This is a genomic window from Ligilactobacillus sp. JN-6 (Y).1, assembly GCF_058111525.1.
Genome location: NZ_CM176599.1, coordinates 2,306,858 through 2,364,260 on the forward strand (window position 1 = coordinate 2,306,858; position 57,403 = coordinate 2,364,260).

Consider the following 57,403-nt stretch of genomic DNA (forward strand, 5'->3'; position numbering starts at 1 on the left):
GTTCAACTACAGAGGTGATTAACGGTGCCGACGGAATACGCAAAGTTTTTCTTTGCAACGGTCTAGATATTCTGGGCCGTTTTTTTTAGTTAAATTTCCATATATTTGTACCGGCACTCTTTTTTTTCATACAGTCGCATAGTTTTTAGAAAAAATTCCAATTCTACTAAAAACTTTTTTGATTTAAAATATGCTGGAATAAACTAAAAGACTTAAACTAATTTTCAAGGAGATTTTTATGGACTTTGCAATTACTATTTTACTTTCTATACTAGCATTGAGCATGTTGGTTATCGGAGCCTACTTATTTCTTAACCGTGCCCGCCCTTTCCTTGTTTTTGACCCTCAAAAAGAACGTGGCTTAAAATTATTTTGCACTTATTTTGGGGTGTTTATGTTGTTCTGTAGTCTCTTAACGATCTTAGTCATTTTCTACACTCCGACCTGGTTATTAATAACAGCAGTTTTTCTTGATGTTCTTTGCACGTTCGTCGTACCCTTTGTATTATGGGGTTACACTCTGTAATTTTGATTACTTAATCGGTTTCACTTTCTTTTTTCTTATAAAATAGTTAGAATATAGTTGAAGGTAAAGAAAGGGTGAGCATGATGTTGCAAACATATCAAAATATCTTAGTACCGGTTGACGGTTCCTATGAAGCTGAACTTGCGTTTGAAAAAGCTGTTAGCGTTGCTAAAAGAAACGGTGAAAATAGTTCGATCCACTTAGTCCACGTTGTCGATACTAGAGCCTTTCAAAATATTTCCAGTTTCGATACAGCGATGGTAGAAGAAGTTACTGATACTGCCAAAAAAACAATTCACGGCTACATTGAGGATGCTAAAAAACAAGGCATTAAAAACATTGATTATTCGATCGAGTATGGTGCACCAAAAGTTATTATCGCTAAAGACTTGCCGCAAGAAAAAAATATTGATCTGATAATGATCGGTGCGACTGGTTTAAATGCAGTTGAGCGGATACTCGTTGGATCTGTGACCGAATATGTGACAAGAAATTCGAAGTCTGATGTTTTAGTTGTTCGTACCGATTTAGACAACAAACTCGCCTTAAGCAAAGAGCAACGTTCAAAACAAGAAGATTAACATAAGAATAAATAAGGCCGTTTGGTCCAAGTTCGTTGAAAAGAGCTTGAACCAAGCGGCTTTTTTGATCATTCAAGTTATTATTGCTGTTCTTAAAGATACTTATATTTACAAGATTCCAAATGATCATTAATTATTCCAATTGCTTGCAGATATGAATAAACGATAGTGGGGCCCACGAACTTAAAGCCCATCTTTTTAAGATCTTTCGATATCTGCTCTGATAACGAAGATTTAGCGGGTACGTCTTGTGCATGACGCCAGTGTCCTATGAGCGGTCGATAGTCAACGTAGCCCCAAAATATTTCATCTAGGCTTTTTCCGTGCCGATGCATACTGTCAACCACATTTGCATTATTAACTATTGCATTGATTTTCCGTCGGTTGCGAATGATCTGCGGGTCTTGGCTGATCGCATTTAACTCATCCTCAGTTAAGTGCACGATCTTTTCCGATTCGAAATCACAAAAGTCATGCTTAAAAGTCTGTCTTTTATCTAAAACTGTCTGCCAACTTAGACCAGCCTGCATCAATTCCAAACTCAACATTTCAAATAACAAACGTTCATCGTGAGTTTCTTTCCCCCACTCTTTAGCATGGTAAACCTGCATGTTTTCTTTTGCCTCGAAAGCCCAACCACAAACTGTCATAAATAACCCCCCAATTATCTAACCTTGATCAATATAAATACGAAATAATTTACGCTTTTGATCAAAGATTTTCAAAATATTAAAAGTTATGCAAAGATCACACTAAATTTCAAGCACAGGTACCCCATCAGTGACTGTCCTCAGCATTTGATCAGCCATATCACCAAATTTTTCTTGTCCATGTGACTCGTGAAAATTATAGATCTCTAAAGCTGTCAAAAAAGCAATGTTTGCTGGCAAGCTTTTTGCGGAATCTCAAATTCGAGCAATGACTGATAACCCGCAATAAAGCTCTGCCTCATTTTTTTATCTTTAACTTCATAAAAGAAAAACTTGATAAAATCCTCATATTGGCAACCGATGTGTGCTCTTTCAAAATCGAGCAAAATGTATTTTCCTTGGTAATTCGTTATATTACGAATACTAAAATCTCCGTGTAAAACGACTTTCTTAAGCTTTGCAAATTCTTGATCGGCGGCCGACAGATCACCTTCAATCGCCTTGAGCGCTTGTTTTGCTTTTTGTTGATGATTTTTATCATTCAATGAATCCATTTTAAACTTCAATTGCGTTGACAAGGGTTCATTTGACTGTGGGACGCTAACTTTACCAGTCAAATTATTGTGGAATTCGGCTAAAAGCCTCCCATAGATATATGCAGTTTCAGCATCCAAATTTTCTTGTTTAGCTTCTTTTAGTTCTCTATCTCTCAAAACAACTACATAATTATCTCCAAAAATCACCGTACCAATAAAAATATCTGGACAGTAGACTTGATCCACATGTTGTTCTGCATAAAACATTTCTTGATCCTTAAAAATCTTGATAAACAAATCTGTCTTGTAATAATGGCTATACCCAGTTAAATGTTGATTTCCTGCAACGTCATGGATCTTTTTAAATTGTGCATTATAATAATCATTTAGAAAATCGATCAAAACATTATCCATTTACTAGCCTCCCCCGACAATTATTACTTTAATCTTACTTGAAAAAATAATCAGCTGCAAGAATTACTCCCTCCCTTAACTGCTTTAGCTCAGTAATAATACCACTTATGAAGCATTTTTCTGTCTTTGTAGAAATACTTTATGGGGGATAATTCTAGTAAATTTTCATTGCACAAAGCTCTAGTTAAGAGTAGCTTATTAAGATTATTAAGAGTGCACAACAGCTTGCAGAAAACTTTTGGGCTACTATCACTACATAGTTGCATTATCTAAATGGAAATATTGTCGACGATCGGTGGTTCCGCCATGTTTGGTATTACTGTGTGTTGTTCGTATTCATGTCTATCGTCGGTTTGGTAAGATCTGGGGGATACATGGTAACCCGACTTATGAATATTGATACACTTTTGCCAAAATTTGACCTTAAATATTTAACAACTATCGGTTTATTGATATACGCCGTCAATGGTGCTGTGTTAGTCGCTCCTTTTGTAACTCAGATGCGAAAGACTAAGACCGAATTTCCAAAAGCAATGATCACCTGAGCCTTGATGACAACCTTTTTAATGATCCTTGGTCCTTTTTTGTTAGGTATCTTCTTTGGCGCAAACCGCTTGCCAAATGATTTGAAAATGAATGGTGATTATTATAGATGTCAAGCGTTAGGTCAGCAATACGGAGTTGGCAAACTATTTATGTACTTAGATGCTTGGACTTCAGTCTTCTTCATGTGTGCTCTACTTGCAGTTTTATTAGATGCAATGACAAGACTGTTGATTTCAGACACTGGCGAAAAATATCTGTCCGAATACGTTTTTATCAAGAATGATAAGCTTGGATACCTCGCTGGATCATTATTACTAGTTGTTACTGCTGTTGCCACCCTCTTTGGTATAGCACCGCAAGATGTCGCAACTTATTCCGGTACGTGGGGGTATGAACTTAGCATAAACTTCATTGCTCTGGTGACCTTAATTGGATCAGGCGCCGTCTTGGTTTTGATCAGGAAACGTGAAGTAGAATATGGCTTGGCCTTCGACCAAAGACAGTGGTCCACTCATGATAGGCACGACCTTCATCACAATTGTTGCCATGGATTGGTTTGGAGGTACGCATCTTGGTGGAAAAATAGCCATGATCATAACGATCGCTGTTTTAGCTGTTTTGCTAATATGGGTCATTGGACGCAGAAAACCCACTGCTACGACACAAGACAGTTAAATAAACATTTAAAAAAACTCTGGTCCGAAAAAATCGGTTCAGAGCTTTTAAGTTATGATATCTTTTAAAGGATTATCACACAGGTTTTGTTGGCAATAACTTGATAATGCCTTTAACAAAAGTTGCTGTTTTTGAGCAAAGTGACCGTTAAAACAAGCGTACCATACAATTACTGTGCAAATTTTATTCACTCGAGAATTCAACTTCACCTGAAATATCATTTAAACTGCCTTTTACAAGCTGACAAACATAGAGTTTTTCATCTCCACCTTGTTCACCTGATAAATATAAGTGATAGTCTGCAGCAGGTTTAAACCCAAATTTTTCCGGGTCATTCTTATCAAATTGCTGCCAAACGATAAAGCGATACCCAGACTGAAATGCAAGCTGTTTTAAAGCGCTGATCAATTCCGCCGTTTTCCCATTGACCTCTAAAACAGACCCCATCATCAGACAAACAACGTCATTTACCGTGATTTCGTGCAAACTAGCGGTACCAGTGATCTTGCCGTCTTCTTCGCTGACGACCTCTAATATGGGTCGATAATTTTTAACTTGCCGCAATTTAGCTGCTTGTTGCCCTAAATGCTTTTTTGAGTCGCCCAGTGATTCCAGCAAATCATCAACAAGTGCATAGTCTGCTGGCTGGATCCCTCTGATCTCCATCTTTTGCTTTCCCTACTTTCCTTGTAACACAGTTATTCTACCATTTTTATTGTCCCTTGGCTAAAGGTTCTTTTGTAGTCAAATATAAGAAAAAAGAAACTACGATGAAATTCGACACATTCATGGATAACTTTTAATAATAAATGGCGTTCAAACTGAGGTTCATTGTTTTTTTAAGAGAAGTAAAAAAGCTCCAAGCGTAGTCACACCAAAGCTTAGAGCTTATATATAAATAATTACCCTACAGACCCTTCCATTTTATTCAATAAATATTGTAACAGCTCGTTGTTTATTGTTGGTCTTATTAATAGGAATAAGAGCAAAAGATTGTACACGTTAGCCATTGTTATAGTTTATAAGAACGGGGTCAATTTCAAGGTCAAAAATAGAATAATAAAATAAGGACGATCCGACATGGACCGCCCTTTTAATTTGTGCTAATTAAAAAAACAAGCGTCGGAGCGATCCGGGGCTTTTAAATTAGTTCAATTTATTTAAACGGTTAAAAATGCTATAATAAAAAGAACCTAAAAGATGTTGGGCCGCTTGCTTCCACATCTCTATAGGTTCTTGGTCGCTATTTCGAACGTTTATCAAATAATTTATCCAGAACACGCTGGATTAAGTATGCAATTACGCTCGAAAACACGCCAATTAAAAATTGGCCAATCGTATTGAACAGAGTTGTCACCCCCTGTGGCTTATAGAATGCGCTGGTCAACGCTAAGCCATTAATAATTTTACTATTAATCTGTAAATAAAAAAAGCAAATTCGATAATATGTTCTCGTTGACAGATATGCCTATGCTGGTATAGTATTAGTTTGTATTGAACGGGGTTATTATCCCTATATTAAGAAGCTTGGTCACTTCTTAAACACCGTTATGTCAATCTTTGGTGTCGTTTATCTAGCTCGTTATCGCTAGTGTCTTGCTCTGTGTGTTGCTCATACAGAGCTTTTTTGTATAAAAAATAAGCCCACCCCAAACGGAGTGAGCTTTATTTTAGTAGTAAATATGCTGACCTGGATAAATATAGTTTGCATTGCGTATACCGTTTTTTGACTGCAAATAACTAATTGAGTACCCAGTCAATGTTGAAATGCGACTAAGGCTATCGCCACGTTGCACGATTCTATAACGCCCAGCAGTTTGCTTTGCCTTTGCAGATCCATTAACGGTCAATCGTTGTCCTGGATAAATTGCATTAGTATTAACGATGCCATTTAACTGTGCTAAACGATTTACAGAAGTTCCGTAACGTGATGCGATTCCACTTAAAGTGTCCCCTGGCTTAACGGTGTAAGCCTTGGTACTTGAGCTAGTCTTAACCTTTTTGGCAACAGGTTTAGCATTATTTTTAATAGTCCCTTTAATCTTTAACACTTGTCCAGGGTGGATAACACTGTTGATCGTCTTACCATTGAGTTTTGCTAACTGGTACATATCTAACCCAACTCTATTAGCAATGCCCCACCAACTATCGCCAGAAACCACTTTGTAAGTGGTATTTTTAGCATTAGTTTGGTTGGATTTATTAGGCGTTACAGGTTTAACAGGAGTGTTGTTTTTAACGTCTCCGCTAGTTTTTCCCATAAAGCCTACTAAATCAACACTACCATCAATACCATACCAATTTGATCCGAACTGCCACATCGCAATATACGGAAAACTTGGGAACCAATTAAAGTCTGGACCAGTCTGTAATGACATAGTCTTATAATTGGCGATCCAAATTGATGTGCCATAACGCTTACCATATGCATTGATGTCAATATAATTTTTCAGATAACTTGAACCAGTATACAATGCAAATTTATATCCCTGTGACTTGACATAATCGCCAAAAGCAAAAATAGCTTGTGTATTAGCTGATTTTGATGAACTAGCACCAGCCTCATAATCTAAAGCAATCAGGCTACCTTTTTTTAGTCCTACACGCTGGGCGTCGCTAACTGCCATTTGAGCAGACAACTTAGCGTCTGATTGACTACCACCAAATTGTCCCCAAAAATACGTGCCAACGTTTAATCCAATACGTGAAGCACTGGCTAATTGAGCTGATGCTTTCGGGTTTTGATAATGGTAACCTTCACCGCCGCCATGTCCACCAGTCTTAACAATTGCGCCTTTCATGCCCCGATTCTTAAATTGTTGCATGTATGAAGTAGTCGATCCTTGATAACTTGAAAAGTCACCGATTAAGTTACGAGTAGTATTAGCACTGGCATTTGTGCCAAACAAAAAGAGCAATCCCAAAACGGTAATCACTCCTAACAAGCATCTATTTAGTTTTCTCTTCACTTTTATCCCCCTCTCCAGGGATGATAACCTTACTATCCCCAGTAACCACACCTAGTAAACCAAGAATAACCAGCAGCGTGTTCAGGATATTAACAATTCCTTGCCAATCAATTGGAAAGTTGATGCCAAACAGTGTCATACTTTGCTGGATCAAAACAACCAATAGGGACAACAAACCAGCAATTTGTTTTCCGTTCCACGAACCATCCTTGTCTTTCAGAATGCTAAACAGCTTTTTAATTTCAAACTTCTTCATTCTGTTGTACTCCTTTCACTAAACTTGTTAGTCGCTTAACCTCTTTGGTCATGTCGTCAATAGTTTCTTGCATGTCGTCTAATTTGGCATGTAGTTGTAAATTTTCTTTGCGAACTTCCATCAACTCTTTGTTAGTGGCTTTAAGGTCGTTATTAGCCTGTCTAAGTTCTTTCATGATGTCTACATCACTGTTACGCCAATTCCCCCTAAGCGTGATCAATGCACCGCCAATCCCACCGATGAGTGTGATCAATGCGACCCAGATTCCTGTCTGCATTAGAAATCACCTGCCAATATATCGATCCAGAAACTCACTGCGTTTGAAAAGACCAATGCTGTTTGCATAGTGAACATTTGTGATAGCAAATAATCACGATAGATGAATAACGCCAAATAACCCGTCCAAATGCCCATGCCGATTACAAGAAAGATAACTTTGCCTTTAACATAGTGATGCTTGCTAAAAGCTACATATAGGCCAAATAAGGTGAGTATCACGATCAGTTCCAGTAACCCACTGTCAAAAGCATGACGTACGACATAATAATTGTTCTGTGCCGGCGCACCTTTCAATTCTTGAAACTTCCCGTGCCACATAAATAAAGCGAACACAAATGTCGTGAACGCCTTACTAATAATATTTCGATTGCGAACGAATCTCTGTTTTATCGTTAGCACTTTTTTATCTTTCACATTCTCTTCGCTCCTTCCCTTTTTCTGCACAAAAATAGCCGTCCTCAATTTCAGAGACGACCATGATTAATTTAAATGCTCTTTGATTTTACCCGCAATAAACTGTGCGATCTTATCATACGCACCGCTCTTGTAGTGCATTTTATCACCCATCCAGTAATTTGCTTGTGCTGCATTAAAAGGTGAGATCCCTAACTGCCACATATCTACCACGGGTAAGCTGTAACGCTGTCCTAATTCTACAATTTTGTCATTGTAATCTTTCTGGTATATGCCAAGCTTGTTGGCCACAAAGCTGTGCTTCTCATCCTTTTTTTGTAAAGGGATCGTTACAAGAAAAATCTGTGATTGTGGATATTTGTTTAGCCAATAATTAATGCAGTATTCCATTGCACCTGTAAAACTATGAGTATCTAGATCGGCTAGTTCAGTGTCAACTTCTGCTACATCACCTAAAGGATAGCTCCCCCGATAGTCATTCATTCCACCGAAAATAATCAGAATATCCGACTGTGCGACACTTGGAATCCGCTCAACAAAACTATCTGTTCGTGTATCATCAATTTGAACGCGTGTTCCTGCAACCCCGTAGTTAGTGACTGTAGAGCCTGTATACTTAGGCAAGAAATCAGTATAAGGAGTAGTTCTGTTATTTCCTCTTTTAATTCCATAAGTGAGACTATCCCCAAGCGCCGCAATTGTTTTAGGTCCTTTGAGCCTGGTATGATAATCAGCGCCGTTGATCTTAAACTCGAAGTTTAGGTCAAATTTAAGTTTGTCCCACCAGATAGCGCCTAGCAAATAACAATTTTCATCGAGCTCATCTTTATCAGTTTTGATTATTTTTTGAAACGGATCAGCATATAACCAACCGGCACTCGACCCATTAAAACTAGCATCGAACTCTTTGCCTTTATACGTACTAGCTAGATTTACCTTGGTCAGTCCATACGTTAAAGCAATTGTATTTGCATTCGGAAAAATAATTTTTCGATTGACTGTATCGATCACAATTTCACCATAAGTGGTAATTATGCACGGCTTATTAATGTTGGTCACTTGGTTATTTACTATACTTCGTTTAGGAAGGTTAGAAGTACCGTCCACTGTAAATAAAGTATTGATATAAAAGTTCCCTTTATCGAAGTATAGATAGCCAAGCAACAGGTCTGTTTCTAACGCTTCGGATTGACTAGCTATCATTTTTAAAGCATTTTTATTGGTGTCAAAAACCAAAAAACCATCTAAAGCGACCGAGAAATTCGAGTTGGCATAGCCATCCATCTGATACTGTTGATATCCATCTGTGATCGCTAAGTAATGGCCATCGAACTCCAACCTCTTTTTCGAAGTGTTGACGTTGACAATGCCTTTTGTGACAAGCATGGCACTTCTTGCTTTGTGTGGAATATAATCAGACTGATAGGCACCTAGATCACTCCAGGCGCTCTTGTTTGGATCCCAAACATAGCTGTGTGCACCGTCTTTAAACGAACTGTCAAAGACTAGATAAACTCCAGTTGTCCCGTTAGGATATTGGGCATTTAATGCACTTAACGAATAAAACAGGCCTTTAGGTTTTCCGTTAGTGATACTGCTGATCAGAGAATCGACATAAGTAATGTTAGCTTTAGTTGCTACTTCTGTCTCATCTGCTTTCTTTTCAATTTGTTTGTCTTGGGCTTCTTCACGCAGACTCAAATTATCGAATTTGCCACGTGCGCCCTGTACTTCGAGCTCATTATCATCGAGTCGGCCATTCAAGGTGTCATGCTTAGTGCCATCAACTCCGATACGTGCTTGAGTAACCTCATTTGCCCCATAATATCTTATATTGCCTAACCCATTGATTCGTTTATCTTGGGCTTCTATTTTTTTATTTCCGTTACTCCAATTGCGGTCTAAATGGGCGCGATAACTTTCATCCTGAAAAGATTGACTTTCTTCTTCAAAAATTGCCACTATCTATCAACCTCCGTTAATTCGATTTGACCATCAGCTACTGTCAGCTGGTAGGTCATTTTTGTTTTAGAATCTATAATCTTTATGCTTTTGACCGGCTCAGCGTTCAGACTATCCAGCTTAGCTTTATCGTCCTTTGACATCAGACCTGATGTTTTAGACGTAGCAGGCTTATATTCTTTGAGTTTGTCCAACTTGGACTTATCGCCAGCGGACATCAACCCATTGCTGTCAGGTGTTGCTATGCCATATATGGACTGTCCTTTCTGGATAGCTCTCTCTAACCCCTTAACCGCCTTAGCATCTGTTTCAACCAGTATCTGTGTGCCTTCAGGCAATTCAAGCGGGTTATCTGCTGGCAGGGTCAAAGTATACACTGGTTCATCATCTTCATCATTAGCTTGTACCATCGCAGACCGAGAGGCAACTGACGCAGACCGAGAGACAACTGGTTGAGCAACCAGGCGAGAGTTCCATGCACGTATAGCCTTATCAGAAGCATCATTCACGCTTCTTTTTAACGTCTGCCCCAGTTTGACATTATCCTGCCAGCCCTTACGCAACTGATTTTGTAGAACGATCGGGTCAAATGTTGTGTTTCCAAAAGTGATTGATCCGCTATTTTTTGAATCTTGTGGGTAGATCGTGCGAGATTGTACTCGGACTTGAACATCTATGCCATAGCGATCACGCAAGTAGCCGTAGTTGCCCACGCTTGAATCATTCTTGAAACCTTGCAGATTTTTGCTAAAGTTCACATACTCCAAGCTATATTGCACGTCAGGATAATCATGGACTTTTTCCTTGAGGGCTTTTTCTAGTCCCCGCTTAGTCATGTTCTCATTGGTGTAAATGTCGCCCCATATTGTGCCCCAATGGTTCTGTGACGCCAGTGGGCTGGTATACGAAGCGCTAATAGGGTAGACGCCTGTTTTCTCGTCAGACTTACCAGCATAGCCTTTCATGTAAGTTTTGAGTGTTGAATAATCTTCATTGAACGAGATTTTTTCCACGTTGTTTCCGTCCACAAACAAAAAAGCACCGGTTTTTCCGATGCTCTTAGCAATATGGATCGTGTAATTATCAAAATAATATTCGAACTTGAAATCGTTCGCTAACTGCTGCAATAGTTCATCGGCATAGCCAGTCCCAAACGATTCGCTGAAAGAATAATTCGAAAAATCATCTTCAATTTTATATTTGAAGTCTGTGCCTTTGACTACCAGATCCATACACTTTTTCAGTGTCTGAGTTTTAGTGTATCTCTCTTCATGTTGAATATCGTGCAAGTCACCGCCGACATGATTAGCCGTAACGGTGTAGACTCGATATTTGTTACTCGGCACTGGATTACTTATTACTATCCGAAACATTTGTCCAGTTTCTGGTTCAGTAATTATTGTCCGTGGCACCATCATATCAGCACCGACTGCATTCATCTCGTCTGCGACGAAGCTAAACTGCAAGGTCGATAAACTGCCCAGTGTTTGCGTTATAGCGACGTTATCAGCTCGAATAGCTGTTTCATCACCATAACCGCCATTGGTGTTCTTTAATTGAAGCAATCTATCACCCCCCCTAATAATAAAAACGTGTATCGAACGATATTTCAAACTCACTAGCACCAGTCAATTCAAGCTTGTTCCATCCGACTGCAAAGTCAAGGTAACCATGGTTGGACCATGTATTGCCATAACGCTGCTTACCATCAATAACCGGGACTAGGCCGTACCAAACAACTTCGTTAGACTTTTTCAACGCATGCTTGATTTCAATCGCTTGCCCCGTTGTTTTGTTTCGCAGTCTAATACCATTTGATGCGTTACCTTTGAAAGTTATCTTAACTGGATGTTCCTCCGCTAATAATGGGATAGTCGAAGCATTGTAGATCTTGATTGGTGAGGTATTCCATTTGTATTTGAGATCCTTGCCATAAGGTAGAAAATTTCCCATGCCCCAGACACCGGCCTTATACGTGAAGGGGTCCATAGTAGTCCCTACCGATTCAGCATAGCCTTCTGCACAAACCAAGTTGATCGTGACTCCGCTGGCTTTCCAGTAACTGTTTAATTGAGGCATGGTAAACGCCTCAGCAATGACCTTCCATCGCAAATAAGGCATTCTAACAGTCGACACGTAGAACTCTTCTTGCGTCGAAAATATCCGACTGAGTTTCATACGCTTCAATTCGAAGTCTTGAATGTCGTAAGCCATAATATCCAGTACCAGCGGTATTGTAATTTGTCCGGCTTCTGAATTAAGAAGTTCTGCGCCATGTCGTCCGATCTGTTGGAAGGTATGTGTATTATTAGCAGAAGGCGGGTCGAACGTCTTAACATGAAAGCCCATTGGTCCTAAATCGTAAGTTGTCCCATCTTTTCGAACGACTACGATGCTAGACGGATATTTCATTTCTGCGAAACTCAATACTGTACACCTCCATTAAGTATCGAACCGCCATTATTAACAATACTCAACTGGCCGGCCATCATGGCTTTAGTCGTTGGATATGTGGCACGTCCGATCGTCTGACTATCTAAGTTGACATTGATACTAATATCACCGTCAATATTAGGTTGTTCTGCTTTGCTTTCCCGGCCGACATTTCCACCGACTTTTGTGAGCGTTGGTTGTACCGTCGTCCCATTAGAAGCCTGTACACTTCTAACCACACCGGCAATCTTGGCACTCAACGAATTAGGCGCAAACGCTGCACGCTCGTTCATAGCGTCCATCAACAAACCATCAGCGCTGTCTTTTCGTGCATTGACTACATACTCAGGGTTATGTTCAGACAACCAAGCTAATTGTGGATATTTGGGATGTCCGCCCTCGTTGTAGCCGTGCCCATTGCCTAGAAACGACAGGCTAGAGCCATAACGCTTTTTCGCATAACGTAAAGCAGCAAGTAAGTTATCATAACCATTAAAAATGTTGTGGTGTCCTTTAAACGCATTAGCGTTGAATGTGGTAGAAATTGTTTGCATTAACCCTTTAGCAAGGTCACCGGTTTTATTGTTAATATCGCCAATGTTACCCTGTACTGCTTTTTCGTTCCCACCTGATTCAGTGGCGATCTGACGCAAGACTTTGTTTACCATATCAGAGCTAGTAGACAAACCGTTGGCTTTCAAGGCATCTTTTACTTGGCCTTTCCAGCGTTGTACACCAGCGCCTTTTGGTGCATCTTTGTCTTCATCGTGTTTATTCTTCAACTTCTTGAGCATTTTAACGAATGCGCCAGAAATACCTTTGACTAAGCCATGACCTAAGGCTGGTGTAACTTTAGTAACCAATTCCGAGCCTCTGATACGTCCCATCGCATTAGTTACGATATTACCCAGCGATTTAATCGGATGCTTGATAAAATTGACGATACCGTCCCACTTATCTTTGACCCAACCGGTCAATGAGCTGAACCAATTCTTTGACCCGCCAGCATAATGTGCGATAGATTCACCAAACATCGAGCGGGAGGCCTCATGTGGGACGACTGTTTCGTCGCCTTCCAAATTGACATAAGCATTCTTACCAGTGACTTTATAAGCTTGGCCACCCTTGAGGATAGCCTCTTCACCGTTGCCGTCATTAACTTGGGCGATACCTTTATAACCGGAACCACCAGACTTCAATCCCTTGATTTCATGAATAGCTTTTTTAGGTCCACCAAATGTGTGGATAACTTTGTTAATTCCACCAATACCACCATTCAGAAAGCCAATGACACCATTGATACCATTTTTACCGTGTCTCTTAATTGATTTCCAGATGTCCTTAAAGAAATCAGCAATCCCGTTCCAAGTTCTTTTCCACTTCTTAGAAATATCGTCCATGATGTTGCCGAGGCCTTTTTTCAGAGAAGTGAATTTACCTGAAACAGATTTGCCAATTTTTCCAGCCTTCTTGCCTAACCAATCATGTAATGGATTCCAAACCTTATGCGTTATATACTTGACTCCACCCCAAATATGACTGATCGATTTCTTCAGAGCATTAAATGTATTCTTAACGCCTTTCCAAATAGCCTTAGCAGCTTTGACAACAAAGCCTTTAATTGGGTTCCAAACTTTAGCAGTGACGAATTTAATGCCGTTCCAAATGGATGTAACTGATTTCTTCAAAGCATTAAACCACCCAGTTACTGTATTTTTAATTGTTTTAGCAATACCACTAATCTTTGACTTCATCCAGTTCCAAAATTTAGTAGTAGGTTTTTTAATTGAATTCCATACAGCAACGATCACTGATGCAATTAAAACGATAGGAGCGAGTGCAACAGCCTTAACCACTTTAGCACCAAAACTGACTACTGTCTTAATAGCGTCCCAACCGACTTTAGCACCTTTTGTAATACCGCCCCAAAGATTACTGAACCATTTGCCGATCGATTCAAAGCCAACCTTAATGCCTCTAACGGCTGAATCTGCCCATTTTCTGAATTTAGGGTTATGCTTATAAAGATCACTGATAGCAGTCCCTACTGGATTAACAATATATGAGCCAACATGTTTCCAGTTCTTTTTGATCCAAGCAAATGCCTTTCCAAGCCCTTCTTTGATAGCCTTGCCTACTTTATTAACTGCATCACGAAACGGCTTGATATGCTTGTAAGCTTCATAGAATGCCAAGCCAACCGCAATGATTATTCCAGCAATCCATGTTATGGGATTGAGCAATAATGAAGTACCTAGTAGATCAAATGCACCTGAGATACCACCAATAACTTTTGGGATGGCGGTAAGTGCAGTAGTCACACTATCGACAATCTTAGCTGTTCCCTTTAGTGCAAATAAAGCTGTGCCAATAATTCCGATTGCTTTGCCGACTAGGGTCAAAGCCTTTTGGTGATCAGCCAGTTTCTCTAGTGTCTTAGCGATAGCACTAACCGGGCCTTCACTGTCTTTTGCATTATCTTTGAGCGACTTTATACCATCTACTACGTCACCGATAATATCAGCAAACACACTGAATGCTCCTTTGGCAATCGTGCCGATTATTTTTCCAATCGGTGAAATAATTTTACTGAGGTCACTAAACGCATGCTTAACTGGTCCAACCGCTTTAACGATCAACCCAAACGCTTTAGACGCTCCCCCAGCTAGACCATTAATTGCGCCGGTGATGTTACTTTTGCCGATAGCGTCGATTATGGCTTTCAGGCCATTAACGACCGCAGTTTTTAAGTGACCAAATGCACCTTCAAACGCAGCAGTCCCTTTGGCATACTTTTTAGCCTTATCAGTCATGCCAAGCTCTTCAATAGCTTTATCGAACTCGCCAGCACTGATTTTGCCATCTGCCATTGCGTCACGGAAGTTACCAGTATAGGCACCGTTTTTCTTCATGGCCTCTTGTAATTTGCCAGAAGCACCAGGTATAGCATCAGCTAACTGATTCCAGTTATCTGTTGTCAACTTACCAGCACCAGCAGTTTGGGTCATGACTTGGGCGACGGATTTGAAATCATCCTTCGTTCCGCCAGCAACCGCAGTTAGGTTCCCAGCCGCCTCGGTCACCTTCTCATAATCTTTAACGCCATTCGCAGCTAGCTGGGCGGTCGTGCCGGACACGTCTTGCAGATCATACACCGTCTCATCAGCATACTTTTTAACCCTTTTGCCAACTGCTTTAATTGTCTTACTGCTTTTACCAGCTAACTCCATTGTGGATTGGAAGCCTTGCATAGCATCAGAAGCGTTCATTGCTTCTCCTGCTGTATCTTTTAGGTATCCACCAATAGCAGATACACCTTGCAAGACTGCACCACCGATAAATGAACCTTTAATAATATCTTTTAAACGACTGAACTTCCCTTGAGTTTCTTCAGCCTCGCTTTGAATATTGCGAAGACCTTCACTGGCATTATCATTCAATTCAAGTTCTGTCAGATATTTTGTTGGTATTGACCGCAAAAGTTTTTCGTAGTCGATTACTTCGCCTTCTTCGGCCATAGCCTCTAACTTGGTGCGTACACTTTTAGGCAGTTTTTGAAGTAATTTATCGAAGTCAACAATGCCATGTTCTTCAGCATCAGCTTTTAAGTCAGTGACTTTTTTCTTGGGTACTTCATCAATTAAGTTACTAAAGCCGGTCACTTCACCACGTTCGGCATCGGCTAACAGTGCAGTACGTGTCTCTTCAGGGAGAGATGACAGTAACTCATCGAAATCAATAACTTCGCCTTTTTCAGCTTTAGCCAATAATTTGGTGATCTCTTCTTCCGGCAAAGCTTCCAGTAATTTGTCGAAATCAGTAATGCCTGCATCTTCGGCATCTGCTTTCAAACGCGTTATTTCTTCGTCAGGGAGCTTTTCAAGTGAGGTTTTAGCACTAGCGACTTTCTCGCTTAAATTGCTGTCATCGGCCTCTAGTTTTTGTTTAACAGGATCTGAAAAATCATCTTGGACTTTCTTAGAAGTTGAGCTTGATTTATCAGATACCTTTTCAGCATTCGCATTGAAATCTTCACTTAACTGATCGCCAGTGCCTTGACCGATTGATTCAAGGCGCTTGTCAACTTTGTTAGCCTCTTGCATGGCTTTATCAACGGCCATGTCTATATCAATTCTTATTCTTCCATCGCTTGCCATGTCTAACCTCCTTCCACTGCGCCAACAATACCGGCAAATATATCATCTTGTGATTGTTCTTGATCTTCAACGGACAAGCCTTCTGTTAAGGCGTAATAGCTTTGCAGTTCCTGTACATGTTGCAGCTCTTTTTGGTCCTCGATGCCACTTGTTTCAGTTTCGCGAATCTGAATGATCTGCTTGAACAATGTCTTATCAGTCAAGCCGTGCAATAATGCCTTAAATTTGTCCCAGTGCATTTTGCCCTGCTGTTCAACTAAATCAATACCATACTGTTGCATAAAACCTGCATAGATCATTTCAGCGTCCTGTATATAAGAAAAAGACCGGTTAGGTGTATCGCTACCCGCCCCGGTCTGAAGTTGTCCGTATGGATCCTCATTAATGTAATCAGTCACAATCTGCACCGCTTCAATTAAAAAGTCAGTATCTTCATTATCAACCACGTGTTCAAGCGCTTCTTGCCCATAGAAAGACTCAAAAGCAAACAGCACTTTGTCCGATTGACTTACATCATCATCGTCCATTAATTTATAAAATTGTAGGACGTTATCGAAACACAAGTTAGGCACATACACATGACCGTTATGTTTGATCTCATCTTGCGAATTGTCTGTTAAGCTTAGCACTTACATCACCGCTTACTTTTAACTTTACCGTTTTTCGTGTATTCTTTCTTTTTGGCACGACGAGTTTCGCGATTATCATTTGCCAACAATTCATCTGCCTGATCGCGTAAGATACCGATAGCTTTCATGATTGCCATGGTGTCTGAATGATAATGTTCAAATATCTGCTGACCCGAGCCTTCACCTAAATAACGATCAAAGAAAGCGATCGCACAATCACGCATTTGAGCCATCATGCCGTTATATTTATTTTTCTGCTCGTCAACTGAAAGATTATTAAATTTAAAATTGCCGTCTTTGTCTTCCTTCATCAGCTCATCAACATCTTTCAAAATTTCATAAATCTGAGCTAACGTTTCGATTGCTGCTTCACGAAATTCATCGTTAAAAGCAACTGTGCGATTTTTACCCGCAATTGTAATTTCAGCTTCATTTTGGATCTGTTCATCAATGTTAAGTTTTAAAACCATTATTTTGATCTCCTTTTTCGTCTCACTTTTACTCGTCTCTGTTTTTTTATTAAATTACTCTTCTAGCTTGGTTTCCCCGACCGCGCCTTGGTCGACGATCGGGGTTGTTATTTTCCCGAGTCGTCTGGATGTTTGATGTCTGGCTTGCCGCAAAAATCTGCGTTAAACGAGAATGTCTGCTTAGCCCCTGGTGCACCACCAGAAGGTACAATCGCAGACATGTTAATAACACTAGTCAATACTGTACCGTCTGTTGCAGTCCAGCGGAACAACGTCTTCAAATCAGGACCGATTGAATATTGCTTAGACACAACATAATCTTGACCTACATCGCCTTGTTTACGATGCCCTGCAAATTGCAGTTGCAAACGCTTAGCGGTAACATCAGTTGTTTGCCAGCCTTCTCCATCATAATATTCATCATTGTTAGACGTTTCGTTATATGATGGTGTAGCGCTATTAACACCGCCAGCAATAGGTACAAACTGTGCCTCTTCAACATCAGCTAATGTCTTATGCGAAAGGATGTCAATTTCGTATTTATTTTCATAATTTAGGGTAAATTCGCCAGTACTTGTAGGCATTTCTTCAGCCATATTTTATTCCTCATTTCTATATTTGTTTTTTATGATCGTGACCCCAATTTCAAGGCCACATCTTACGTTTTGAATATCAATCGTTAGCTCTGCCGGCTCGGATTGGACTTCAATACCCACAAACTGAAAGTCTGCAGGTTGGGGTTGCCCCTTTAAAGCCAAACTACTCAAGTCATCTAAATAGTTGCTGATCTTGATTAATTGGTCTTGCGCTTCTTGCAAGGCACTATAATCACCTACGGGAACCTGCCTCACGATCTCAAAATTATAAAGGACTTCTTGCGTACCTTCAAAGTCTTCATCGACAATATGCGAACCTGGCAGGCGCGTTAAGGCAAATTGCGTATCATTCTGCGGGTTAAGGAAGCCGGCGACTAATTGAACCCCTAAATCTTGTTGAATTTTATTAGCTAACTGTTCTCTTAAATCCGTCATTGTTTCCACCCCGCTCCACTAATAAACGCCTCATTGCATTTCTGCATCAGATCCTTGCGTGCTTTTAACCTTAGATCCCATCGCTTACTAGTTCCTGGTGTTGTATAATTGTGAACTGTGTGTCCGCTAACAACGCCATAAAACTGTGCTTTAGCGTACGGCATAACATAATCAATATATGAGCCATCTGAAGCCATAACAGAACTTTTACGCAAGTTACCTTCCAGCTTTGGCACGTATTGCTCCATCGCTTGATGTGCGTCGTTTGTGTAAGCTTTACGGCCTCTGATAAGTGCTTGCCTACTTAACTTGCGATGCAAACCGCTCAGGTCTACATGTACCTTAACAGCCATCTAAAGCACCTCCAGTTCGTACGACCACAATTCATTGCTAAATGGATTGCGATTATCCACGATCTTCTGTACGGTGTATTCCTCACCTTCAAATGTGATCTTAGAACCAATGTTTGCCTTCGATAATTTAGGGATCGGTTGAGAGATGTTTTTGTATAAAAAAACAACGGCATTGGCAACTATCTGCCTGTCGTTGTTCGTCCCTGTATATATTGTTTGTGGTTGAAAGACTACACTTTGAATGGTGATCGGATCATCGTACGTCGGTTTGGGATAGACTCCACCTGATTGGCCTGTAAACCGTCTTAATATTATCTGCTGTTTGGCCATACTTGCCGGTATCAATAGCATGAACTAACACCTCGATACATAAGCCCTGTTTGAGCTAGTAAAGTGTATGCCACTCCATAGATACCCAAACGACCCACAGTGGACTTTGCAGCATCTCCACCCTCTACAGTAGTCCGACCGATAGAAACACGCTGTACACTGCTTTGAGACACTTCGTAAGGCGTTGTTAATCCCGTATAGTTTGAAAAGCTAACTTGCTGAGCGAGTGCACGCTTAAATAAGTCCTTGCGCCACTTCACATCGCTTTCCAGATCGTTCGTACGGTAAAAGCTTTTGGTCGCAATGTCAAATAATGATTCAGCAACGACCTCTAATTTATTGAATTTATCTTCAGTTAGATCATCAGCAATAGAACCTAACGCTTGATATTCTTCAAATGTTAAATAAGCCATTCGGCACCTCCTCGAAACCGCCAGAACTAGGCGTCCTCATTGTTCATTTTGTGGGCGATCGTACGTTTAAGCTACTGAAACGCACTTGGAATGCGCCTCATAGCACTGTTATTTAGTAGCTTTATTAACAGAAAAGTCCACGGTTGTGTTATCGGTGAAAATAACCTTTGCACCAGTAACTACACCGTTCTTATCTTCGTTGATAACACCGGCAGCATCGGTAAACCAATTTTCATATTTCGTTAATCCTCCTAATTTAATATGTCTTCTGGTGCTGGTGACAATGGAGTTGCAATTGACCCTTTTTCTGCCTTAGCTTGTCTCCATGAAAATGTTCCTCCAGATGTATTTACATTTGCCCAAGCAAGCTGTATAACTATTGTAGAATAATCATCGGTTTTTGGAGCAACGAATGTTATCGTGGCTTTTCCATGTGCATTAAGGCGTACTTCTTTAATAATTACTAGACGATTTCCGTTGCTATCTCCAGTCCAAGCATCAAATTGCATAGGATGGTCTAACTGTTCTATGTTAACACTAGCCGTATACTGGCTGCCTGGTTCTCCATTAAAGATGCCTATGGTTGTGATTAGCCAACCACCACCGGTAGCCGATTTTATATCATTGCTTGTGTCATGGATTAAATTTCTGCCATATACTTGCCTGCCATTGCTGAAAACCTTGTCTACTGGTGTGCCATTAACAACACACGCTCTACCGTTGATTGTTGGCATTTAATCACCCCTCAATAAAGTAGACGCCGGACTTGTCGGTCAACGCGTCATAATCAGCTTGCGAGACGATATTGATAACGGCATCATCACCCTTATCGCCTTTCAGACCATTGGCAACAGCATCTGCAACTTCTTTTTTTAGCTGCTGGCTAAGGTCGCTAAACTGTTGAATAAAATCATCAACCGTGATGCTGCTGACGAGATCCCCAGAAAGTTCGGTGACGTTCTCATTGATTTGAAGTGCCACGAATCCGTCACTAGGATAGATTGCAGTGCCACCGTCTACGGTGTCCCACAGTTCAAGTAGATAGCTTCCGGCTGGCAATTGAGCCAATTGTCCGCTAGTAATGGTTGCCTGATATCCCGTGATACTGGCACTGATTCCCAGCAGATATCCGGAATCGTTTTTAATTCTGACCTTTGCATCTGCTGATAGGGCTGCTGCACTATCATCATCGAACGCATTCAAATATATTTCAGTTGTTGTATCGGCAAATTTAAACTCTCTATTGCCGTTGCCAAGATATAGCTTCCTAATAAAAAATCATCTCCTCGCGCTAATCATATTCATCATCATTATCTCATTAAGCTGTGGTATCAGTACCCGTTGATACCTGTGCGGCCTTGCCGACTGTCGGCGGTGTTATTTTCCCGAGCCACCATCACTTTTTGGTGTGATACCTGTATAGATACCAGCTTTAGCATTATCCAATACGATCGCATCATAGTAGGATAAGCCTTTGATCGTGTACCGGTACCCGCTACGGTCACTTTCTGGTGAGATTACAGAAACGTTATCATACTTCACGATCGGCGCAATAGCAGTTAAAGGAGTTAAGGCAAAGTTAACTGTGCCCCCAATGTCCAAACCACTAATGCGATCTTTAGCCACACGCAAAATCGGGACACTACCGTCAAGCTGTGCAACACTCCGATCAATACCGTTGATGTTTTGTGTATTTACAGAAAAGGAACGGGCGATGTCCTTTGCATTTTTCAAGGCTTTATAGAAGCCAGCAGATGCAAATAAGACATATCCGCCTGGGATCTCATGATCAAGCATATATGCTTCAATATCGTCGTATACATCCAACACATTTTTAGCCGTAACAGTATCAGTAACGTTTTTACCAGCATTATCGGCTAAGACCTGCATTGCCACCTTGTCACGGCGCGGGATAGTTACCCGGCGTTGATGTTCAGAAACAACATTGGCAACTTGGTATGCACCGTTTTCAGATGTGTCCAACTCATCAAGATCGTATCCAATCCAGTCTTCATGTGTAAGTTTGACTGTTTCTTTAGTCATGTTTACCTTGGAGCGAGTATTATCGCCGTTACGTACATATTCTTTAGGCTGCATTAAGCCGTCCATTTTGTTGATCCGTACTTCATTGACACCCACAAAATCAGCAGCAGTAACGCTCTTAGCGCCTGCCATTAGTGGTTGCCAGATTTGAGATTCGGCAGCAAACTTCTGATCAATTTCTGCCATATCTTTACTATCTAAAACAATACTCATAGTTTAATTCCCTCTTTCTATTTTTCTCCGCTCATACGTTGAGCAATCTTCTGAACCATAGTCGGTTCATTGCCACCATTGCCACCGCTGGGATTACCTAAAGAAGTAACCTGAACACCTTTAGGCCCATTAGCTTCCTGGTTGCTTTTGGTATCGAACAAATATGAATCGTTTTTCTGCACTTCTTCTAACTGGTCATTAAAGTTTTCAAGTTTACCATCTTTTCCCACTGTGACCTTGTCCAAATCCAGTAAACCAAGCACGGCTTTCGGGTTACGCGCTTTTGAGTCACGTAATGCTTCGTTGATTTTGAAATCTCTGCTTTGATCAGCCAGTTTCTGTTGCCACTCTTCATCTTTGTTCTTGTTTGCTTCTTGGAGCTGGGCTAGTTGATCTTGAAGCTCTTTGTTATCCTTAGACGACTTCTTAAGGTCCTCTAATTGGCTGTTATGGTCTGTAAGTTGTTCTTTTAAGCCGTCACGTTCAGTTGTTAGGCTTTCAACTTGGTTGTTAGCGTCTTGAACGTCCTTGCCATGCTCAGCCATGATCTTATCAATCGCTTCACCTTCAATGCCTAGATCCTTTAGAAACTCTCTTTTCATGTGTATAACCTCCATACGTTTTTATTTCCCAGCAACGACTGGGTTTTGGTTGCATGAAAAATAGACAGTTTAACGACATATCCAGGTCGAATATATTTATTTTGCTACGACCCTCTCACGCCCATATTGACGTGTTAGAAAGTCGTTATCTTTAACAATATCCCTTAACCTGAATTATTCATACTTTTCGTTGCAGTTAAAACTTTGTGCAAAGTTACTTTAGTGTGTAAAAAAAGCAGCTTTTTGTTAGTTTTGTTGTCGGACTGTTTAAAAAAGGACAGACTTCACCCTTTCCCTAAGAAAAACATTTTTTATTTTGTGAGTTCACAGCGGATATATTTTTAGATTTTGAATCTTGAACAGTGTCTGCCAAAATAATTTATCGAACACATTGGTCTGAGATAAATGGACCCAGACTTGACGCGCATGGTGCGTGACCTTAGCTGCCACATGGAGTAATTTAAAACGGATCGTCCCGACCTGAGCGTGTTTAAGCTTTGTTGGTAAAACTAAGTTCTTCATGGCTTGCAGTATATTATAAGCGACCCCAGCTACCAGCATCCGGAACTCATTGGCCTCAAAACTAGAACTGTCCGTTTTATCAAAGTGAAAGCCACGTTTAACTTCTTTGATCAAGTCTTCCATGGAACCGCGTTGGTGATAGAGGGCAAAGACTTGTGGACCGCTTAATTCTTCCAAGTTGGTCACGATAAACTCATGGTCAAACAGAAAGTTGCCCGCCGGCCGCGTTGATTTAATAATCACACGATAAGGTCGTGACCAACTTTGAGGACAATAGTCTCGCAGGACATGCCATTGGACTTCAGCTTCGGTGAAGTCCTGGTCACCCACTTGGATCAGGTGCTCAGCCCGACTTTGGAGCTGGTAGTTCGCTTTTAAACGAATCACGAACTTAGCCTGCTTTTTATCACACGCATGGTAGATCCCTGGAGCTGCGAAACCAGAATCTCCCCGCACTAAGACATCCAGGGAAGATCCGTCATAGGCCCGTAAGCTCCGTAATAAAAATTTAGTCGCACCTTGGGAAGTATAGCGATTGCCGGGGCGTAATTGAGCATTCAACAAGCAGCCCGATAAAGCATCAAAGGCTAGTAAAGGATGATAACCGTTGGTCTGGTAGTGACCGTTATAAGCACTCTTTTCTTGGTCACCAAACGTATCGGCATGTGTCGAATCTAGATCAAGGATCAGCTGATGTTGATTTAGCTGCCCAAGAACAAAGTGAGCTACCGAGCCGAGCAATGATTTGACTGAAAAGAGCCCAGACGCTGAAATGTGATTGATAAAGCGTGAAAGTGTCGGCTGGGAAGCGACCGCTTGAGACAAGACCAGCTTAAAATCAACGGCGTGTGACAAGGTATTAGCCGACTGATCTTGGCAGTATCCTGCCAGCAATTGCAACAGCAACTGCTTAAATAAATTGTTCAAGGGAAAGGTACAATATTTACGGTCATCTTTAAAATGCAAGTTATCTTCTAAGAGCTGGTCAAAGTGAATTTGGTGCAGAAATTCAGCAATTAATAAAGTTCCGGCATCGTTCGCTAACTCACCACCGTCATTAGAAATGTTGATCTGGTCATTGAATAAAAGTTTTTCATGATGTAAAGTTGACATAAGGAGCACTCCTGTTCTTTGTGGTTTTCAACGACTTAACAATAGCACAGGATGTGCTCTTTTTGTACACCCAACAGGTGAAAAACGAAAAAGATGCGAACTAGCATGACAACAACAAAAAGTAGTCCTTAAGGGAAAAGTATGAATAATTCAGGCTTAACTTACTTTGATAACCACGAATACTTGTCTTTAATTTCCGTTGAGCCTTCTCATCGCCCAGTTTATTAGCCATTTTCAGCTTCTCCTTTTGGTGACGAATAGACCGCTCATAGTACCGTTGCTTTTGTTGCACATCCATCTTTTGGCGTGCTTCACGTGGATCATACTGCTTTTGAAAGTTATGCGATACACCTTTGATATACGGGTAAAGCATATGCTGGCAATTAATGCCCATCGTCCCTGCAGGTTCACCATAACCGTAGTCATATATGGAGGGATAGGCTCGCATATAACGTGAGTCAGAAGTTGGAACCAAACAAACGACCTTTCCTTGAATATGTGAGCAAGCCTCTCTTGCTGCCGGATGACTGGTCATTGTAGCCAATACGCTATCAAACTCTTTCATCGACTGAATGCGCACATCATTAAACACCCGGGAGGACGTGGACGTTAAAACAGTACGTGTATAGCCCTCTAAGCTCCATTGATGCCCGCCTTTGTCAATTAAAGATGTTTTCATACCTTTGTCCTGCCATTGCATAATATTGTCTGTAAGGGCACGCTGTGGTGTTTTACGTCCTGTCTGTATATCCAAGGTCGTACGATTAACGATATCTTGGAACGTCCTCATTGCCGCATTCTCACCATAATTGGTAGTGAGTAGTGTTTGATTCACATTATTATCAATATCAAGAAAAGCTTGATGTGCATAACTCTTAATAATCTGCCGTTGAGTTTGACTGATCGGCTTGTCTTTCTGTTGCAACATATTAGCTAGCTGACCATTCATTTGCTGCACGATTTGTAAGCCGTTATCTTCGATTAAACTTTTAATTTGTTGCTCGCTCATATTAGCCGTTTTAGCAACCATACGGACGACTTCTTCAGTAAGCCCGCCCATTTTCTGTAACATAGCGAAACGCCACGCTAAGGGGTGCTCTCTGTCCATTAACAACGAACGTGTGTCTTTAGTTGCATCAATTAACAGATAGAATAATTCTTGTTGTAATCTGGTATAATTATCAGCTATCTTGTTGGCCTGATGATTCATCTGGCTCATTGTTATCTTCTTCGTCATCAGTACCACCTCCGCCAAATAATGCACTTTCTTGTAAAGCATCTGGAGTTCGTTCAGTTGATTCTTCGTTAGCTTGCTCCATCCACTCTTTAGCCGTCTTTTCGTCAAGCTGATAGTTGCGGACCAAGAATTGAACGCGTGGCATCATACCATCATCGACGGCTTGCATGTCTTTATTAAATTGTGCCTCCTGGTCTACAAATACACCGTCGTTGAAATCAACAATTGTTTCGGTGCTGTCCACATCACCAGTCCATAAAGGAATACCATTGCTGAATAAGGCACCATTGCTTGCTGTATATAAGATAGCTCGCACTAGTGCTTTAATTTGCTTATCGACCTGAGTTAAGTAAGACGAGCGTGTCTGATAGGTCATAGAGTTATTAGATACAACCTCAGTAGCTGTCTTAACGCCCTCACCATCAGCAGTAAATGTGCCTTGTGATAAGCCTGTTTCATTTTCAAACTCACGCATAAAGAAACTCATTGTTGATTGGTATTGCGCATTACGGATAGGCTGTGTCAAGTCAGTGATCTTCATTTGTGGATCACCATACATCGCCTCATAAATATCTGTACTCTTATCGAATATCGGCGGGTGCATCTCTTGCTGACCATTTCCGCTTGCCATTGGTCCGCCCGGCCTTAACATCTCGGAAGGCACCGCAATACGACGCTTGCCAATTTCTACTTCGTGCACAAATTGATCATGCGTTGTATTAACTGCGTCAACGGTATGCTTAGCATTGTCAATAATGCCCAAGCCTAACGGACTTTCAGGGGAAATATTATTAGCTCCCGGTGTTTTAAAGTATGCAAATAGAGGTGTTTCTAGGCCAGATAGTACACTAATTGGCTGTAAGCCCTTATACTTCGGTAACTTATCTAACGGGATATTAACGCCAATTTGTCCTTTATCTTCGGACTCATACAGCTCATTAGTGATCTGATAGTTGTAGCCACCTTCTTTTGCAGGTATCCATTGGTGAAACTCTAACAACGTGTAATAAAGATTCTTGTTGCCATCTTGTACGGTCGTTTTATCCGCAATCGCTGCTTCATTGATCTCGGTGACATTCGATTGCAATGGATAGAATTGATCGGCTTTAATCCATGATAATTTGATCTTATCATTTTCCACATATGGGCGGATAGCAAAACCACCTAATGCAATACCTTGTTCTAGCTGTTCTTCATATGTTGTATAGAAGTCGTTATCAGCCAGCACTTCATCAATCAATTCATGTGCTTTATTGTCCTTAATAGCAGTGGCATCATCACCGTTAGCAACACTCTCTTTGTTATTAACTGCCACCGAGCACTGTTCATTAAAGATAACTGAAGCTAAGCGTCTAGCAGCCATCTTAGTAATGTTCAGGCTAGATAAACGGCGCTCACATTCATGACCGTAACTATTGCGGTACTTTACTTTTGGAAAGTCGTTGCGATAGTATCGCTTAGCCTCCGAGATACGTATATATTCATCTGGCGAGATCGATATACGGTCATCGTCTGTAATGTTAGTCAGTGATTTAATCACGCCCACCTTAGCGCCTCCTTTCCGAAATAGATTTTTAATGCTGTCAATTAACGACATAGTCCACCTCCTATTTTTAGGGGTTATTCTTTAGTTTTATAAATATAAACGACCCTTTGTTAATTACTCCAAAATAAAAGCTTATTATAACGATATTCTCAAGGGTCCATTTGTTAGTAATAGACCCTACCACTTCAAGCCAAGATCACGTTCAGCATCACGCACAAAGTATTGGAACTGATCCGCACAATGATCGTTTTCTTTTATGACTTTAGGATCATCGCTTTGCAGTGTCTTCTCGTCCCATTGGTATCGCTTGTTTTCTTCGTAGAATATTTTATTAGCTTCTTTTTTGAGCATAAAAAAACGACCATGAGCTAATAAGTCCTGCACACGATCGACCATGTCAACCTTTTTAAGTTTGTTTACTTTGTGCCAATGGATAGCATACTTAGCATAGAACTCATTATCCAAGGCACCTTCAGCAGAGTCCATTGTTAGCCTCATCGTCGTCATACCATACTCTCGCCCATTACGATCGATGAACGCTTTTAGATCTTCAGCTAACTGAGTAGGCGATTTCTTATAAGCTTTACCAGCAGGAGAATAGTAATAATTATCCAGTAGTATCACGTTGCCTTTAGCAGTTAAGCCGTAACAACCGCACGTAGTAGCAGATGTCTCGTGCCCTGTATCGACTGAATAATATAAGCCTAGTAAACGGTCATCACTGGGAAACTCATCTATGACATGAAATAAATCAATATTATAAACGTTAGTCCCTAATCCGACTACTTCACCCAGATACATCCACCGATAATAGTCAGGATCATTTTGTTTAACTGCTTCTATTTCTTCAAGATAGCTCTTGGCTAGGATATTTGGTAGTGTCACATCTTTATATGTTGAATGATCAACGTACCAATCAGGCATGTTTCTTCTGCTTTCGACAAACTCATTGATCCAATCATACGGGTTCTTAGGTGGGTTATAGCTGTAATACGTTTCAACCTTTAAACCGTTTGGGAGCTGTTTACGTGTGAATGAAGCTCGCACTGTGTCGACTTCTTCCCAGCTATTGAATTCGGCCAACTCTTCAAACCATAGCCAACGAACGTAACCTTTTGCAATCATGAACGACTTCAATTTCTGTGGATCATCAACACCACTAAAATAAATTGCCGTCCCTGTTGCCTTATGAATAATCTTATAAGGTGATTTCTTGAACTCAAACTGGTTATTAACATGTAACATGTATATCGCCCATTTAATTTGTTCATAAACGGACATGTTGATCGTGTTAGCAACCTTGCGCATTACTAAGGCATTAGCATATGGGTCTTGCAGAAACTTATAGACAATATCCAAACTAATTGCAGACGACTTAGTAGAGCCACGACCGCCTTCTAACACCTTATTAGAGGCCTTGGAAAACAGCACGTTGTTAAAATGGGGATTGATCATTGCATCAACATCCACATCAATTACCGTTGTCATCCGTGTTCCTCCCATCAGTTCGGTTAAAGTTCATAATAATGTTGTCCTGTACATCACCATCAGCTTCACGTTTAGCTTTCAGCTCAGCTAAATCAGCATCAGCTTTAAGCTTGCGTATCTGCTCGGCCGTCATCGGGTCCATTGCTGGATAACGTTTCATCAGCTCTTTACCAGCACTTAGCCTAGTTTTTAGATCAGCCGGAGTTTCTACCACTTCCACGCCTTTAGGAGTGGCGACAGCACTTTTTTCACTTTCTTCACCACGCAAGATACGAGAATACAATTGAAGTACCTCTTCAGCTTTAGCTATCTTAGCATCTTCAAGTTTCTTCATTTTTTTCTCAATGGCGCTTTTTATGTCAGGTTTGGTCAAGTTTTCACTGCCTACTGACCGAGCAGTTTTTTTAGAATAACCTGCTTTGATTGCGGCTTGAGTGGCATTGCCAAGTTCAATATAGTAATCAACAAACCTGTTTTGCTTTTCCGTTAGTTTCATGGCATTTGCCACCACCACCTTTCACTTATGTATCCCTATAACACGATCCTAACAACCAGCCACGCCATCAGCAGTCCGCCATAAAACATTGCCGTGAACAGTGCTATAAGTGCCAATGACAACCCTATGCATTTGAATAAGCTTTTCATAGCAACCTCTCCTACTTTCTGTTACAATGACGTCAAAGGACAATAATATGTACATTGCTAACGATCAACGTTTAACTCCTAAGTCCTTTTGCCATTGACTTAACTGGTCAATGGTTTTTTATGTGCACTAAAAAAGACAGCCCCAGCGGACTGCCTGAAATATTATGTATGTCCCCGGTCAGGGACTAGCCTCTAACCCAGCTAACGGATATAACAGTAGGTGGAATCGAACCACCTGTGACATTCAGTTATAAGTTAAGGAGTCATATCAATGTCTATCATCAGTTATGTGCTCACGCCTACCAGGCACTGTTACGGTTAGATCGTGCTAACCACACTAACGAATTTTCATAGGAGGAAAATTTCGTGTTCTTACAAAAGGACTTAACTAAAGCTTTTTGTATATTACAAATATACAACACTATTCAGAGGTATTTGTGCAGTTAGCGTGCAGTTTGATTTAATTTATCTTGAACAGTTTTGATAAAAGCGTTTCGTCTATCATAGACTGATCGCTTAGATAAACTAACCTTGCCCGCTATGCCTTCAGCATTATATATTTGCGTTTCCCGAAAATAAAACTCATAGATAATGTCATACGTGGCTTTGTCTAATAAACTACGCACCTGTTTGTCCACACACTGCTTTAAAGCGCCCTCTACGGCATTCTTTTGCCAGTCAAGGCAATTTAACACTGGGTCGTCTATCAATCTGTAAACAGTGTCCTCAGTCGATTCATCGCGGACATTCTGTGCCTTACCACCGTTAATATTTTCGTCTGGGTAAGCATCGTACGGATATTTAATTTCTAACTCCCGTTTACGATAATCTCGCTCATAATCAGGATAACTTTTAATTGCCTCGATCGCATCATTTTTACTTGCCAATATATTTCCTCCCTAAAATATTCTAACTCTGCGTTGTACCTTTGTTTGATACAACATTGGTCCAACTCTGCGGTAAACTATCTTTCCTTTTAGAAATCTAAACATCTTCATCATGCACATCTCCCCAAGTTAATACTTGATATTCTACTGTTCCTCTATTTATCTTGTTATGAATCGTTTGAGTTGTAACGCCTAAATAAAGCGCTAATTCACGCATACTGTCGAACTTGATAGTTCTTCCATCTTTAACTAAATAACGTGCTCTACCACGTCTCTTAAGTATCTGTCGTGCTTTCTGCATATCATACTTTTTAAACAACGTCTGCATACTCTGATGACTAATTTTATGTTTTGGTGTCGATAGCTTGCTTGCAACTTCATCCTGACTTGAGCTCGTCTCGATTGCCTTAATGAATTGTTCACGTGTCACATCTATCTTTTGAGGCCGTCTCGTTGTAGTCATATCGTTGTTTTGCAACACCGTATAAATCATTGACGTTGTCTGATAACCCATTACTTTAGCTATCTCTATCGCTGGAACACCTTTATTGTACTGTTCAATAATAAAAGAATCTCGTTCTTTCTTAGACACATTTTTCAAATTAAGGTTGGACTGTCCTCTATAAGGCTGTCCGCCTCGTTCTCTGATAATTACATCCTTGTCCTTGAATATCACACGTACCTTTTTAGCTTGTGGGCAATTATCAAGTTCTTTCTGACTAATATCCCCCCAATTTCCAACACCGTACGTGTCGTCCCAATAATGTGTTAGATCAAAGATTGATTGTCTAACCTGCTCTCTTGTCACCATCATATTTCTCTCCTTTACTTTTTTCTTATTCGGATAAATGCCTTGCCTTGAGGCTCGAACTCAAGCATGTACCGTTGCAAGGCTTAGCTAGTTCGGATACAAGAATTAAATATAATTGAGGTCTATTCACATCCTTGTTAGATTTCCGCCCTAGCTATGACTTACAGACTTCTGACGGTCTGCAAGTCTAATTTTGATTAACGTGACCTCTGATTTGCGCTACAAATTGTGAGTATCTAGCACTTTCAGATTGGCGTGTAAACTCTTATCATCTTCTTTCTTTCAGCCAACCTTATCGTTGTCTCGATTGTCGGTTCGAGTTGATTATGCAAAAATACTTGTTGGCTGTTGCTGGCTTAGCCGTTATCATAAGTTAAGCTGCGGTCGGAGCTTGAGAAATAATAGGATTAGGATTTTGCGTGTAAATTTAATTTGCTCCGACAATGACCGAGAGAGTTTTGAGGCTCAAACGGTCTATAATGCTTATCTTTCTCTTTACCTTCGCTTGCTCATTCCTTTACCTCGACTTTCTCGTACATATTATCGTCAAGCCCATATTCCTTGAGTTCTGACGCGGTGAATTTAAATTCGGTATTTGTTGAGAGTTCTCTTAAACTATTTAATGTGCCCACTATCACAAGATTATCTTCTTTGACAGTACTATACTTTTCATAATAATCTCTTCCCTTACTAACCGGCACCTTCACGTTAAATTTTGGCTCTTTAACAACCTCGATAAGTGACGGGTCAGCCCAGGCACGAGCAAAGTCCAGTTCGGATAATTCATGCTTTCGATAAATCTTTCTCGCCAAATCACTTTCGCCAAAATCTGTAATGCGTACTGTGCTCAATGCCTCAGAAGCATGGTCAACCTCTTTCTTGAGTTCATCAAACTCTTTCTTCTCCGCAACACTCATGCGGACTTTCGGATAAAGCAGGGACTTGGGAAAGCTTAAACTCTGTATATACCCAGCTCCAGAAATGCTGTATCCTCCATAATTTTTGTTATAATCAAAAGCCTCCCTTGCAATCGGAAATCCTTTATCATTTTTAATTTTTTCTAAATCTTCCCCTTTGATCGTTACATAATCTTCATTTTCCATTTTTTCGTCCTCCATTAGTTGTGAAACTTCGATAAGCGGTTCTGGGTCATCGTGATACCCGTAGATACCACAAATAACGTCACCATATAGAATTGTCACCGGAAAATTCAAAACATCTAGATCATCTTCAATTTCTAGCTTGTTTTTCAGCCATTCCCACTGTTCTTGACTACGTACTCGATAATATTTAGTCATGCGGTTCAGCCTCCTTAATTTTTATATCTTTCATAACGTTCTTTAGAACAACAATCGGGTTCCCACTGTTGTAATTAACAGGTTGTATCTCATAGCCGTTGGGGAACTCATTCAATATCTTGCCCACAATTGGAGGGTTTATTTCAGCAAATGGGCTAAAACTAATCAATTTCATTCTTTTACCTCCAGTCTCCGTAACTGGTAGGAAGCCTCAACGACATACCCACCTAAGTCTTCGGAAGTACTACGTGCATCGGCAGAATGTATATATCTCTTAGCTTTGTTTAAATCTTTGGTAAAAGTGCGCCTTGCACAAATAGTCTTTGGCTCAATCCGTGCATCAAGATATAATTCGTCGTTTAACTTAATAACATAAAACTTTTCGTTTTCAGTCATTCTTCTACCCCCTCAAACTTGTTGCCGACCACGACGGCGTGCGGACACGATAATATTCAGCCATTGTTCGTCCTCCTTAAAATAGTTCATCATGCCAGCGCTCAATAATTGCTTGATAGATAGCTTGGTCCTTCTCTTTTTCAGTCAGCCTATTTCTGGCTTTTATGGTTTCAAAATCTGCACATGCGTCCATATCATAATATATGTCAATTACAGACATTGCCTCTAATTGGCTGGTAAGCGCTAACCAGTCATACAGTTTCTTTTGATCTTTATTCATTGGAATTCCTCCAGTTCGATTTCGATACGTGGGTTGTCCGAATAAAACTTGTGTGCTGTTAAATCTACAATCTGTGCATCATCAAGCCACAGAATGCCATTCAGAGCGTCCAACGTACTTTTGATGTAATTATCGGTATCCGGCTTAACTGTTGGTCTAACGTGTCCTGTCGTCCGTCTGAGGTGTTCTTTCTTACTGACGGACTTCTGCACTGCACGATAAAACCAAATCTCAACACTCAATGCCTCTTGGATAGGCACAACATGTTTTGCTAGAGCCAACCAATGCAATTGCTTCTTGAAGTCTGCCGTTTTCTTTGGGTCATACATTCGCAGACTTCTTCCCATCCGTACCGCTCGTGGTCTTGCTTGTGCGACTGGCTCGATTTCAAAAACTAGTCTCATATCATCGACCATTTCCGTTGTACCTGGTCATCCACAAAAGCATGACTGTTCCAACCTCGTCGTCTGGGCTTGGGGTCAACTGCGGTAGTTTTATAGACTGGCCCTAGATCGTACGGCTCGACACTTGATCTAATTAATGTGTGTGATTTCGGGTTCCAGTGGATAATTCTTTGATTTGGTCTGATTTTTCTTGGCATGGGTTAGCCTCCTTGTCTATAATCTGCTACGTCATCGAACTTAATCAATGCGCTGTGTGCTTGAATCCTTGAAACCGTTCGCTCGTCGTATTTTTCCGTTAGTTCTTCAAAGCTTTCGTTAGTTGTAACAATCAAGGGCATGTCTTCCCTAATCTGCATTAAGTTGTCAATCTGTTCGAAGTTGAAGTCTGTATCACGTTCAGCGCCTAGATCATCAACCACAGCGATATCTGCGGTCTGTAATGCTGAAACAGTTCGATCGGTTGCCTTTTTTATCTGATCGTCATTGAAACCGTCCTTAATCTGTTTCATCAACAATGGCCATGAGCAGAAAAGTATTTCGATATTGCGATAGGCGTCCGCTGATTCATTCGTGCCTTTTTGACGCTTACGATACTTAACTCGATATTTAGTTTGCTTGAAAATTTCTTGAATCGCTGCAAAAGCTAAGTGTGTTTTGCCAGAACCTGTATGCCCCTGCAAAATCATATGAGTGCTTTCGCCCTCGCTAAGGTGCATAGCACCCTTATAGACATACCTCGCAACTTTCAGGCGATCATCATTATCTTTTGCAAAATTATCAAAGGTACAATTCGTTATATCTTTGGCAAAAATTGACGTTGAAGTGAGATAACCAATTGCTCCATGTTTTAGACTGTTCTCGGTAGCTATCTGAGCAGTTCGCTGTTCTAATTCATCTTTAGTGACTGGCTTAGTTCCACCGTCCAAAGTCGAATATCCACATACAGGACAAAAAGCAGCTTTCTTAACACCCTTATGCACAGTTTTACGATCGTAATTGTCATAAGTTATCTTGTCGCCTTTAGGTCGAAACATGGTTGTTTTTTCTCCATGTTCTAAGCATTCCGGGCAAAACTCTTTTTCTTCGTTAGAGTATCTTTTGACGTAATCCAGAACGATCTCATTAATTCCCTGCATAATTTTCTCCTACCATGGCATGTCGTCCTCACTAATGCCTAGCTCAGCCATTTCTTTTTCTTCATCAGCCTTGAACATTGGTTTAATGTTGGGTCGATCCATGAGAGTGTCAAGATTGACAGGCACTTCACCATACTTAGTGAGGTACTCTTGCTTGAGTTTCTCTTTGCGTTGATGTTCTTTTTCCCACGTTTCTTTAATACTATGATGTTTCTCCTTATTAGAACGCTTATAGCCGCTGTTTCTAGCTTTGTTTTTTTCTATCCAAGCTTTTTCAATCTTCTCTGCCTTTTCAACCGTATTGACATTACCAGTTTCATACCCATCAAGGATTTGTCTTAGATAATTAAAATTAGGTTTTGTAGCATGTTGATCCATATAATTGATAGCATGTGAGACGATTTCATCACTCAATCGCTGCTCATAGTCCATCAGAACCAGCATGTTATTGTTGCTCAATGTTGCTCCAGTCATCTGGTATTCAGTGAAGATGTCAGGAGCCCTTTTACTACTACTACTAATTCTCTTTGTATTATTAATACTTGTATTATTACCTTCAGCATTTTCTAAATACCCCCCTTTAATATTCTTAATAGGGGTATTTAATTTATTAACTACCCTAAGGGTTCGCTTTTTAATTTGTTTTCCTTCTCTGTCGTACTTAACAGACAAGTAGCCTTTGTCAACTAAGCCATTGATAATTTGTGAACACCTTCCAGCAGTTAAGCCAAAGAATTCAGAAAAATATTTGTTTGATGCAAAGCAGCCTTGATCGTTGTCTAAGCTATTTATTTCGGTTAGAAAAACAACTTCAACGATTTTTAGTTCTTCATCTAGCCAATACTTAGCTGGTATCCAAACACCTTGAAATTTTCTGTCTTGTTTTGTAACTTTTCTAACTGCCATGCTGTTCCTCCTCTCGATAATCTCCCTTAACACCTATCTTCTTGAGCGTTTCAACATCTAATTTGATTCCGTTCAGCGGCATATGGTACTTGTTGCTAAATTGCTTATTGCCTATCTGGTGGCGTTCTGAATGATGAACCCGACACAATGCAATTACGTGTCTTTTGCTATGGTCCACATGATTACGATTCAAGCCACTGCCTATTTCATCAAGATGATCGATATCGGCATGCTTGCCACAAATCACACACTTTCGATGTTTGCAACATTGATATAAAAAGTAATTCTCGTCTCGTGGCAGCAGTTCATATCCTTGCTTGAAGGGAACGGACCACTCGAGCATAAAATCAATCACGATATCTAGCAGTCTATTAGCGTCTGAAACGCTGTTCTTAGTGTCATCGGCTAGGCTTATTTCTGCCCCATCGTTTTCAATCGCGTAGGTGGTGTAAAAGAAATCCTTTAAGAATTCCTTCATTGGTGCTCCAGACCAAGTTTGAATGTCATTCAATAAAGCAAAGAATAATTTTCTTTGTGTTGGCCGTGCTTTGCGTGGATCAACTATTTCAATACGTGCAAAAATATGCTTGAAGTTCTCTCCATACATTGTTTTGATGTGTTCAATGTTTAGTGATTCTTCAATAATCACTGTTAATTTGTTATTTACAAATTGGCTTACTATTGCTGGTATCCACATGTTAATCACCCAACAATTCTGCTAATTCCATTACTTGGTCCATTTTCTTTTGAGGAACATCCCAAATTCCTTCATATCCGTATGCTTCACATGCTGCTTGTATTTGCCAATCCTGCATTTATTCCACCTCTAATCTATTAGTAACTGTCTTGGGTTAATGAAGCCTGTTAATGGTTGATTGCTCTTGCAAAAATCACATATACCGCAACTCTCTGGCTCTTCTTCTCCGTTCATGATTGCCTTAACTCGTGGCATATAATCACGGATAACATCCAACTGTGGCAGCATATCCTCGATTGGCATTTCAATTGCTGCAATTCCAGGGACCGCCGTTTTATCGACTGCAAAAATATAACAGTTAAACGGCTTGTGGTACTTTTGCTGCAGCAGCTTCTTATAAACAATCATCTGCAAAGCATAGTTATAAGCGTCAATAAAGCTTACCCAGCTATGTTTGTCCTTGCTCCAGTAGCGTTTGTGCAAGTCTGCTGTAGTTTTTAAATCGCAAAAGTAGCCTTTTTCAATATTCAAGCAGTCAATTCTTGCTTTCCATTCGGTTTCTGCAATCGTGCCAGATAAGACAACTTCTTTTTGACATTGATCGTTTTGATAAAAGAAATTAAATAACTTGTCTTTCTCCAACCGTTCGATCATTGCGTCACACTTCACGGTGTCAGCTCTTTTTTTGCCGTTCTTTGTAAATAGCATGTCCTTGTTATCGGTAATAAACTGCTCGTGTGGCTCTTTTCCCTGAAACCAGCTGTGCAAGTAGTTACCAATAATTAAAGCCGTTGACGTGGTCTCTCGTGGCTTCTGCAAGCAATCTAGTGCGTCTGCCTCACATTTCATGAACTTCTTGAAATAAGTGGCGGACATATACCGCCAGTCCATTTCATTTGAGTAGTAATTACTACTCTTTAGGCTTGTTTGTGACTTCATCTAACAACTCACCTTGCTTCTGGTTGGCCTGATTGTTTTCCTTTGTATCAACTGTTTCAGGTTTGTCTGTCTGCTCTTTGATAAATTCATCAAGCATTTGTTCAGTCGTTTCAGTTGCTGCGGTTTCATCAACAAACTCGTTTTCATCTGCGTCAATATTCTGACGTTCGTTTTCTGGCTCTTTATCGTCCATCTGAATAGCTTTTTCCATTTGTACACTCATTGGACCCCACTTGCTTAAAAGACCTCTGATGACTGTTTTAAGAGCCATAGCGTCGTAGTCAGTTCCCCAAACTCCTGATGGTTTATCTTGACCGCCTTTACCTTTAACAAATCGTTTGCGGTGGTCTTCCATCTGCTCCTTAGTCCAATAGACTGTTTTTTCAAAGCCGTTCAATAAACGAAAATATCCGATATATCCAACAACTTCATCACTAGCTTGTTTTGTCGGGTCAAAGACAACCTCTTCACTTAGCGGATTCCAACTAACAAGTTCTCCTTCATGGACCACGACAGCATTCATCGCTTTGTACTGGCCAGTCCGTTGTGCTAATTGGATGTAACCTTTGTAACCAATTTGAGGAGTTGCTGAATGTCCATAAGGGACTAACCACATGTAGCCAAGATTCGGGTCAATTGGCAGGTCTAAGGAAGCAGCAACCATCGCTGATTGAATAACTGACATCTGATCAACATGCTTGAGCTGCGTACTGCTATTAACGATATTGACTAATGATGTCGTGAACTGTTGGGCCTTACTTCCAAGTGTCCGTTTCATCATGTCCTGGATTGCATTCTGTTGTACTAACTTTTTCATTGGTAAATTTGCTAATTGATTATTCATAGAAATATCCTCCTATTTCTTCCACTGTTTCGATCGCCATGTTTACATCACAAATGCGTGGGTCATACTTGTCTTTGCAATATGCAATCAGCTGGCTCATTGGAACTAACCCATCATCGGTCATCCAGACCTCATCTTCGGTGATTAAGTCACCGTTCAAGTCGTGTAATTCTTTAGGCGGCTTCGGTACGTTGCACATTACAAATTGGCGTCTCCATTCAGATGAGTGGGTGTCCTGCTGCGATTGTATTGCGTCTAAGTTGTATTGCATTAGCTCGCTCCTTCTTTCTTTGAACAAGGTACAAGTCACAATAAGCGTCTAGCTTATCCATTCGATTACGCTCATCTTCATTCGGCAAACGTTTCTCAGCTTCATACTTTCTCTTAATATCGAAGTACATCATGTTTGCCTGACAGAATTGGTCAAATGTTATCGGCATGTTGTTCCTCCTGTTCCTGAGCAAGCCTGATATTTGCTCCCAAATCATCAATCTGCTCATCTGATAATTGATCGCCGTACAGAGCAATCAACGCTCTCATAAACGAAATGCGCTCTGCTGGTGTACTCTTTACAGCAATTTTGTGTTTTAATCTTTCGTATTGCTCGGTTGCTGTCATAATCTGCTCCAATCTGGTATAATTAACCTGTAAAAATATTTTTCATATATTACTTACTCACGACTGCTATCGTGGGTATTTTTTTGTTCTCCCCGACAAATTCGGTTGATCTCGGGCACAACCCTAATCAGTCCGATTATTCCGCTCAAAATGACGGCCACCGCCATAATGCTTACTACTACTTGCTGAATCAGTATCCAGTTCATACTGCTTTCTCCTTTCCTGCCATCTGTAGTCGCAACCGTCTAGGATAACGACTAGCAGTACGATTAAAGCTGTGATTAAAATACTCACTTCCGCCACCTCTTCTTGATGTACTCGGTCGTGCCTAAAATAATGAAATAAGCAACAACCACACTTACGAAGTTTTCCATTGGTGTCACGTCCTCATCTCCTTACGTTTTATGCTGCTCGATGAATTCATCTAAGTCCTTACGATCAAACACCAGACGAGTGCCAACTGTTGCAACAGGTATCGAATAACGAACATGGTCTTTGAAACAAGAATCTTTTAATGTTAGATATTTGACAGCCTCATTCTTAGTGAAATAGCGTTTCTGTCTAAGCTCTGCTGCTTTCCCAACTTCTTCATCAAACTTCTCCATCAGATGTGCAAAGAATTCTTTTTCAGCTCCCTCTTGCACTTCCAACTTGATTTCTGCCATCACAATCACTTCCTTATTTAAATCAATTGATTATCCTTTATAGTTCTTAATCATCTATAATTGAGTTATTCTCCTAGCGAAAGGAGGTGAATCTTTGGCAACAAATCCACCAAAGAATAACGCTCGCAAGGGTGCTGTTCGTCAACGTTCTCAGGCTTATAACCCTAAGACGAATCGTTATGTTAAACGAAATTCAGAAACTGGCAGGTTTATGGATGTTAAACAAAACGGTTCTAAGTTTAAAGGCGTAAGAACTGAGAAATGATCAGTTAACGATTTAGTCAAAATATTTGGCTAGATCGTTTTCTTTTAAAACTTGATTCAAAACTAACGATAATTGATCAACCATTTTTTCATCATGATCTTCGTATCCTGCTTCAAAAAATATTGCATGAAGTAATTCATGAATCAGCGTTTGCGTTTTACGTTCATCTGAAAGACCACTTTTAATTTCGATGTGGTTATCGGCGTATACGCAAACTCCATATTCGTTTGGGTCATTCTCAACTATTTCTTTTTCAAAGACTTCGTAATGAATGCCGCCAACTTTGATATTCATTTTTAAGCCTCCTTTTTAGCAAGAAACTTGTTAATAAAGTATTGCTGACCTTTGCCAGTAACCTTTGGTGTCTTAGTGATTCTTACGCTGCCATCTGGGTTCTGAAAGCTACGCTCTTTTATTTCGAATAAGCCAAGTTCCAATGATTTCTGTGTTGGCATGTTACGATCTGATCGATTTCCAGCAATTAGATAGCCGTTATTTCGTAACCATTTGAACAATCTTTGTTGACCGATATCATAGCCATTTTGTTTGATTAGTTTTGCAAGCTCACCTACTAAAATACTTGTATTACTTGTAGATACTGCATCGGCAAATAATGCTTTTGGTTTCATTTCACTATTTTCCAGCTTTAATTTGGTGTTTTCGTTTTGAAGAATTGAATAGCCACGCTTTACAATCTCCATTGGATTGTTCCATTTGCGCTCCAGTTCAATAAAATATTTACGGTACTTTTTTCCTTGTTCCGTATGTGACATCATCGAAAGTTCTTTTGCCATTGAAATTGTCAAAGCATAATCATCATATTTTCTAACTGCGCCATTTCCGCTTTTAACGACTGCACTTTGAGGTGCACTCGTATAATCTTGGCCACAAACGAATTCTTTGAAATTTTGTTTCACCCAATCACCAAAATGTTTTTTTAGTTCTAATCCTTTATGAAGTTCTCTAGCAGAAACAAGTTGTTGATCGTTCTTGACTGTAACTTTGATAAGCTCTTGCATTCTATTCTTCCTTCTTTCTTTTTTGTTTGTTTCGATTTTCGAAACATTAAGCTTAAAAAAATTTGCTAACGGTAAATCTAAAGCCTTGGAAAGCAATGGAAGCTCGGCAGCTTGAAATTTGTAATCTCCATTTTCTCTGCGATAATACGCTGTTCTATCCCTTAATTTTAGAATTTCTGCCATATCGCTGTTGCTATACCCTTTTTCCAATCTTCTTTGCTTGATTAGATCTAAATTTATTACGCTAGTCAAAATAACACCCCCTTTTATTCAACGTTGCCAATATCGCAACTCCATGTATTAACTATACATTGTTATAATCGCAACGTCAAGCATTAAATTAATTATTTTCGCAACTTTTAATATCTGTTTTAGAAATATATGCTATTATTAGTTGCGTAAATAGCAACGTTAATATATACTAAAGGAAAGGCGTCGATACTATGCCCGATAAAGCAGATAGTGACTTAATTTTAAGAAACAGAATTGTTAATTTACGTGAAGAAAAGGATTGGTCACAAGCAGAATTAGCACGGAGAGTAAATCTTGATAAAACTGCTTTAAATAAAATTGAAAAAGGTTTTAGAAAAGTTTCTACCGCTGAAACTAATGCTTTCGCAAATATTTTTGACGTTTCAACCGATTATCTATTGGGGAGAACAGAAGATCGTAGTGGCACTAACGATGACGGTAAATTTGATATAGCAGATGATAGTGTGTTAATGACATATCAAGGCAAACCATTATCAAAAGAAGACAGAGAAATGATGTTAAGGATAATGCGCGGTAAAGAATGAGGCTGATTTATTGGATAATATTATGGATTGGCTTTGCAAATTTGCATATGATCATAAAATCGAAGTTACATTAGATGGAGTTCATTTCAAAAATGATGTCCCTTCTACTTGTTTAGGAAATCATGTGGTAATCAACACGAATTGGAGCAATAAATCCGAAATACCATTTATATTTGCTCATGAACTCGGCCATGTGATTAATGGAGACGGTGGAGTAATGTATTATTGTTCTGCTACTTCCCAGACTAAAATCGAAAGTGCAGCAAACCAAAAGGCTATCGATATTATAATCAAATATAGTAATGAAATTGATGAACAGCCTGCCGATTATATGGCATTTATGCAAAGCTATGGTGTGCCTGATTATCTAATTGAAAAAGTCAGGCAACGGTTTAATAAAAAATAGCAATATTGTCCGGTCCACGTGGACTTTAAACTCCGGGGAAAATTAAACGTTTGGGGGTAACAATTATGAAGATTATCAATCGTACGTGTGACTCATGTGGTAGAAAAATCGGACTTGTAGAGAATGCTCCTGTTACTAAAGACAAAAAACAAATTTGTACGAACTGCGTGGAGGACGTTTTTTCTGAATATAATACAAAAACAATGATGTGGGTTGGTAAACACACTTTTGAAGAATTTGACAAAGCACATGTTAAATCAATTTCAACAAATCTCACAAAACTAACTGATCAAGAAAAAGAAAAAGGATTGTTACAGATTAATGGAGCAAGAATAATCAATTTTGATAATGCTTATTTCGACCCTGATAATAAAGAGGCCCTATTAAAATCCAACGATGATCTGTTCAAATTTCGCTATGCAGATATTATTTCATACAAGCCAGTTGAACGTGGGCATTCTGAAAAGAAACATCATGGAATAGCTCGTGCTGTAGCCGGAGATTTTATTGCTGGAGGAGCCGGCGCAATTGTTGGCGCGGTTACTGGGGGTAAAAACTTCGCGTATATAGATGAACTAGGCGCTGATATTTCGCTAAGTCAAGGCAATTCTGTCGCTATTAGATTTATCAAAAAGCCTACTAAGCAAGGTGCTGACACTCAAGAAAGCTATAAACAGTGTAGTACCCTTTATGCTCTGCTTGATAGTGTAATCGCAGAAAACAACAATTGCATTGCTTCTGAAAATCAGAATATTCAAAATAATAACGATATGTCCGATCAACTCAGAAAGCTTAAATCATTAGCCGATGACGGCATATTGACACAGGAAGAATTTGAAGCGAAGAAAAAGCAAATGCTAAACATCTAATTATTGATAAAACTAAAAAAAGGGGCGTTTTATGTGAATTATTTTTGGGGTTGTTTGGGCATAGTTATAATAGCTACACTGGCAATTACTTATTGGCCTATATTTATTGGAATAATTAGTCTTATAGGTTTGTATTATCTTATAAGATATTTTATTTCTGCAAAAAATAACAATACTGATGTTGACAAGAATGATGAGCAAGTTTTGAACAACACAAACGAATATAAAAGCGAACTTCCAGATCAAAAAACATATACAAAATTTGAACATAAAGAAACAATAATGAGCGACGATAATAATAAAGGCCCTAAATTAAATTGCGGATTATATTATGGTGAAATAATTTTGCTAGACTGGCTCAATGGTTCAAAACAAAATGCTAAAATTCCCAGCTCAATCGTTTCATTTTATAGCATTAATCCACTTAAAGCGACTTACGAGCTGATTGAAAAAGGACTAATAAAAAATGGGCCTATTTCTAGTGGTCTTAATTCATTGAAGGCCACACAATTAAAAGATATTTTGCGAGAAAATAATGCAAAAGTAAGTGGGAAAAAAGAAGAGCTTATTGATCGTATTATCAAAAATAATTATACAGAAAGTATTAATTTTGAGATACCCAAAACCTATGTTGTTTCAGATGAGGGTAAAGAGATTCTTGACAAATACGGCATCTTTCCTTGGGCAAAAAAGCAAAATGGTTTTTTAAGACCTATTGATTATGTTCCTTATGCGGAAAGCCAGCCTCCTTATGAGAAAATAAAGATTAAAATTTGTAAAAACAGAATTGATTCAATAGTTAACACTGGTGGAGCAGAATATCCATACAGATTTTTATTTATATTCGAAAGTGAGATTGCTGATTGCTTAGATAAATTAGATGATAAACGTGCCATAAAACATTTTATTTATTCATCTGTTTTAAATTATTTTAGTTTTTCACCGGTAACTGGTATAGGTCCATCGTTTGAAGTACCTCAAGAATGGGACTCTGCTGATTTGCAAAATACAGTCATAAAATATTTTCAAGGTTGTCCTATTGAAAAAGAAGAAATTTTTAACATAGTTAATAATTTCATCTCTGATTATAAAGGAAAAATCCCTAATTTTTTAATCAAAAATACGACAGTCTTAACTAAAATAATTACTGAAGCAATAGCATTAGATCCAACGAATTATCATCAAAAAAGAATTGAGTTTATAAACAATAAAATCCCCAAAAAAATGTTTTTTATTTAAAAGTAGCCCGCTTTCTGCGGGTTTTAATTAAAGCCAAAAAGAACATATATTCTATTTACAAAGGAGAAATAATCATGAATAAAAAAGAATTAGAAGAATACATCAACAATAACAGCCGGACCATCGAAATTTTTAGCGAAAAAGCTCTTGAATATCAAACTAGCAAGAATAACGGCCGCCCTAAAAAGAAACGTTGGGATGAAGTAAAGATTGGTCATGCAGTTGATGGCATGATCAATACTTTTATGGAAAACGTCCACAACAAAATTAAGTCACAAGTCAAAAAGAACGAGTTCGATCCGAAACGGCCTTGGATCGACTTCATTGCTAAAAACAATGTACTAGATGAGTTAGAAGAATCAGTTATCGAAATGGAGTTTGAATAAAACTCCAAACTGAAAGGCGGTGATACAACTACCCTAGCAATGGCTAACGACTAAGGAGGAAAAACATGGCATCAATTCAAAAATACAAAAACAAAAAAGGCAAGCAGCTTTATAAATTCAAGATATATTTAGGAACGGACCCGATAACCAACAAACAAATAACTACAACACGACGTGGGTTCACCTCAATCAAATCTGCGAAGTCAGCTGCTAGAAAATTACAGACTGAGTTTGAAGAGCAAGGTTGGGGCTCAGACAACACGAGCGACATTAGAACTTTCCAGCAGCTCTTTGAAGTTTGGTTTGAGAATTATCAATTGTCAGTAAAAAAATCAACTGCGACTGATTCATGGCAGATATATGAAAGGTATATCAAGCCTAAGTTTGGCAGCAGCAATATTCAAAGAATCAATGTTTTGTTTTGCCAAAAGTGTGTTAATTATTGGTATAAGAACTATCGTGAAGCTCGACATATTAAAAACACAGTTAGTCAGATTTTGCGGTATGGGATATCCTTAGAAGTCATTGATGAAAACCCTATGGCAAAAGTTACCTTGCCACGCCCACTTCCTAAGCGAGACAACAGCAATAACTTCTACTCTAAGAAAGAATTAAAACACTTCTTTGATTCTCTAAACGATATTGGCGATTTGCGGTATATTGCCTTTTTTAGATTTCTTGCTTATACAGGCGTGAGAAAAAGCGAAGCTTTAGCCCTGCAATGGAAAGATTTTAATTTTAAAAATAATACGGTAAAAATAAGTAAAACAATCTATTACGATGCACGTTTAAAACAGGTTATTGTGCAGGAGCCAAAGACCAAATCTTCTAATAGAGTATTAGATTTAGATCCTAAGACGGTTAGCATTATGCAATCTTGGCGAGCAGATCAACAGAAAAGATTCATAAAAATTGGGATAAACGTAATGAATGCAAAGCAGTACGTTTTTACTCAAGAAAAAAGCAACCGATTGTTAGTCCCTAACAGTGTTAATGACTGGTTGAAATGGATCTATAAAAAACATCCACAGAAAAAGATAACTGTCCATGGTTTTAGACACACTCATGCCAGCTTGTTGTTTGAAGCAGGAGCAACGATCAAGGAAGTACAGGAACGTTTAGGACACTCAAACTCAAAAACAACTCTTGACATCTATACCCACGTTGTAAAAGAAAAGAAAAAAGAGACTGCATTAAAGTTTGCTGATTTCGCTGATAATTGAAAAACGGGGTCAATTTCGGGGTCAAAGATATTTTTACGCAAAATAAAAAAGCCCTAAGCACTGACACACCAACGCTTAGAGCATATATATAAAATTTATCCCACAGACCCTTCCATTTGGTAATTGATCAGACGATTCAACTCGACGGCATACTCCATCGGAAGTTCCTTGGTAAAAGGTTCTACAAAACCCATAATGATCATTTCAGTTGCTTTTTCCTCTGAGATCCCACGACTCATCAAATAATACAACTGTTCCTCTGATATTTTTGAAACTTTCGCTTCATGTTCCATCGACACATTACCATTCAAGATTTCATTGAACGGGATCGTATCACTGGTCGACTTGTCATCCATAATGATCGTATCACACTCGACATGGGCAAATGAGCCATCACTATGACGATCAAACCTTACTGTACCTCGATAGTCCACACTGCCACCATCTTTGCATAGAGACTTCGAAACTATCGACGATGAAGTGTTTTTAGCATGATGGATCATTCGTGCGCCGGTATCAGAACGAATGTCTTTACCTGCAAACGCTATCGACAACATCGTCCCCCGTGCTCCTTGACCATCTAGGTATACACTGGGATACTTCATGGTGACCTTAGAACCTAAGTTACCGTCGACCCATTCCATGGTAGAATTTTCCATTGCTTGTGCTCGTTTGGTCTCCAAACTATAGACATTGTCCGACCAGTTTTGAATCGTTGTATAGCGGCAATAAGCATTAGGCAAAACATTAACTTCAACGACTGCCGCATGCAAACTATCCTGCGAATAATTAGGTGCAGTACAGCCTTCAACATAGTTAACACTTGCTCCTTCGTCCACAATGATCAAAGTTCTTTCAAACTGGCCAGAGTTTCCAGCATTGATCCGAAAATAACTCTGGATCGGAGTCGAGACCTTAACTCCCTTTGGTACGTAGATAAATGTTCCGCCGGACCAAACGGCTGAATTTAAGGCCGCCATCTTATTATCAGACGGTAACACTAATTTGCCAAAGTATTCTTTGACCAAATCGGGATATTGCTGGACCGCTGAATCAGTATCCATGAATACTATCCCTGTTTTTTCAAATTGCTTTTGCATATTATGGTAAACAACTTCAGATTCGTACTGAGCCGAAGAACCCGCCAAATATTCCCGTTCAGCTTGTGGAACACCCAGTCGATCAAAGGTTTTTTTGATATCTTCTGGAACGTCATCCCAATCACGTGCTACCTTGTCAGAATCCCGTCTGAAATAATTGATTTTATCCAGATCGATACCAGAAAGATCCGGACCAAACTTAGGCATCGGTAATTTTTTATAGATCTCATATGCTTTGAGACGAAAATCAAGCATCCATTGAGGTTCGTTTTTAGCCGCCGAGATCTCACGAACGATATTCTCGGTCAAACCTTCACCAGTCGTATAAATTGGCTCGATGTCATCTTTAAAGCCATACTTGTACTCTCCGCCAACATCCGGTACGCTACTCGTCATCGCTATCACTCTCCTCTATCGCTTGATACGCAGCTTTCCAAGCCAAAGTCGCACACTTGATACGCGCTGGGAATTGCTCCACGCTTTGCAAAAACGCAGCCTCACCCAACAGATCAGTCTTGTCTGTAACTTCCTTACCCATGACCATATCAGAAAAACCCAACACCATCTTTTCGACTTCTGCTGTAGTTTTACCTTTGACTTGATCTGTCATCATTGACGCTGAAGCCTGCGAAATCGTACAACCAGTTCCAGTATACGCTGCATCAACAATCCTATCATCTTGTATTTTTAATTGCACCGTTAAAACGTCCCCGCAAGTCGGGTTACGTAATTCTAGTTCATGATCCGCTTCTTCCAACTGATGATTATTATGCGGATTTTTAGCGTGATCCATGATCACCTGTCGATATAAATTACTCAATTTAGAAAGAGCCATTTGAAAAGAACTCCTTTGCCTCTGAAATTGCATTGATAAACTGATCTGCATCTTCCTTTGTATTATACAAGTAAAAACTAGCGCGTGCGGTCGCACTGACTCCCAGGTAACTCATTAAAGGTTGGGCACAATGATGACCTGCCCGAACAGCGACTCCATCCATATCCAACGCACTAGCCAAGTCGTGGGGATGAACGCCCCGCAAATTAAATGAAATTACTCCAGTTTTTAGTCTTGGGTCCCTTGGTCCATAAACCTCGATCCCCGGTATAGACTGAAGTTTAGGCATAACATACTTTATCAATGCTTTTTCCTGTGCTGTGATATTATCCATGCCTACCGCGGACAAATAATCGATTGCAGCGCCTAAACCAACAACACCGGCAATATTTTGCGTTCCACCTTCAAATTTATAAGGTGTTTCTTTAAAGTCAGTATGATATAAGCCTACACTTGAGATCATCTCTCCCCCAAATTCTAATGGCGGCATCTGATCCAACAGTTCTTTTTTGCCCCACAAAACACCGACACCGGTTGGGCCTAACATCTTATGTCCGGAAAAAGCATAAAAATCAGCGTCCAGCTCTGAAACATCAACGCTCATGTGCGGCACAGACTGAGCACCATCGACCACCATGACCGCGCCATGCTGATGGGCTAATTTGGCAACTTGCATGATAGGATTTACGACTCCAAGTACATTGGAAGCATGGCACAACGCAACGATCGCTGTTTTGTCAGTAATAACTCGTTGAGCATTTTCTAAATCAAGCTGCCCCTCGTCTGTTAAACCGATATACTTAAGCCGTGCTCCTGTCTTAGCCGCCAATTGCTGCCAAGGAACAATATTGCTGTGATGTTCCATGTATGAAACAACGATCTCGTCTCCTGCCTGTACGTGGGTGGGACCGTAACTAGACGCGACCCAATTCAATGCTTCAGTTGTCCCCTTAGTATAAATTACCTCGTGTGGGTCATTACCGTGGATAAAATCGATGACCTTTTCCCTAACTTGTTCGTACTGTTCGGTAGCTCGTTCAGCCAAAGTATGGACCCCACGATGGACATTTGCATTATCATGTTCATAATAATACCTAACTGCTTCCAAAACCTGTTTAGGCTTTTGAGTAGTAGCCGCGCTGTCTAAATAAACCAACTTTTCGTCATTGACGATTTCTTTTAAGATCGGAAAGTCACTTAACAAACTATTCATCTTTTTGTCCATTGACTAACTTCCTCTCGATCATATCTGCCAGAATTTTACGAACCGCTTTGGATGGTAAGGCTGACAAGACAGGCCCTAAAAATCCTCTGATCACTAATCGCTCAGCCGTTTTCTTATCGAGTCCTCTACTCATCAGATAATACATCTTTTGTTCGTCCACACGTCCAACGCTAGCCGCGTGACCAGCCACAACATCATTATCATCGATCAGCAAGATCGGATTAGCATCACCGCGGGCTTTAGTTGAAAGCATCAAGACCCGACTTTCCTGTTGAGCTTCAGCCCCGTGAGCGCCATGAATAATGTGGCCGATCCCGTTAAAGATCAAGCTCGATCGTGCTAAAATGACTCCGTGCTGTAAAATATTACCTAAAGAATGCTGACCGTAGTTAGTTACACGCGTATCGATCCCTTGCACTTGGTCTCCAGTGGAAATAGCAACGACTTTAACTTCTGCATGGGAAGCCTCACCGACTAATTCTGAATCGAAATCGCCCACGATATTGCCGTCATTCATCATACCCATCGACCAATCGATCCGTGCATTCCGTTTCAAATAACCACGCCGGTTCAAATAAGCCGTTGTGTTTTCACCCAGCCGATCGACACTAGCGAATTTAATGTGACTATCGGACTCGGCGATAACTTCCTCAATAATATTAGCTGGGCATGCTTCATCGCCTACAGTCCCCGTATTTTCCAAATAAGAAAACTCACTGCCGCGATCAGCAATCAGCAATAAATGGTGAACATAATCTTGTGGTGTTCGTGCGTCTTGGAAGAAATACGATGTTAACGGTTGCTCTAAGACGACGTTTTTAGGAACGTAAATCAACAAGCCACTGGTCAAATGAGCCACATGTTCGGCATTTAAGCGATTTTCGGTCGGCTTAGTTGCTTCGGTCATAAAATATTTTTGTACCAAGTCGGGATGCTCTTTTAACGCCGTAAACCAATCACAAACAATAACTCCCTTTTCCACAAATTCCTGCGGCAGATCTTCCTTTATTAGTCGAGATCCAACTTGTACAATATTAGCTTGCTCGGTTGCCAAACTTTCGTAACTCAAGGTATGCTCATTTAATTCCAATTTGCGAGTCACGTTGATCGGCCAAGAACGGTAACTGATCTTTTGGAAATTCGGCAAGGCAAGGTCTTCAATTTCTTGTTGAGCTTCTAGCCGCATCGTTGTAAACCACGGCGGCTCACCAGTTTGTTGGGCATACTCTTTTATCTCCTGATCAGTTTTTGTTTCGACTGTCATTTAGCACACCCCCTATTCTTCATCGACCAACTTAACATCTAAGCCTAAATCATCTCTTAATCCTGCATATCCTTCGTCCTCTAATTTCACTGCTAACTGAGCATCACCAGACTTGACGATTTTACCACCCATCATAACATGTACGAAATCCGGATCAATATAGTTTAAAAGCCGTTGATAATGAGTGATGATCAAGGAACCAAATTCAGGTCCGCGCATCTCGTTTACACCACGTGAAACAACCTTCAAAGCGTCGATATCCAAACCAGAATCAATTTCATCCAAGATAGCGAATTTAGGCTCGATCATCATTAACTGTAAAATCTCGTTGCGTTTCTTTTCTCCGCCTGAAAAACCTTCATTTAAATAACGCTCGGACATTTCTTCCGTCATATCCAACGTTTTTAAAGTATGATCCAATTTCTGCAGAAATTCTGGGATAGACATTTGATCGTCATCAGCTCTGCGAGAATTGATAGCGGCGCGAATAAACTCAGCGTTGGTTATGCCAGGGATCTCTGCTGGATATTGCATCGCTAAGAAAAGGCCGGCACGTGCACGTTGATCCACAGGCAAGTTGACGATACTTTGCCCATTGATCAAAATGTCACCCTTCAAAACCTCATAATTTGGATTTCCCATTATCGTTTCAGACAAAGTCGATTTTCCTGTTCCATTTGGCCCCATAATAGCATGGATCTCACCAGTTTTCATTTTTAAGTTAACGCCAGTTAAAATCTCTTTTTTTTCTTCTCTTGCTTTAACATGTAAATCTTTTACTTCTAAAGTGGCCATATCGTTTCTCCTTTGAATTCATGTTAAGTACTTCTCATTCATTTTAATGCAATTGAGAATCGTTTTCAATTAGACGAAGAGAATTAATTCAGCCATTTTTCCTCATAAATTTCTTCTTTAAACCCACAGGTTACTTGATCTCCTTCAACCATCAATGGGCGTTTGATCAGCTTTCCATCGGATGAAAGTAATTCAGCAGCCTGACTGTTTGTCATCTCCGACAGTTTATCCTTTAAATTTTGTTGGCGGTAATGTTGACCACTAGTATTAAAGAAATAGCGTAGTGGTTGTGAAGAATTATTCAGCCATTTTAACAAGTCCTCTTTAGCCGGTGGTCGAACGACCAAATCTTGAGAATCATATTTAACGTCATGTGCGTCTAACCATTTCTTAGCTTTTTTACAGGTCGAACATTTAGAATAACAGTAAAACATTTTCATTTCAGTCAACTCCTTAAGTCATCATTTAATAATCCTTTTAACAACAGTATGGATTAGAACTATTAAAAACACAAGTCACTAGCAGCCTATCTTCTGCCAATATCATTCTTAAAACCACCAAAAAAGCCGTTTAAAGCATTCCGACTTTAAACGGCTCCATAATCAATTTTTAAAGATGATCGTATCTAGATCTTTGTTATAGCTGTAAACGATTATCTAAACTCTTCGTTATTGCTAAACATATAACTCTTATAATGATACCTCATCGACATTATCAAGCCCACACCGATCATATTCCCGATCAGAGCGGAACCACCCTGACTGACAAATGGCAGTGGAATACCCGTTAATGGCAGCAAACCAATACTCATGCCTATGTTTTCAAACACATGGAAAATGATCATCATGATCACACCCGTTGAAATATAGGCATAAAACTCATTTTTTGTATCAAATGTGACTTGGATCATTTGGAAGATCAATAGTAAGTAAATAAAAATCAGCACACAAGCACCAACAAAGCCAAAGTTTTCGCCAATTACAGAAAAGATCATGTCTGACTCTCGAACTGGTACATAAACTTTCGAGACGTTAAAACCCTTACCCAATAATTGTCCGGAACCGATCGCCTTCATGCTTTGCCATAATTGATAGGCACTTGAAGATGTGTTAGCCGAAGGGTTCAACCAAGAGTCGATCCGCTTAAACTGATAATCTTTAAAACCTATCGATAAAAGTAAACTTCGATCGTAGACCACTAAGAAGATCAAAAAGCCGCCCAAAATAGCCACCGCTAAGAAAGTTGGTACAATGATCTTCCAAGAGACCCCTGACAGTAAAACAATACCGCCAAAAATCGCAAAGAAAACCAGCATCGTCCCAAAGTCATTCTGTAATTCCAACAAAAAAGCAACTGGCAAAGTCCAAGCAACCATTTTACCGATCAAGCGCCAGTCACTACGGATCGTGTGAGTTATGTGCTCACTGTTATGTTGAGTAACAACCCGACCCAACATGATAATATAAGCCGGCTTCATGACCTCTGAGGGTTGAAACGTAATGGGCCCAAGCGAAAACCAACTTTTTGCACCTGTAAGTTGTGCATAGGAACGGCTATACAAAAAAAGGACCATGATCAAAAGGAAAATACCAAATCCATATACGATCGGTGCGACCTTCCACAATTGCTCGGCATCAAATTGCATTATGAATACTACAAGTAAGATCCCTAAAACATAAAAGACTGCTTGCGAGATCATTGTTCTGGCGATGCTCGTCGTACTTGTATCATTGCTTGCTGCAACATAGATCGAGGCGATCCCGATCACGGCCAACAACAAAACTGACAAAATTATTCCCCAGTCGATCCGTGAATCTTCATCCTCGCTTCTTCTCAATTTTGTATTCATCGTGAACGAATAACGCTCCTTTATTCAGAAATCAAATTTATTTTTTAACTGTGATGTAGATGAAATTCACGGATCAAAGCATCGATACCAGCTGACCTACTAGACATATGCGTTTCTTCACCGTTGGGAAAAGTTACCACATATCTCTTTTTATCTTGTCTTAAAGTACCTAAAGACCTTTTTCCAAAAGTCAATTCGGAAACAAGTACCCCATTTACCCGCATTTCTTTTTCAACTATTTCAATGTTTTTTTCTTTCTTCATTTTCATTCCTCCATTTAGCTGCAATCGAATCTTCCTCATTACTCCAGTTAGTGTTACGAAATAGAGTAAATTTATCCGGTACTGGATCATATCCTCCATGCACAAATGGGTTGCACCGCAAAATACGTGTTAGTGCCATTAGTGACCCTAAGAAAAAACCGTGCTTACTTATCGCTTGGATCGCGTAATTTGAACATGTTGGATAATATCTACAAGTCGGAGGAAATAAGGGAGAAATAAACCTTTGATATACCCTGATTGGAAAAATCAAAATGTTTTTCACAACTATCACCAGCTAATTATTTTAAATCGGTTATTTTGTCAGGATTTTCCAACAGGAAACCTGTGCCTTTTGCAACATCTTGCAAAGGAGTTTCTGAAGCATGAACAGGTACGCCTAACTGATCAGAAAATAACTGACTTAAACCATCGATCAGCGCTCCACCACCAGTCAACATGACTCCGTGATCGATAATGTCAGCAGCTAACTCTGGTGGGACCTGACCTAAAAGATCCTTGGCAGCAATAACGATGCTTTGCAAGGTATCGTGGATCGCACCTTCGATCTGATCAGAGTTTAACGTGACCTCTTTAGGCAAACCATTGACAACATCTCGACCACGTACTTGGAGCTCCTCTTTACGATGACCTAATACAGCAGTCCCGATCTCGATCTTAATTCGTTCAGCAGTATGTTCCCCGATCAACAAACCAAAGTCTTTTCTAATATAGTTGACTATGTCTGTATTGAGACGATCGCCTGCAACGCGCAGTGAACTGCTTGCAACAATGTCACCAAGTGAGAGAATAGCAATATCGCTCGTTCCGCCACCAATATCGACTACCATGTTACCTACTGGTTTAAAAATCTCTAAACCGGCACCGATCGCGGCAACCTTAGGTTCAACATCTACGTGAACTGTACCACTCCCAGATTTTTCAGCTGCTTGACGGATAGCCTTACGCTCAATATCAGTTGTGCCGGTCGGACAACAAATCAAAACATCCGGTTTAGACATTAATCCTTTGACGTTTAATTTCTTTATGAAATAAGCAAGCATTTGCTCAGTCATATCAAAATCTGCGATAACGCCATCTTTAAGTGGACGCACAGCACGAATGTTTCCCGGTGTCCGTCCAACCATTTTATATGCTTCTGAACCGACAGCCAATAAACGGTCAGTATCTGTATTAATTGCTACTACTGAAGGTTCATCTAACACAATACCCTTGTCTTGAACATTGATCAAAACATTGGCTGTCCCCAAATCAATACCAATATCCTTTGCCATTGTAGTTCCCCTTTAATTTTCTACAAATAAGTCTAATTTAAACCATATCTACGTCATTATATCAGACTACCAATAAGATGTACATAGTTGCTGATATATCAACGTTTTCAAAATAGTAAAGTCTGTTAAATTTTTCTGAATACTGTTTAACTAAACCACTATCTCATTTACTAGCACGTGAATTACAAATCGCTAAACCTATAACTCTCTGATTTAAAAAAACGCCCACTAGTACACCTAGTTGAACGTTTATTAAATCCTACTTTTAAGTGATCGATACTCTGATAAAACTTTCGTGGTCCCTTCAAGGATCATATTACATCATAAATCAGTTTTCTGCTTTTTTCTTGAGACCAATGGCGTTGCCTGTCAAATCATCGACCCGTTTGATAGAAGCACCTAAATTAGCAAGTTTTTCACTGAACTGATAATATCCACGATCTAAATACTTTAAGTTAGTGATCTGAGTGATATTTTTAGCAACTAACCCTGCCAACACAAGTGCAGCTGCAGCACGAAGATCAGTGGCCTCTACTTCAGCACCAGTCAAATGACTTGGTCCATACATGACAGCCGAATCGCCCTCGATTTTAAAGTTAGCATTCATCCGGCGTAACTCTTCTAAATGCATGAATCGATTTTCAAAAACTGTTTCTGACATGACGCTGGTACCATGTGCACGCAATTGCAAAATGGTCATCTGTGGTTGAAGATCAGTCGGAAAACCAGGGTGTGGTAAAGTCTTAACTGCCGTTGGCTGTAATTTTGCGGAACCAATAACACGAACTCCATCTTCTTCATCTGTAACACTAACTCCCATTTCTTCTAATTTAGAGATAAGTGGTTTGTTATGCTCAGATATTGCATCCTTGATCAAAACATTGCCCTGTGTCAAAGCAGCAGCAACCATAAAGGTTCCTGCTTCGATCCGATCTTGAATGATAGAATGTTTTGCACCATGTAATGCAGATACTCCAACGATCTTGATCGATTCGGTCCCAGCACCTGTGATCTTAGCACCCATCTGGTTCAAGACATTAGCCAGATCCACGATCTCAGGTTCACGAGCAACGTTGTCGATCACTGTTGTGCCTTTGGCCAAAGTAGCAGCCACCATGATATTTTGAGTAGCTCCAACACTTGGGAAATCCAAATAGATATTAGCACCAACTAAACCATCCGTTGTTGCTTCTATGTACCCATCATGTTGTTCAATATTAGCTCCTAATGCTTCCATACCCTTTAAGTGTAGATCGATCGGACGAGTCCCGATCGCACAGCCCCCAGGCATCGCAACTTTAGCATGCTTCAGCCGCGCCAACAAAGGACCCAAAACAACAATCGAAGCTCGCATCTTTGAAACATATTTAAATGGTGCTTCATATGAAAGGTTCCCAGTCGCATCCAAAGTGATCGACTTTTCCTCTTCATTAAAGCCAACTTGAACATTTAAAAAACGAACAACGTTGTTCATAGTATACACATCAGATAAGATCGGAACATTTGTCAATTCCGTTCTGCCTGTTTCAGGCAAAATACTTGCTGCTAAGATCGGCAAAACAGCATTCTTTGCCCCTTCAATACCAACTGTCCCGCGTAACCTTTCTCCACCACGTACAATAATTTTTTCCACTTTTTATTCCTCCACAAATTTAGTCAGAGTATATTAAAATATTATTTACCAAATAAATACGAGAGATTTCGGACATTATCAATAAAGCTTAAGAAAAATTCACTGCACAAAAAACCAAGGGCAACAGAAACTAATACCAAAATCAGCTTATATTTACCCTGCCTTTCTGGCACAATGTAGTGATCTAACCTTAAAGACTGCAACGCAGAAAATGCTAAGCTAATAAAAACGAAATGACTAATGATCGTTAGTATTGCTTGAAAACCCATCCACTTCATAAAAACCCCTCAAATCAATGTTCCGAAAGACATCATAACATACATAAATAATTTTAATCAACTGACAACGGCTGGCCTTATAATCTTTTTAATTATTTGCCGCTATTTTTAAGGAACACAAAAAAGCACGGACCTTATTCAGATCTGTGCTTCACTCTTCATTTTTAATCAGTGATTTGAAATGTTCAAACGATTCAAGGCACGACGCAAAGAGACTTCGGCACGACGTAACTCATCAGGATTATGAGCCTTTTTCGCTTTTTCGACACGTTCTTGCGCCCTTTCGCGAGCACGTTCTGCACGTTTCGAATCGATATCTTCTTTACGTTCAGCAGCTGAAGCAACTATTGACAAAGTGTTATTAGAAAATTCTAAAAAACCACCACTCACAGCAACTTCCTCATATTCACCATTATCTTGCCGAACTCTGATCTCATCGATCGCCAATGAAGCTAACAACGGTAGTCGATTAGGCATAATACCTATCTCACCCTGAGTTGTTTTACAAATAGCCATATCAGTCGTCTGCTCATAGACGCTACCATCTGGTGTAACAACGTTAACAGTTAATTCAGGTTTGTCAGCCATTAGACTTTACCTCCTTAATTGTTTTGCGTCATCTTTTTAGCTTTTTCAACAACTTCACCGATCTTACCAACTGAACGAAATGCATCTTCTGGAAGATCATCATATTTACCTTCAAGGATCTCCTTGAAGCCTTTGATCGTTTCTTCCAAAGGAACATATGCACCCGGTAACCCGGTAAAGCTTTCAGCAACGTGGAAGTTTTGTGACAAGAAGAATTGGATCCGACGAGCACGGCCCACAATGACCTTTTCGTCATCAGACAATTCATCCATCCCTAGAATTGAGATAATATCTTGTAATTCACGGTAACGTTGCAAAACGTGCTGCACTTCAGTAGCGATCTCGTAATGTTCTTGACCAACAATTTCTGGAGCCAAAGCAACAGAAGTTGAGGCCAAAGGATCAACGGCAGGATAAATACCTTGCTGAGTCAATGAACGTTCCAAGTTGGTCGTTGCATCCAAGTGGGCAAAGGTCGTAGCTGGAGCAGGGTCAGTATAATCATCGGCAGGTACATAAACAGCCTGGATCGAAGTAACAGAACCCTTCTTAGTTGAAGTAATACGCTCTTGCAATTGACCCATTTCAGTGGCCAATGTTGGCTGATAACCAACGGCTGAAGGGATCCGGCCAAGCAAAGCAGAAACTTCAGAGCCAGCCTGGGTAAAGCGGAAAATGTTGTCAATAAATAACAAAACGTCTTGGCCCTCGACATCACGGAAATATTCCGCAATAGTCAAACCAGTCAATGCCACACGCATCCGGGCACCAGGCGGTTCGTTCATCTGACCAAATACCATGGCAGTCTTTTCTAAGACACCTGACGCTTTCATTTCAAAGTAAAGGTCATTACCTTCACGAGTTCTTTCACCAACACCGGTAAAAACAGAAATACCATTATGTTCTTGCGCGATGTTGTGGATCAATTCCTGGATCAAAACAGTTTTACCAACTCCGGCACCACCGAACAAACCGATCTTACCACCACGAACATACGGAGCAAGCAGATCGATAACCTTGATCCCTGTTTCCAAAACTTCAGTACTTGTATTTAATTCATCATAAGCAGGTGCATCGCGGTGAATTGGATCACGTCGATGATCTGCACCAAATTCAGATCCATTATCAATGGTATCCCCTAGGACATTAAACACACGTCCAAG

69 protein-coding genes and 1 pseudogene (1 of these 70 only partly in view) are annotated in these 57,403 nt (G+C 40.0%); 9 read left to right on the forward strand and 61 right to left on the reverse strand.

Annotated features, from left to right (window positions below; genetic code table 11):
- Positions 1-609 precede the first annotated feature (609 nt).
- Positions 610-1,107, forward strand: coding sequence for a universal stress protein (locus tag AC3XNE_RS10795; RefSeq protein WP_489833413.1), 498 nt, complete (start codon positions 610-612; stop codon positions 1,105-1,107).
- 92 nt (positions 1,108-1,199) lie between these two features.
- Here the strand turns inward: AC3XNE_RS10795 and AC3XNE_RS10800 are convergent, their stop codons facing one another.
- Complete coding sequence (locus AC3XNE_RS10800) at positions 1,200-1,757, reverse strand: DNA-3-methyladenine glycosylase I (protein WP_489832077.1); 558 nt, start codon at positions 1,755-1,757, stop codon at positions 1,200-1,202.
- A gap of 215 nt (positions 1,758-1,972) precedes the next feature.
- The gene (locus tag AC3XNE_RS10805; RefSeq protein WP_489832078.1) at positions 1,973-2,707 is read right to left on the reverse strand and encodes a phosphotransferase; all 735 of its coding nucleotides are present in this window, start codon (positions 2,705-2,707) and stop codon (positions 1,973-1,975) included.
- 273 nt (positions 2,708-2,980) lie between these two features.
- Between AC3XNE_RS10805 and AC3XNE_RS10810 the strand changes: the two are divergent.
- A pseudogene (locus AC3XNE_RS10810) lies at positions 2,981-3,747 on the forward strand (amino acid permease); the annotation flags it as partial.
- Between the two features lie 364 nt (positions 3,748-4,111).
- Here AC3XNE_RS10810 and AC3XNE_RS10815 read toward each other — a convergent pair.
- From AC3XNE_RS10815 to AC3XNE_RS11025, 43 genes are all read right to left on the reverse strand, one after another.
- Entirely contained in the window at positions 4,112-4,594 is a 483-nt protein-coding gene (locus tag AC3XNE_RS10815) for a GNAT family N-acetyltransferase (RefSeq protein ID WP_489832079.1), read from the reverse strand.
- 1,004 nt (positions 4,595-5,598) lie between these two features.
- Positions 5,599-6,897: a LysM peptidoglycan-binding domain-containing protein gene (locus tag AC3XNE_RS10820; protein WP_489832080.1), complete on the reverse strand. Its 1,299-nt coding sequence runs from the start codon at positions 6,895-6,897 to the stop codon at positions 5,599-5,601.
- Positions 6,878-7,153: a phage holin gene (locus AC3XNE_RS10825; RefSeq protein ID WP_489832081.1), complete on the reverse strand. Its 276-nt coding sequence runs from the start codon at positions 7,151-7,153 to the stop codon at positions 6,878-6,880. The genes AC3XNE_RS10820 and AC3XNE_RS10825 overlap by 20 nt, the downstream gene beginning before the upstream one ends.
- Positions 7,140-7,430 carry a hypothetical protein gene (locus AC3XNE_RS10830; RefSeq protein WP_489832082.1) on the reverse strand — a complete coding sequence of 97 codons (291 nt, stop codon included), beginning with the start codon at positions 7,428-7,430 and terminating at the stop codon, positions 7,140-7,142. Before AC3XNE_RS10830 ends, AC3XNE_RS10825 begins: the two co-directional genes overlap by 14 nt.
- Complete coding sequence (locus tag AC3XNE_RS10835; protein WP_489832083.1) at positions 7,430-7,846, reverse strand: hypothetical protein; 417 nt, start codon at positions 7,844-7,846, stop codon at positions 7,430-7,432. Before AC3XNE_RS10835 ends, AC3XNE_RS10830 begins: the two co-directional genes overlap by 1 nt.
- A 66-nt stretch (positions 7,847-7,912) precedes the next feature.
- The gene (locus AC3XNE_RS10840; protein ID WP_489832084.1) at positions 7,913-9,808 is read right to left on the reverse strand and encodes an SGNH/GDSL hydrolase family protein; all 1,896 of its coding nucleotides are present in this window, start codon (positions 9,806-9,808) and stop codon (positions 7,913-7,915) included.
- Complete coding sequence (locus AC3XNE_RS10845) at positions 9,808-11,373, reverse strand: phage tail protein (RefSeq protein WP_489832085.1); 1,566 nt, start codon at positions 11,371-11,373, stop codon at positions 9,808-9,810. The genes AC3XNE_RS10840 and AC3XNE_RS10845 overlap by 1 nt, the downstream gene beginning before the upstream one ends.
- Before the next feature lie 13 nt (positions 11,374-11,386).
- The gene (locus AC3XNE_RS10850) at positions 11,387-12,235 is read right to left on the reverse strand and encodes a phage tail domain-containing protein (protein WP_489832086.1); all 849 of its coding nucleotides are present in this window, start codon (positions 12,233-12,235) and stop codon (positions 11,387-11,389) included.
- Positions 12,232-16,398: a tape measure protein gene (locus tag AC3XNE_RS10855; RefSeq protein ID WP_489832087.1), complete on the reverse strand. Its 4,167-nt coding sequence runs from the start codon at positions 16,396-16,398 to the stop codon at positions 12,232-12,234. The genes AC3XNE_RS10850 and AC3XNE_RS10855 overlap by 4 nt, the downstream gene beginning before the upstream one ends.
- A gap of 2 nt (positions 16,399-16,400) precedes the next feature.
- Positions 16,401-17,027 carry a Gp15 family bacteriophage protein gene (locus AC3XNE_RS10860; RefSeq protein WP_489832088.1) on the reverse strand — a complete coding sequence of 209 codons (627 nt, stop codon included), beginning with the start codon at positions 17,025-17,027 and terminating at the stop codon, positions 16,401-16,403.
- 5 nt (positions 17,028-17,032) lie between these two features.
- Positions 17,033-17,497: a hypothetical protein gene (locus AC3XNE_RS10865; protein ID WP_489832089.1), complete on the reverse strand. Its 465-nt coding sequence runs from the start codon at positions 17,495-17,497 to the stop codon at positions 17,033-17,035.
- 107 nt (positions 17,498-17,604) lie between these two features.
- A complete protein-coding gene (locus AC3XNE_RS10870) occupies positions 17,605-18,093 on the reverse strand; it encodes a phage tail tube protein (RefSeq protein WP_489832090.1) in 489 nt (162 codons plus the stop codon).
- A 3-nt stretch (positions 18,094-18,096) separates the two neighbouring features.
- Positions 18,097-18,528 carry a hypothetical protein gene (locus tag AC3XNE_RS10875; protein WP_489832091.1) on the reverse strand — a complete coding sequence of 144 codons (432 nt, stop codon included), beginning with the start codon at positions 18,526-18,528 and terminating at the stop codon, positions 18,097-18,099.
- Positions 18,525-18,881 (reverse strand): minor capsid protein, encoded by a 357-nt coding sequence (locus AC3XNE_RS10880; protein WP_489832092.1) that lies wholly within the window; start codon positions 18,879-18,881, stop codon positions 18,525-18,527. Before AC3XNE_RS10880 ends, AC3XNE_RS10875 begins: the two co-directional genes overlap by 4 nt.
- A complete protein-coding gene (locus tag AC3XNE_RS10885) occupies positions 18,882-19,232 on the reverse strand; it encodes a putative minor capsid protein (RefSeq protein WP_489832093.1) in 351 nt (116 codons plus the stop codon).
- Entirely contained in the window at positions 19,223-19,624 is a 402-nt protein-coding gene (locus AC3XNE_RS10890; RefSeq protein WP_489832094.1) for a head-tail connector protein, read from the reverse strand. Before AC3XNE_RS10890 ends, AC3XNE_RS10885 begins: the two co-directional genes overlap by 10 nt.
- 251 nt (positions 19,625-19,875) lie before the next feature.
- On the reverse strand, positions 19,876-20,358 hold the full coding sequence (locus tag AC3XNE_RS10895) for a hypothetical protein (protein WP_489832095.1): 483 nt from the start codon (positions 20,356-20,358) through the stop codon (positions 19,876-19,878).
- Positions 20,359-20,362: 4 nt separating this feature from the next.
- Complete coding sequence (locus AC3XNE_RS10900; RefSeq protein ID WP_489832096.1) at positions 20,363-20,827, reverse strand: hypothetical protein; 465 nt, start codon at positions 20,825-20,827, stop codon at positions 20,363-20,365.
- A gap of 174 nt (positions 20,828-21,001) precedes the next feature.
- Positions 21,002-21,880, reverse strand: a complete 879-nt coding sequence (locus AC3XNE_RS10905; protein WP_489832097.1) for a capsid protein — start codon at positions 21,878-21,880, stop codon at positions 21,002-21,004.
- 17 nt (positions 21,881-21,897) lie between these two features.
- Positions 21,898-22,482 (reverse strand): phage scaffolding protein, encoded by a 585-nt coding sequence (locus AC3XNE_RS10910; RefSeq protein ID WP_489832098.1) that lies wholly within the window; start codon positions 22,480-22,482, stop codon positions 21,898-21,900.
- 324 nt (positions 22,483-22,806) lie between these two features.
- Positions 22,807-24,117, reverse strand: a complete 1,311-nt coding sequence (locus tag AC3XNE_RS10915) for an IS1380 family transposase (protein ID WP_079578404.1) — start codon at positions 24,115-24,117, stop codon at positions 22,807-22,809.
- 100 nt (positions 24,118-24,217) lie between these two features.
- Positions 24,218-25,354, reverse strand: coding sequence for a phage minor capsid protein (locus AC3XNE_RS10920; protein ID WP_489832099.1), 1,137 nt, complete (start codon positions 25,352-25,354; stop codon positions 24,218-24,220).
- Positions 25,299-26,900: a phage portal protein gene (locus AC3XNE_RS10925; protein WP_489832100.1), complete on the reverse strand. Its 1,602-nt coding sequence runs from the start codon at positions 26,898-26,900 to the stop codon at positions 25,299-25,301. Before AC3XNE_RS10925 ends, AC3XNE_RS10920 begins: the two co-directional genes overlap by 56 nt.
- A gap of 177 nt (positions 26,901-27,077) precedes the next feature.
- The gene (locus AC3XNE_RS10930) at positions 27,078-28,388 is read right to left on the reverse strand and encodes a PBSX family phage terminase large subunit (protein WP_489832101.1); all 1,311 of its coding nucleotides are present in this window, start codon (positions 28,386-28,388) and stop codon (positions 27,078-27,080) included.
- Positions 28,372-28,884, reverse strand: coding sequence for a terminase small subunit (locus tag AC3XNE_RS10935; protein WP_489832102.1), 513 nt, complete (start codon positions 28,882-28,884; stop codon positions 28,372-28,374). The genes AC3XNE_RS10930 and AC3XNE_RS10935 overlap by 17 nt, the downstream gene beginning before the upstream one ends.
- A gap of 592 nt (positions 28,885-29,476) precedes the next feature.
- Positions 29,477-29,920: a hypothetical protein gene (locus AC3XNE_RS10940; protein ID WP_489832103.1), complete on the reverse strand. Its 444-nt coding sequence runs from the start codon at positions 29,918-29,920 to the stop codon at positions 29,477-29,479.
- 97 nt (positions 29,921-30,017) lie between these two features.
- On the reverse strand, positions 30,018-30,728 hold the full coding sequence (locus tag AC3XNE_RS10945) for a hypothetical protein (RefSeq protein ID WP_489832104.1): 711 nt from the start codon (positions 30,726-30,728) through the stop codon (positions 30,018-30,020).
- 512 nt (positions 30,729-31,240) lie between these two features.
- Positions 31,241-32,029, reverse strand: a complete 789-nt coding sequence (locus AC3XNE_RS10950) for a DUF1642 domain-containing protein (RefSeq protein WP_489832105.1) — start codon at positions 32,027-32,029, stop codon at positions 31,241-31,243.
- Positions 32,022-32,204, reverse strand: a complete 183-nt coding sequence (locus AC3XNE_RS10955) for a hypothetical protein (protein ID WP_206463946.1) — start codon at positions 32,202-32,204, stop codon at positions 32,022-32,024. The genes AC3XNE_RS10950 and AC3XNE_RS10955 overlap by 8 nt, the downstream gene beginning before the upstream one ends.
- Positions 32,201-32,425, reverse strand: a complete 225-nt coding sequence (locus tag AC3XNE_RS10960; RefSeq protein WP_489832106.1) for a hypothetical protein — start codon at positions 32,423-32,425, stop codon at positions 32,201-32,203. Before AC3XNE_RS10960 ends, AC3XNE_RS10955 begins: the two co-directional genes overlap by 4 nt.
- 76 nt (positions 32,426-32,501) lie before the next feature.
- Complete coding sequence (locus AC3XNE_RS10965) at positions 32,502-32,705, reverse strand: hypothetical protein (RefSeq protein WP_489832107.1); 204 nt, start codon at positions 32,703-32,705, stop codon at positions 32,502-32,504.
- A complete protein-coding gene (locus AC3XNE_RS10970) occupies positions 32,702-33,121 on the reverse strand; it encodes a RusA family crossover junction endodeoxyribonuclease (protein ID WP_489832108.1) in 420 nt (139 codons plus the stop codon). The genes AC3XNE_RS10965 and AC3XNE_RS10970 overlap by 4 nt, the downstream gene beginning before the upstream one ends.
- Entirely contained in the window at positions 33,106-33,306 is a 201-nt protein-coding gene (locus AC3XNE_RS10975; protein ID WP_489832109.1) for a hypothetical protein, read from the reverse strand. Before AC3XNE_RS10975 ends, AC3XNE_RS10970 begins: the two co-directional genes overlap by 16 nt.
- 3 nt (positions 33,307-33,309) lie before the next feature.
- Entirely contained in the window at positions 33,310-34,245 is a 936-nt protein-coding gene (locus AC3XNE_RS10980) for a P-loop NTPase family protein (protein WP_489832110.1), read from the reverse strand.
- Positions 34,246-34,254: 9 nt separating this feature from the next.
- Positions 34,255-35,151: a DnaD domain protein gene (locus AC3XNE_RS10985; RefSeq protein WP_489832111.1), complete on the reverse strand. Its 897-nt coding sequence runs from the start codon at positions 35,149-35,151 to the stop codon at positions 34,255-34,257.
- Positions 35,141-35,848 carry a putative HNHc nuclease gene (locus tag AC3XNE_RS10990; RefSeq protein ID WP_489833414.1) on the reverse strand — a complete coding sequence of 236 codons (708 nt, stop codon included), beginning with the start codon at positions 35,846-35,848 and terminating at the stop codon, positions 35,141-35,143. The genes AC3XNE_RS10985 and AC3XNE_RS10990 overlap by 11 nt, the downstream gene beginning before the upstream one ends.
- Before the next feature lie 129 nt (positions 35,849-35,977).
- Positions 35,978-36,787 (reverse strand): PD-(D/E)XK nuclease-like domain-containing protein, encoded by an 810-nt coding sequence (locus tag AC3XNE_RS10995; protein WP_489832112.1) that lies wholly within the window; start codon positions 36,785-36,787, stop codon positions 35,978-35,980.
- Positions 36,759-37,631, reverse strand: coding sequence for a recombinase RecT (locus tag AC3XNE_RS11000; protein ID WP_489832113.1), 873 nt, complete (start codon positions 37,629-37,631; stop codon positions 36,759-36,761). The genes AC3XNE_RS10995 and AC3XNE_RS11000 overlap by 29 nt, the downstream gene beginning before the upstream one ends.
- Complete coding sequence (locus tag AC3XNE_RS11005; RefSeq protein WP_489832114.1) at positions 37,624-37,830, reverse strand: hypothetical protein; 207 nt, start codon at positions 37,828-37,830, stop codon at positions 37,624-37,626. The genes AC3XNE_RS11000 and AC3XNE_RS11005 overlap by 8 nt, the downstream gene beginning before the upstream one ends.
- 19 nt (positions 37,831-37,849) lie before the next feature.
- Positions 37,850-38,071 (reverse strand): hypothetical protein, encoded by a 222-nt coding sequence (locus AC3XNE_RS11010; protein WP_489832115.1) that lies wholly within the window; start codon positions 38,069-38,071, stop codon positions 37,850-37,852.
- The gene (locus AC3XNE_RS11015; RefSeq protein ID WP_489832116.1) at positions 38,055-38,249 is read right to left on the reverse strand and encodes a hypothetical protein; all 195 of its coding nucleotides are present in this window, start codon (positions 38,247-38,249) and stop codon (positions 38,055-38,057) included. Before AC3XNE_RS11015 ends, AC3XNE_RS11010 begins: the two co-directional genes overlap by 17 nt.
- A gap of 123 nt (positions 38,250-38,372) precedes the next feature.
- On the reverse strand, positions 38,373-38,543 hold the full coding sequence (locus AC3XNE_RS11020; RefSeq protein ID WP_489832117.1) for a hypothetical protein: 171 nt from the start codon (positions 38,541-38,543) through the stop codon (positions 38,373-38,375).
- 101 nt (positions 38,544-38,644) lie between these two features.
- Positions 38,645-38,914 carry a hypothetical protein gene (locus AC3XNE_RS11025; protein WP_489832118.1) on the reverse strand — a complete coding sequence of 90 codons (270 nt, stop codon included), beginning with the start codon at positions 38,912-38,914 and terminating at the stop codon, positions 38,645-38,647.
- 94 nt (positions 38,915-39,008) lie between these two features.
- On the opposite strand from AC3XNE_RS11025, the gene AC3XNE_RS11030 reads away from it, so the two are divergent.
- Positions 39,009-39,179, forward strand: coding sequence for a hypothetical protein (locus tag AC3XNE_RS11030; protein ID WP_489832119.1), 171 nt, complete (start codon positions 39,009-39,011; stop codon positions 39,177-39,179).
- Positions 39,180-39,191: 12 nt separating this feature from the next.
- Here the strand turns inward: AC3XNE_RS11030 and AC3XNE_RS11035 are convergent, their stop codons facing one another.
- Positions 39,192-39,473, reverse strand: coding sequence for a hypothetical protein (locus tag AC3XNE_RS11035; protein ID WP_489832120.1), 282 nt, complete (start codon positions 39,471-39,473; stop codon positions 39,192-39,194).
- Positions 39,474-39,475: 2 nt separating this feature from the next.
- Complete coding sequence (locus tag AC3XNE_RS11040) at positions 39,476-40,450, reverse strand: phage antirepressor KilAC domain-containing protein (protein ID WP_489832121.1); 975 nt, start codon at positions 40,448-40,450, stop codon at positions 39,476-39,478.
- Between the two features lie 191 nt (positions 40,451-40,641).
- Between AC3XNE_RS11040 and AC3XNE_RS11045 the strand changes: the two genes are divergently transcribed.
- From AC3XNE_RS11045 to AC3XNE_RS11070, 6 genes are all read left to right on the forward strand, one after another.
- Positions 40,642-40,995: a helix-turn-helix domain-containing protein gene (locus AC3XNE_RS11045; RefSeq protein ID WP_489832122.1), complete on the forward strand. Its 354-nt coding sequence runs from the start codon at positions 40,642-40,644 to the stop codon at positions 40,993-40,995.
- 10 nt (positions 40,996-41,005) lie between these two features.
- Positions 41,006-41,401, forward strand: a complete 396-nt coding sequence (locus AC3XNE_RS11050) for an ImmA/IrrE family metallo-endopeptidase (protein WP_489832123.1) — start codon at positions 41,006-41,008, stop codon at positions 41,399-41,401.
- Positions 41,402-41,466: 65 nt separating this feature from the next.
- Positions 41,467-42,270, forward strand: a complete 804-nt coding sequence (locus AC3XNE_RS11055; RefSeq protein ID WP_489832124.1) for an SHOCT domain-containing protein — start codon at positions 41,467-41,469, stop codon at positions 42,268-42,270.
- A 33-nt stretch (positions 42,271-42,303) separates the two neighbouring features.
- Positions 42,304-43,509 (forward strand): SAP domain-containing protein, encoded by a 1,206-nt coding sequence (locus AC3XNE_RS11060; protein WP_489832125.1) that lies wholly within the window; start codon positions 42,304-42,306, stop codon positions 43,507-43,509.
- Positions 43,510-43,583: 74 nt separating this feature from the next.
- On the forward strand, positions 43,584-43,895 hold the full coding sequence (locus AC3XNE_RS11065) for a hypothetical protein (RefSeq protein ID WP_489832126.1): 312 nt from the start codon (positions 43,584-43,586) through the stop codon (positions 43,893-43,895).
- A 65-nt stretch (positions 43,896-43,960) separates the two neighbouring features.
- Positions 43,961-45,118 (forward strand): tyrosine-type recombinase/integrase, encoded by a 1,158-nt coding sequence (locus AC3XNE_RS11070; protein ID WP_489832127.1) that lies wholly within the window; start codon positions 43,961-43,963, stop codon positions 45,116-45,118.
- Between the two features lie 95 nt (positions 45,119-45,213).
- On the opposite strand, the gene sufB is transcribed toward AC3XNE_RS11070, so the two are convergent.
- From sufB to atpD, 14 genes are all read right to left on the reverse strand, one after another.
- Complete coding sequence (sufB, locus tag AC3XNE_RS11075) at positions 45,214-46,614, reverse strand: Fe-S cluster assembly protein SufB (RefSeq protein WP_489832128.1); 1,401 nt, start codon at positions 46,612-46,614, stop codon at positions 45,214-45,216.
- On the reverse strand, positions 46,604-47,053 hold the full coding sequence (gene sufU / locus AC3XNE_RS11080; protein ID WP_489832129.1) for a Fe-S cluster assembly sulfur transfer protein SufU: 450 nt from the start codon (positions 47,051-47,053) through the stop codon (positions 46,604-46,606). The genes sufB and sufU overlap by 11 nt, the downstream gene beginning before the upstream one ends.
- Positions 47,040-48,278, reverse strand: coding sequence for a cysteine desulfurase (locus AC3XNE_RS11085; RefSeq protein WP_489832130.1), 1,239 nt, complete (start codon positions 48,276-48,278; stop codon positions 47,040-47,042). The genes sufU and AC3XNE_RS11085 overlap by 14 nt, the downstream gene beginning before the upstream one ends.
- Entirely contained in the window at positions 48,259-49,542 is a 1,284-nt protein-coding gene (sufD, locus tag AC3XNE_RS11090) for a Fe-S cluster assembly protein SufD (RefSeq protein WP_489832131.1), read from the reverse strand. Before sufD ends, AC3XNE_RS11085 begins: the two co-directional genes overlap by 20 nt.
- Positions 49,543-49,554: 12 nt before the next feature.
- Positions 49,555-50,337, reverse strand: a complete 783-nt coding sequence (sufC, locus tag AC3XNE_RS11095; protein WP_489832132.1) for a Fe-S cluster assembly ATPase SufC — start codon at positions 50,335-50,337, stop codon at positions 49,555-49,557.
- Positions 50,338-50,420: 83 nt separating this feature from the next.
- On the reverse strand, positions 50,421-50,777 hold the full coding sequence (locus AC3XNE_RS11100; protein ID WP_489832133.1) for an arsenate reductase family protein: 357 nt from the start codon (positions 50,775-50,777) through the stop codon (positions 50,421-50,423).
- Positions 50,778-50,989: 212 nt separating this feature from the next.
- On the reverse strand, positions 50,990-52,186 hold the full coding sequence (locus tag AC3XNE_RS11105; protein WP_489832134.1) for an FtsW/RodA/SpoVE family cell cycle protein: 1,197 nt from the start codon (positions 52,184-52,186) through the stop codon (positions 50,990-50,992).
- 44 nt (positions 52,187-52,230) lie between these two features.
- Entirely contained in the window at positions 52,231-52,449 is a 219-nt protein-coding gene (locus AC3XNE_RS11110) for a DUF2969 family protein (RefSeq protein ID WP_489832135.1), read from the reverse strand.
- The gene (gene yidD, locus AC3XNE_RS11115) at positions 52,427-52,732 is read right to left on the reverse strand and encodes a membrane protein insertion efficiency factor YidD (RefSeq protein WP_489832136.1); all 306 of its coding nucleotides are present in this window, start codon (positions 52,730-52,732) and stop codon (positions 52,427-52,429) included. The genes AC3XNE_RS11110 and yidD overlap by 23 nt, the downstream gene beginning before the upstream one ends.
- A gap of 16 nt (positions 52,733-52,748) precedes the next feature.
- Positions 52,749-53,741: a rod shape-determining protein gene (locus AC3XNE_RS11120; RefSeq protein ID WP_489832137.1), complete on the reverse strand. Its 993-nt coding sequence runs from the start codon at positions 53,739-53,741 to the stop codon at positions 52,749-52,751.
- A 328-nt stretch (positions 53,742-54,069) separates the two neighbouring features.
- On the reverse strand, positions 54,070-55,374 hold the full coding sequence (gene murA, locus AC3XNE_RS11125; RefSeq protein ID WP_489832138.1) for a UDP-N-acetylglucosamine 1-carboxyvinyltransferase: 1,305 nt from the start codon (positions 55,372-55,374) through the stop codon (positions 54,070-54,072).
- A 41-nt stretch (positions 55,375-55,415) separates the two neighbouring features.
- On the reverse strand, positions 55,416-55,652 hold the full coding sequence (locus tag AC3XNE_RS11130) for a DUF1146 family protein (RefSeq protein WP_489832139.1): 237 nt from the start codon (positions 55,650-55,652) through the stop codon (positions 55,416-55,418).
- A 168-nt stretch (positions 55,653-55,820) separates the two neighbouring features.
- The gene (locus AC3XNE_RS11135) at positions 55,821-56,240 is read right to left on the reverse strand and encodes a F0F1 ATP synthase subunit epsilon (protein ID WP_489832140.1); all 420 of its coding nucleotides are present in this window, start codon (positions 56,238-56,240) and stop codon (positions 55,821-55,823) included.
- 14 nt (positions 56,241-56,254) lie between these two features.
- Positions 56,255-57,403, reverse strand: partial view of a F0F1 ATP synthase subunit beta gene (gene atpD, locus AC3XNE_RS11140; protein WP_489832141.1) — the 3' portion only. It continues 258 nt past the right edge of the window; 1,149 of the gene's 1,407 nt are visible here — the last part of the coding sequence; the start codon falls outside the window, past its right edge; it ends in the stop codon at positions 56,255-56,257.

Bases quoted from the DNA above. Each gene is read 5' to 3' on its own strand.
- AC3XNE_RS10795 (WP_489833413.1), top strand. From the start codon at position 610: ATGTTGCAAACATATCAAAATATCTTAGTACCGGTTGACGGTTCCTAT.
- AC3XNE_RS10800 (WP_489832077.1), bottom strand. From the start codon at position 1,757: ATGACAGTTTGTGGTTGGGCTTTCGAGGCAAAAGAAAACATGCAGGTT.
- AC3XNE_RS10805 (WP_489832078.1), bottom strand. From the start codon at position 2,707: ATGGATAATGTTTTGATCGATTTTCTAAATGATTATTATAATGCACAA.
- AC3XNE_RS10815 (WP_489832079.1), bottom strand. From the start codon at position 4,594: ATGGAGATCAGAGGGATCCAGCCAGCAGACTATGCACTTGTTGATGAT.
- AC3XNE_RS10825 (WP_489832081.1), bottom strand. From the start codon at position 7,153: ATGAAGAAGTTTGAAATTAAAAAGCTGTTTAGCATTCTGAAAGACAAG.
- AC3XNE_RS10830 (WP_489832082.1), bottom strand. From the start codon at position 7,430: ATGCAGACAGGAATCTGGGTCGCATTGATCACACTCATCGGTGGGATT.
- AC3XNE_RS10855 (WP_489832087.1), bottom strand. From the start codon at position 16,398: ATGGCAAGCGATGGAAGAATAAGAATTGATATAGACATGGCCGTTGAT.
- AC3XNE_RS10865 (WP_489832089.1), bottom strand. From the start codon at position 17,497: ATGGTTTTAAAACTTAACATTGATGAACAGATCCAAAATGAAGCTGAA.
- AC3XNE_RS10870 (WP_489832090.1), bottom strand. From the start codon at position 18,093: ATGGCTGAAGAAATGCCTACAAGTACTGGCGAATTTACCCTAAATTAT.
- AC3XNE_RS10875 (WP_489832091.1), bottom strand. From the start codon at position 18,528: ATGACGGATTTAAGAGAACAGTTAGCTAATAAAATTCAACAAGATTTA.
- AC3XNE_RS10880 (WP_489832092.1), bottom strand. From the start codon at position 18,881: ATGGCTGTTAAGGTACATGTAGACCTGAGCGGTTTGCATCGCAAGTTA.
- AC3XNE_RS10885 (WP_489832093.1), bottom strand. From the start codon at position 19,232: ATGCTATTGATACCGGCAAGTATGGCCAAACAGCAGATAATATTAAGA.
- AC3XNE_RS10890 (WP_489832094.1), bottom strand. From the start codon at position 19,624: ATGGCTTATTTAACATTTGAAGAATATCAAGCGTTAGGTTCTATTGCT.
- AC3XNE_RS10895 (WP_489832095.1), bottom strand. From the start codon at position 20,358: ATGCCAACAATCAACGGTAGAGCGTGTGTTGTTAATGGCACACCAGTA.
- AC3XNE_RS10905 (WP_489832097.1), bottom strand. From the start codon at position 21,880: ATGAGTATTGTTTTAGATAGTAAAGATATGGCAGAAATTGATCAGAAG.
- AC3XNE_RS10910 (WP_489832098.1), bottom strand. From the start codon at position 22,482: ATGAAAAGAGAGTTTCTAAAGGATCTAGGCATTGAAGGTGAAGCGATT.
- AC3XNE_RS10915 (WP_079578404.1), bottom strand. From the start codon at position 24,117: ATGTCAACTTTACATCATGAAAAACTTTTATTCAATGACCAGATCAAC.
- AC3XNE_RS10920 (WP_489832099.1), bottom strand. From the start codon at position 25,354: ATGACGAAGAAGATAACAATGAGCCAGATGAATCATCAGGCCAACAAG.
- AC3XNE_RS10930 (WP_489832101.1), bottom strand. From the start codon at position 28,388: ATGACAACGGTAATTGATGTGGATGTTGATGCAATGATCAATCCCCAT.
- AC3XNE_RS10935 (WP_489832102.1), bottom strand. From the start codon at position 28,884: ATGAAACTAACGGAAAAGCAAAACAGGTTTGTTGATTACTATATTGAA.
- AC3XNE_RS10950 (WP_489832105.1), bottom strand. From the start codon at position 32,029: ATGACTAAATATTATCGAGTACGTAGTCAAGAACAGTGGGAATGGCTG.
- AC3XNE_RS10955 (WP_206463946.1), bottom strand. From the start codon at position 32,204: ATGAAATTGATTAGTTTTAGCCCATTTGCTGAAATAAACCCTCCAATT.
- AC3XNE_RS10960 (WP_489832106.1), bottom strand. From the start codon at position 32,425: ATGACTGAAAACGAAAAGTTTTATGTTATTAAGTTAAACGACGAATTA.
- AC3XNE_RS10965 (WP_489832107.1), bottom strand. From the start codon at position 32,705: ATGAATAAAGATCAAAAGAAACTGTATGACTGGTTAGCGCTTACCAGC.
- AC3XNE_RS10970 (WP_489832108.1), bottom strand. From the start codon at position 33,121: ATGGTCGATGATATGAGACTAGTTTTTGAAATCGAGCCAGTCGCACAA.
- AC3XNE_RS10975 (WP_489832109.1), bottom strand. From the start codon at position 33,306: ATGCCAAGAAAAATCAGACCAAATCAAAGAATTATCCACTGGAACCCG.
- AC3XNE_RS10980 (WP_489832110.1), bottom strand. From the start codon at position 34,245: ATGCAGGGAATTAATGAGATCGTTCTGGATTACGTCAAAAGATACTCT.
- AC3XNE_RS10985 (WP_489832111.1), bottom strand. From the start codon at position 35,151: ATGGCAGTTAGAAAAGTTACAAAACAAGACAGAAAATTTCAAGGTGTT.
- AC3XNE_RS10990 (WP_489833414.1), bottom strand. From the start codon at position 35,848: ATGTGGATACCAGCAATAGTAAGCCAATTTGTAAATAACAAATTAACA.
- AC3XNE_RS10995 (WP_489832112.1), bottom strand. From the start codon at position 36,787: ATGAAGTCACAAACAAGCCTAAAGAGTAGTAATTACTACTCAAATGAA.
- AC3XNE_RS11000 (WP_489832113.1), bottom strand. From the start codon at position 37,631: ATGAATAATCAATTAGCAAATTTACCAATGAAAAAGTTAGTACAACAG.
- AC3XNE_RS11005 (WP_489832114.1), bottom strand. From the start codon at position 37,830: ATGTGCAACGTACCGAAGCCGCCTAAAGAATTACACGACTTGAACGGT.
- AC3XNE_RS11010 (WP_489832115.1), bottom strand. From the start codon at position 38,071: ATGCCGATAACATTTGACCAATTCTGTCAGGCAAACATGATGTACTTC.
- AC3XNE_RS11015 (WP_489832116.1), bottom strand. From the start codon at position 38,249: ATGACAGCAACCGAGCAATACGAAAGATTAAAACACAAAATTGCTGTA.
- AC3XNE_RS11025 (WP_489832118.1), bottom strand. From the start codon at position 38,914: ATGGCAGAAATCAAGTTGGAAGTGCAAGAGGGAGCTGAAAAAGAATTC.
- AC3XNE_RS11035 (WP_489832120.1), bottom strand. From the start codon at position 39,473: ATGAATATCAAAGTTGGCGGCATTCATTACGAAGTCTTTGAAAAAGAA.
- AC3XNE_RS11045 (WP_489832122.1), top strand. From the start codon at position 40,642: ATGCCCGATAAAGCAGATAGTGACTTAATTTTAAGAAACAGAATTGTT.
- AC3XNE_RS11055 (WP_489832124.1), top strand. From the start codon at position 41,467: ATGAAGATTATCAATCGTACGTGTGACTCATGTGGTAGAAAAATCGGA.
- AC3XNE_RS11065 (WP_489832126.1), top strand. From the start codon at position 43,584: ATGAATAAAAAAGAATTAGAAGAATACATCAACAATAACAGCCGGACC.
- AC3XNE_RS11070 (WP_489832127.1), top strand. From the start codon at position 43,961: ATGGCATCAATTCAAAAATACAAAAACAAAAAAGGCAAGCAGCTTTAT.
- sufB (WP_489832128.1), bottom strand. From the start codon at position 46,614: ATGACGAGTAGCGTACCGGATGTTGGCGGAGAGTACAAGTATGGCTTT.
- sufU (WP_489832129.1), bottom strand. From the start codon at position 47,053: ATGGCTCTTTCTAAATTGAGTAATTTATATCGACAGGTGATCATGGAT.
- AC3XNE_RS11085 (WP_489832130.1), bottom strand. From the start codon at position 48,278: ATGGACAAAAAGATGAATAGTTTGTTAAGTGACTTTCCGATCTTAAAA.
- sufD (WP_489832131.1), bottom strand. From the start codon at position 49,542: ATGACAGTCGAAACAAAAACTGATCAGGAGATAAAAGAGTATGCCCAA.
- sufC (WP_489832132.1), bottom strand. From the start codon at position 50,337: ATGGCCACTTTAGAAGTAAAAGATTTACATGTTAAAGCAAGAGAAGAA.
- AC3XNE_RS11100 (WP_489832133.1), bottom strand. From the start codon at position 50,777: ATGAAAATGTTTTACTGTTATTCTAAATGTTCGACCTGTAAAAAAGCT.
- AC3XNE_RS11105 (WP_489832134.1), bottom strand. From the start codon at position 52,186: ATGAATACAAAATTGAGAAGAAGCGAGGATGAAGATTCACGGATCGAC.
- AC3XNE_RS11110 (WP_489832135.1), bottom strand. From the start codon at position 52,449: ATGAAGAAAGAAAAAAACATTGAAATAGTTGAAAAAGAAATGCGGGTA.
- AC3XNE_RS11120 (WP_489832137.1), bottom strand. From the start codon at position 53,741: ATGGCAAAGGATATTGGTATTGATTTGGGGACAGCCAATGTTTTGATC.
- AC3XNE_RS11130 (WP_489832139.1), bottom strand. From the start codon at position 55,652: ATGAAGTGGATGGGTTTTCAAGCAATACTAACGATCATTAGTCATTTC.
- AC3XNE_RS11135 (WP_489832140.1), bottom strand. From the start codon at position 56,240: ATGGCTGACAAACCTGAATTAACTGTTAACGTTGTTACACCAGATGGT.